At 71.1% G+C, this 50006-nt stretch carries 35 protein-coding genes; 29 read left to right on the top strand and 6 right to left on the bottom strand.

The window, feature by feature from the left end; genetic code table 11:
• Nucleotides 1–145 precede the first annotated feature (145 nt).
• On the bottom strand, nt 146–1933 hold the full coding sequence (locus LE181_RS21290; protein WP_225662920.1) for a hypothetical protein: 1788 nt from the start codon (nt 1931–1933) through the stop codon (nt 146–148).
• A 134-nt stretch (nt 1934–2067) separates the two neighbouring features.
• On the opposite strand from LE181_RS21290, the gene LE181_RS21285 reads away from it, so the two are divergent.
• From LE181_RS21285 to LE181_RS21270, 4 genes are all read left to right on the top strand, one after another.
• Nucleotides 2068–4146, top strand: coding sequence for a nuclease-related domain-containing DEAD/DEAH box helicase (locus LE181_RS21285; RefSeq protein ID WP_225662919.1), 2079 nt, complete (start codon nt 2068–2070; stop codon nt 4144–4146).
• Nucleotides 4147–4732: 586 nt separating this feature from the next.
• On the top strand, nt 4733–5551 hold the full coding sequence (locus tag LE181_RS21280) for a helix-turn-helix domain-containing protein (protein WP_225662918.1): 819 nt from the start codon (nt 4733–4735) through the stop codon (nt 5549–5551).
• 64 nt (nt 5552–5615) lie between these two features.
• Nucleotides 5616–6455: a helix-turn-helix domain-containing protein gene (locus LE181_RS21275; RefSeq protein ID WP_225662917.1), complete on the top strand. Its 840-nt coding sequence runs from the start codon at nt 5616–5618 to the stop codon at nt 6453–6455.
• Nucleotides 6456–6511: 56 nt separating this feature from the next.
• Nucleotides 6512–8335: an AfsR/SARP family transcriptional regulator gene (locus LE181_RS21270; RefSeq protein ID WP_225662916.1), complete on the top strand. Its 1824-nt coding sequence runs from the start codon at nt 6512–6514 to the stop codon at nt 8333–8335.
• Here the strand turns inward: LE181_RS21270 and LE181_RS21265 are convergent.
• A complete protein-coding gene (locus LE181_RS21265) occupies nt 8327–8659 on the bottom strand; it encodes a hypothetical protein (protein ID WP_225662915.1) in 333 nt (110 codons plus the stop codon). The two genes, LE181_RS21270 and LE181_RS21265, sit on opposite strands and share 9 nt — an antisense overlap.
• A gap of 550 nt (nt 8660–9209) precedes the next feature.
• Here LE181_RS21265 and LE181_RS21260 point away from each other — a divergent pair.
• From LE181_RS21260 to LE181_RS21155, 22 genes are all read left to right on the top strand, one after another.
• A complete protein-coding gene (locus tag LE181_RS21260; protein ID WP_225662914.1) occupies nt 9210–10238 on the top strand; it encodes a polyprenyl synthetase family protein in 1029 nt (342 codons plus the stop codon).
• 149 nt (nt 10239–10387) lie between these two features.
• Nucleotides 10388–11326, top strand: a complete 939-nt coding sequence (locus tag LE181_RS21255) for an ACP S-malonyltransferase (RefSeq protein WP_225662913.1) — start codon at nt 10388–10390, stop codon at nt 11324–11326.
• 15 nt (nt 11327–11341) lie between these two features.
• Entirely contained in the window at nt 11342–12091 is a 750-nt protein-coding gene (locus LE181_RS21250) for a thioesterase II family protein (RefSeq protein WP_225662912.1), read from the top strand.
• A gap of 38 nt (nt 12092–12129) precedes the next feature.
• Nucleotides 12130–12840, top strand: a complete 711-nt coding sequence (locus LE181_RS21245) for an IclR family transcriptional regulator (RefSeq protein WP_225662911.1) — start codon at nt 12130–12132, stop codon at nt 12838–12840.
• A 327-nt stretch (nt 12841–13167) separates the two neighbouring features.
• Nucleotides 13168–13419 (top strand): acyl carrier protein, encoded by a 252-nt coding sequence (locus LE181_RS21240; protein ID WP_225662910.1) that lies wholly within the window; start codon nt 13168–13170, stop codon nt 13417–13419.
• 55 nt (nt 13420–13474) lie between these two features.
• Nucleotides 13475–14716, top strand: coding sequence for a beta-ketoacyl-[acyl-carrier-protein] synthase family protein (locus LE181_RS21235; protein ID WP_225662909.1), 1242 nt, complete (start codon nt 13475–13477; stop codon nt 14714–14716).
• Nucleotides 14713–15852: a beta-ketoacyl-[acyl-carrier-protein] synthase family protein gene (locus tag LE181_RS21230; protein WP_225662908.1), complete on the top strand. Its 1140-nt coding sequence runs from the start codon at nt 14713–14715 to the stop codon at nt 15850–15852. The genes LE181_RS21235 and LE181_RS21230 overlap by 4 nt, the downstream gene beginning before the upstream one ends.
• Nucleotides 15849–16796, top strand: a complete 948-nt coding sequence (locus tag LE181_RS21225; protein ID WP_225662907.1) for a beta-ketoacyl synthase N-terminal-like domain-containing protein — start codon at nt 15849–15851, stop codon at nt 16794–16796. The genes LE181_RS21230 and LE181_RS21225 overlap by 4 nt, the downstream gene beginning before the upstream one ends.
• Nucleotides 16796–17707 (top strand): alpha/beta fold hydrolase, encoded by a 912-nt coding sequence (locus tag LE181_RS21220; RefSeq protein WP_225662906.1) that lies wholly within the window; start codon nt 16796–16798, stop codon nt 17705–17707. Before LE181_RS21225 ends, LE181_RS21220 begins: the two co-directional genes overlap by 1 nt.
• The gene (locus LE181_RS21215) at nt 17704–18723 is read left to right on the top strand and encodes a hotdog family protein (protein WP_225662905.1); all 1020 of its coding nucleotides are present in this window, start codon (nt 17704–17706) and stop codon (nt 18721–18723) included. The genes LE181_RS21220 and LE181_RS21215 overlap by 4 nt, the downstream gene beginning before the upstream one ends.
• 5 nt (nt 18724–18728) lie before the next feature.
• Nucleotides 18729–19082, top strand: a complete 354-nt coding sequence (locus LE181_RS21210; protein ID WP_225662904.1) for a DsrE family protein — start codon at nt 18729–18731, stop codon at nt 19080–19082.
• On the top strand, nt 19082–19489 hold the full coding sequence (locus LE181_RS21205) for a hypothetical protein (protein WP_225662903.1): 408 nt from the start codon (nt 19082–19084) through the stop codon (nt 19487–19489). Before LE181_RS21210 ends, LE181_RS21205 begins: the two co-directional genes overlap by 1 nt.
• Before the next feature lies 1 nt (nt 19490).
• Nucleotides 19491–19907 carry a hypothetical protein gene (locus LE181_RS21200; RefSeq protein ID WP_225662902.1) on the top strand — a complete coding sequence of 139 codons (417 nt, stop codon included), beginning with the start codon at nt 19491–19493 and terminating at the stop codon, nt 19905–19907.
• Nucleotides 19908–19924: 17 nt separating this feature from the next.
• Nucleotides 19925–21034 carry a beta-ketoacyl synthase N-terminal-like domain-containing protein gene (locus tag LE181_RS21195; RefSeq protein ID WP_225662901.1) on the top strand — a complete coding sequence of 370 codons (1110 nt, stop codon included), beginning with the start codon at nt 19925–19927 and terminating at the stop codon, nt 21032–21034.
• A gap of 35 nt (nt 21035–21069) precedes the next feature.
• Nucleotides 21070–21348, top strand: a complete 279-nt coding sequence (locus LE181_RS21190; RefSeq protein WP_225662900.1) for an acyl carrier protein — start codon at nt 21070–21072, stop codon at nt 21346–21348.
• Entirely contained in the window at nt 21345–21761 is a 417-nt protein-coding gene (locus LE181_RS21185) for a 3-hydroxyacyl-ACP dehydratase FabZ family protein (RefSeq protein ID WP_225662899.1), read from the top strand. The genes LE181_RS21190 and LE181_RS21185 overlap by 4 nt, the downstream gene beginning before the upstream one ends.
• Nucleotides 21758–22246 carry a 3-hydroxyacyl-ACP dehydratase FabZ family protein gene (locus LE181_RS21180; protein ID WP_225662898.1) on the top strand — a complete coding sequence of 163 codons (489 nt, stop codon included), beginning with the start codon at nt 21758–21760 and terminating at the stop codon, nt 22244–22246. The genes LE181_RS21185 and LE181_RS21180 overlap by 4 nt, the downstream gene beginning before the upstream one ends.
• A gap of 54 nt (nt 22247–22300) precedes the next feature.
• Complete coding sequence (gene fabG, locus LE181_RS21175; protein WP_225662897.1) at nt 22301–23047, top strand: 3-oxoacyl-[acyl-carrier-protein] reductase; 747 nt, start codon at nt 22301–22303, stop codon at nt 23045–23047.
• 26 nt (nt 23048–23073) lie between these two features.
• Complete coding sequence (locus LE181_RS21170) at nt 23074–23787, top strand: 2-hydroxychromene-2-carboxylate isomerase (RefSeq protein ID WP_263869244.1); 714 nt, start codon at nt 23074–23076, stop codon at nt 23785–23787.
• 48 nt (nt 23788–23835) lie between these two features.
• Nucleotides 23836–24042: an MbtH family protein gene (locus LE181_RS21165; RefSeq protein WP_225662895.1), complete on the top strand. Its 207-nt coding sequence runs from the start codon at nt 23836–23838 to the stop codon at nt 24040–24042.
• Between the two features lie 276 nt (nt 24043–24318).
• On the top strand, nt 24319–26376 hold the full coding sequence (locus LE181_RS21160; RefSeq protein ID WP_225662894.1) for an ABC1 kinase family protein: 2058 nt from the start codon (nt 24319–24321) through the stop codon (nt 26374–26376).
• 191 nt (nt 26377–26567) lie between these two features.
• Nucleotides 26568–26822: a LysR family transcriptional regulator gene (locus LE181_RS21155; RefSeq protein ID WP_225662893.1), complete on the top strand. Its 255-nt coding sequence runs from the start codon at nt 26568–26570 to the stop codon at nt 26820–26822.
• Nucleotides 26823–26862: 40 nt separating this feature from the next.
• Here LE181_RS21155 and LE181_RS21150 read toward each other — a convergent pair whose 3' ends face one another.
• Genes LE181_RS21150 through LE181_RS21135 form a run of 4 tightly spaced genes read right to left on the bottom strand, consistent with a single transcriptional unit; the run spans nt 26863 to nt 32322 of the window.
• Nucleotides 26863–27957, bottom strand: a complete 1095-nt coding sequence (locus LE181_RS21150) for a prephenate dehydrogenase (protein WP_225662892.1) — start codon at nt 27955–27957, stop codon at nt 26863–26865.
• Nucleotides 27954–30395 carry an aminotransferase class I/II-fold pyridoxal phosphate-dependent enzyme gene (locus LE181_RS32755; RefSeq protein ID WP_225662891.1) on the bottom strand — a complete coding sequence of 814 codons (2442 nt, stop codon included), beginning with the start codon at nt 30393–30395 and terminating at the stop codon, nt 27954–27956. Before LE181_RS32755 ends, LE181_RS21150 begins: the two co-directional genes overlap by 4 nt.
• A complete protein-coding gene (gene hppD, locus LE181_RS21140; RefSeq protein ID WP_308103178.1) occupies nt 30392–31423 on the bottom strand; it encodes a 4-hydroxyphenylpyruvate dioxygenase in 1032 nt (343 codons plus the stop codon). The genes LE181_RS32755 and hppD overlap by 4 nt, the downstream gene beginning before the upstream one ends.
• Nucleotides 31420–32322 (bottom strand): thioesterase II family protein, encoded by a 903-nt coding sequence (locus LE181_RS21135; RefSeq protein WP_308103177.1) that lies wholly within the window; start codon nt 32320–32322, stop codon nt 31420–31422. Before LE181_RS21135 ends, hppD begins: the two co-directional genes overlap by 4 nt.
• A gap of 553 nt (nt 32323–32875) precedes the next feature.
• Here LE181_RS21135 and LE181_RS21130 point away from each other — a divergent pair.
• The 3 genes from LE181_RS21130 to LE181_RS21120 form a co-directional block, all read left to right on the top strand.
• Complete coding sequence (locus tag LE181_RS21130) at nt 32876–33862, top strand: ATP-binding cassette domain-containing protein (protein WP_225662888.1); 987 nt, start codon at nt 32876–32878, stop codon at nt 33860–33862.
• Nucleotides 33859–34674, top strand: coding sequence for an ABC transporter permease (locus tag LE181_RS21125; protein WP_225662887.1), 816 nt, complete (start codon nt 33859–33861; stop codon nt 34672–34674). Before LE181_RS21130 ends, LE181_RS21125 begins: the two co-directional genes overlap by 4 nt.
• 165 nt (nt 34675–34839) lie before the next feature.
• Nucleotides 34840–50006 (top strand): non-ribosomal peptide synthetase (locus LE181_RS21120; RefSeq protein WP_225662886.1); only part of this gene is annotated, 15167 nt, incomplete at its 3' end.

Raw genomic sequence — 50006 nt, 5'->3', positions numbered from 1 at the left:
CCCGGCGGCCTGCCTCCCGGGCGTGCGGCGGTCGGCACGGGCGGTCACCCGGGCCGGGCCCACCCACCCCGGGGCCCGCCCGCCCCGACCGGCAACCTCTCCGGCCCGTCCGGCGTTTGAGGACAGGAAACGGTGAAAGGGCGGGTCAGGGGCACACTTCCGTCAGCCGGAGCCGCACCGGGTCCGTCCCCTCCACGGCGTCGACCTCGACGGCACCGTCACCGCCCCCGTCCCCGCCCGCCAGGACCGCGAACAGCACCGACGCCGCCACCTCCACCGACAGCCCGGCGTCCTCCCATCGGGCCGTCACCCGCCACCCGTCGCGCACGTACGCCACGCACCCCGCCTCCCCGTCCGGCGCGGCGACCACCCAGCAGCCCGGGTACGCCCGGAAGAGCCGTTCGGGCGGGCCCGGCCGGCGGGCCACGACCACGTCCGCCGCGTGGCACCAGCGTGGGTCGGGCTCGCCCTCCGACACCACGAGGTGCGGGTCCGGCAGGTGACCCGTCACCGAGCCCTGGAGAGCCGCCGGGTAGCGGCGCACCGAGACACGCCGGCTGTGCCCGGCACCGGCCACGGCGGCCGTGACGAACATGGCCGGCGCCGCCGGTTCGTACCGCTCCACGGGCAGGGGCAGCGGCAGTGCCACCGGGCGGGCCACGGCCGGTTCCTCCGGTTCGTCCAGCTCCATGCGCGCGTAGTAGAGGCGGCGCAGCAGCGCGGCCGCCCGCATCGGCCGCGACGTGACGAGCCGGCCGATCTCCGCCAGGCGGGCGTCGCCGGGCTGGGCCGCCGTCGCCCGCAGCACCTGCTCCTCCAGCGGCTCGTGCGCACGCACGCGGGGCAGCGCCGAGCCCAGCCGTTCCATCGGCGAGCCGGCGGCCACCGCCTCCTCGCCGAACGCCCCGAGCAGCCCGGGCACGCCGAGCGCCGCCCCGTACAGCGTCAGCGAGCCGTGGTCGCCGACGAAGGCGTCGGCCGCCACCAGCGCCGCCTGCCAGGCGTCCGTCTCCGGCGCCGGTACGACGAGGCCCGCCCGGATGTGCGGGGCGAGCCAGGACCGGAGCTGCCAACCGCCGTGGCCGAACCAGACGTTGGGGTGCACGGCGGCGACCACGCGGTAGCCGTCGGCGGGCAGCTCGGCGAGGGCGCGGCGCACGACGTCCATGTTCGCGCCGAGGAGGGAGTGCCGACCCCAGGTGGAGGTGATCACGACGAGCCGTCCGCCGGGGCGCACGCCGAAGGCGGCGCGGTACTCCTCGCGGAAGGGCAGGCTGGCGCGGAGCCGGTCCATGCAGGGGTCTCCGGCGACGACGGAGACCGGTACGGCCTCGGGGCAGCCGCGGCGGAGGCGTTCGCGCTGCTCGTCGTGGGAGAGGACGACGGCGGAGGGGATCAGCCGGCCGTCGTGGGTGAGCCACTCGGCATCAAGGCCGAAGGCTTCCGGCTTCCGGCTTCCGGCTTCCGGCTCCCGGCTCCCGGCTCCCGGCTCCCGGCGCAAGTATTTATTGTATCCAGCCCCGTGCGGCGCCCCGACGAGCGGAGCGTTGATCTCCTGCAGTTCGCCGCCCCGGCTGCTGCTCACCGCCAGGTCGAACTTGTGCCGCTTGGCCTCTTCCCAGGATATGCAGGGCAGTTGACGTGCCGCGGCGAACTCCCGTATGCCGCCCTCGAAGGCCGACGACCCGGTGCAGGCGAAGACGACCTGGACGCGGCTGTCGCCCTCCAAGGGGGCGAGCAGGTCCAGCAGCCGGGTCGCGGACGTGACGTTGTGGACGACGCCCAGGACGGTGTGCGTCGGCGCCGCCGTCGTCCAGCGTGCGGCGTCGTCCCTCAGCAGGAGGTGTGACGGGCGGGGCGTTCCTGCGTCCGGCACCGGCACCGCGTCCTCGCTCTCTCCGTCCCCGCCCGGTGGGCGAGTGGGGTGTTCCACCGTCCGGCCGACGATACCGGCCCCCGGATCGGCCCCGAGGCGGCGACTCCGCTGCGCAGCGCGATCATCACTTTGTGTATATATGCAGGTTCGGGGGAATACGGGTATCGGGGGTATGGGGCAGGGGGGCGACAATGCTGGCTGGGGTTTCGGCATCGGCGAGGGCGCAAGAGGCGCGGCGGCACGAGCGGGAGCTGCGCGAGCAGTTGAGGGCCGCACAGCGCGAGGCCCGGCGGTGGGAGGCGGCGAGCGAGGGCGAGCGGCAGGTCGCCGCGCAGCTGCTGATGCTCACCCGCAGGGGCTGGCGCCTGCTGGTCGACCGGCGCTGGCCGGGGACGCGGGCCGCCAACGTCGACATGCTGCTCGTGGGTCCGGGCGGCGTGTTCGTCATCGACGTCAAGAACTGGCAGGCGCCGCCCGGGGCGGGCGACGGCCACCTCACGGCCGGCCGGCAGCGGCGGGACGGCGAGATCGGCAAGCTGCTGGCGGTGACACGGGTGGCGGAGGGCGCGCTGGCCTCGCTCGGTCTGTCGCCCGTGGCCGTCCAGCCGCTGATGGTCTTCGCCGGACGCTCCTTCAGCGGCACGCTCGGCCGGGTGCGCCTGCTGGGCGAACGGGAGGTGGGCCCCGCGCTGCTCGCCGAGCGCTGCCGGCTCGGCCCGGCCCTGGTGCGGGCGATCGCCGACCACCTGGAGCAGGCGTTCCCCGCCTACGAGTCCTCGGCGGTGCCCGCCGTGCCGGCCGGGCGCACCGGCCGCCGGCGGGCGGCCCCGGCGGAGGCGCTGTTCGACGTCGCCGGGCTGTGCGAGGCGGCCATGGACGCCGCCCGCCGCGGCCCGGTCGAGCAGTGGATGACGTTCCTGCACCCCGACCAGGTCGCCCTGGTGCGGCGCAACTGGTCGGGCCCGGCGCGCGTCAGCGGCCCGGCGGGCACCGGCAAGACGGTGGTGGCCCTGCACCGGGCCGCGCACCTCGCGCAGCGGACGACGGGCCGGATCCTGTACGTCACGTTCGCCAGCAACCTGCCGCGCGTCCAGGGCACGTTCCTGCGCACAATGGCGCCGGCCGTCGCCGAGCGGGTGGAGTTCCGCAGCCTCCACTCGTGGTCCCTGACGTTCCTCGAAGAGCGCGGCATCCCGCACCGGCTGAACGGCAAGGGCGCCAGGACGGCCTTCAACCGGGCCTGGCTGCACCGGGGCCGCGACAGCATCCTGTCCAGGATCGACCCCTCGTCGTACTACTGGCACGAGGAGATCGACTGCGTCATAAAGGGCCGGGGCATCACCCGCTTCGAGGAGTACGCCACGCTGCGCCGCCACCGCCGGCGCGCCAACCTCCGCCGCCCGCACCGCGAGGCGGTGTGGGCGCTGTACGAGGAGTACGAGCGGGTCCGGTCCGAGCGCGGGGTGCACGACTTCAACGACGTCCTGGCCCTGGCCCTGGCCGAGGCCCGCGCCCGGCCGGGCCGCTCGCCCTACTCGGCGGTCATCGCCGACGAGGTGCAGGACCTCACCCTGGTCGGCGTGTGCCTGCTGCACGCCCTGGTGGGGGACGCCCCCAACGGCCTGCTGCTGGTCGGCGACGGCCAACAGGCCGTCTACCCCGGCGGCTTCCGCCTCTCGGACGCGGGCATCGACGTCCGCGGCGACCGCGGGCAGGTCCTGCGCACCAACTACCGCAACGCCCGGCAGGTGCTCGACGCGGCCCTGGCCGTCGTCGCCGACGACGCCTTCGACGACATCGACGGCACCCGGCTGGCGGGCCTGCGCGACATCGACCTCACCTACCACGACGGCCAGGTCGTGCGGAGCGTCTCGCACACGCCCGCCGAGCAGGACGCGGCCCTCCTCGCCGCCCTGCGCGCACGCGGCGAGGCCAGCTGGCCCGACTCCGCCCTGCTGTGCCGGTCCCCGCGGGAGACCGACCGCTACCAGCGGCTGCTCGACCGGGCGGGCATCGCCCACTGCTCCCTGGAACGCTACGACGGCCACCCGGTGCCCGGCGTCAAGCTGGGCAGCTACCGGCGCGCCAAGGGCCTGGAGTTCAAGCACGTCTACCTCCCCGACCACGACCCCGTCCGGCCGCGCGGCACCGTCGACGAGGACATCGCCCAGGAGCGCGAGGAGCTCTCGCGCACCCGGCTGTTCGTCGCCATGACCCGGGCCCGGGACACGCTCTGGCTGGGCTCGGTGCACCGGCCGGCGGGGGGCTGAGCGGGGATACGGGCACGGGTGGGTGACCGGACCGGCGGCGCATAGGCGGTTTCAAGCCATTGCTGGACGCATGCACATATCCTCGGCGACCGCAAAGCGGCGCGCCAAGTGGTGCGTCTGGTAAGCCTGTTGCGAAATTGAACGGATGTCCGTGTTTGGTGCTGGCAGCTGGCTGTCATGCCACAGGTGCGGCAGGCGATGCGGCGTCCGAGTTGGCCGTCATGTCGCAGCAGGAGGCTGCAGCTTCCTGACATGCGGAGGTGGACGGTCAATGCGCCGCGGGCGGCGGCACTCGTTCCACCAGCAAAGACTTGGCTCTTAGTTGATCCTTTGCGATTTGACCCACGTTGACGATCATGTGGCGCACATCTAACCTCAGTCGAGCGGTTGTTCGTCGGCTTGTTTGGGGCCTAGCCGACTTTAGGGGTGCCGGGGTGGCAGGGGGGTTGATGAGGGCATGGTGAATTCCGCATAGCGCACCCCTTTCATCCGAATCAGGTTCACCAATCAATCATCTTGTGGTAGCTGCGGGGCTGAACGGGCCTGTTGCGCCACATCGGGGGAGTGAGTGGTTGAGATGCCCAGGATGTCCAGTTATTCGCAGCATCGTGTTGAGGAACGCCCTCATGTTCCGGGTTCCCTTACGGGTCGCCTCGATGACGGTGCGGAAGAAGACCTCGAAAGCGTTCTCCTGCGTGCACGGGAGTTGATCGAGTCGACGGTGTCGCTGCACCGCCGCACCTCGGGCCGTGACTCGCTGGTCATGATGGCCGAGGACGAGGAGGCCATCGGCAACGCCGTCGGCATGCTCCTCGACCGGGCCCGTCACAGCGTCAGCCTTGCCCTTCCGGGCCGCATCGAGGACGCGAAGGCCGGCGCGCTCGCTCTGGACCGGCTCGGGTCGACTGCCGAAGGGCGGCTCACCGTCCGTCTGTTGTCCACCGTCCAGGCCCTCACCGCCTCGGCGGTGCGCGAGGCGGTGGAGCGCATTCCATGCCTGGAGGTGCGCCTCACCGAGGGTGAACTACAGGAAGTGCTGATCGCGGACGGCCGGCTCGTTCTCGTCCGCTCGAACCACGGGCCGGCCGACGACTGCGTAATGATCATTGAGGACCCGGCCGCCGCCCGCGCCCTGGACCTGCTGTTCGCAGGAGTCTGGAGCGGTGCGGTCCCCCCGGCGGAACGCATGCGGCTGCACGGGCGGCTGCGCTCCGACCTCGCTCGAAGCATTCTCGAGTGCCTGCGCGACGGTTGCACGGATGACGTGGCTGCGCGTGAGGTCCGGGTCTCCCTGCGGACCTATCGACGCCATGTGGCGGAAATAATGCGCGAATTGGGTGCGAAGTCCCGGTTTCAGGCCGGAGTGCGAGCCGTGGAGCTCGGTCTGCTCTCGGCCGGCGACTGACCGGCGGGTCCGATTCGCCGAGAGCACGCGCGGTTCCTTACTGTTCCTGCTAAGAATCAACGGGGTGAGTTTTGTGCTGCAGTCGGCATATATCGGTGCCGGTTCCGATGGTATCGATGCTGATGGCAGAAGCCATGGGCCGCTCGGCTACCCGGGCGACGAATTCGAGCAGGAACTCCTTGAGGTCAGCGCCCTCATCGAGTCCACGGTCGTCAAGCACCGTGGCCGTTTGCACGGCAGCTCGCTCGTCTCCCTGGTGAAGGCGGGCGGCGAGGCGACCGACCTCTCCTGCCGCCTGATCGCCAAGGCCACCGACCGCGTCGACGTCGTCCTGGCATCGGAGGCCGCCTACGCCCGCCCCGTGATCGCCGCGACGGCGCGACTGCTGGACGCCCGCCAGGGCGACCTCAGCGTGCGCTTCCTGTGCACCGCACCCATGGTCGACTGGCAGTTCGTGCGGAGGTACGCGAGGGAGCGCCAGTGGATCGACGTGCGCATCGCCAGGATTCCGCTGCTGGCGGGGGTCATCGTCGACGGTCGTGAGGCGTTGGTCTGCGCCGACTCGGCGGTCGGCCGACGGGCCTCGGCCATCCGGACGGCCGGGGTCGTCAAGCCCCTCCTCACACTCTTCGACGGCGTGTGGCGGAACTCCGTGGCGGTGACGGACCGCATCGACTTCGGCGACCACGCCCGCACGGAGACCGCCCGGCGCATTCTCGAGCAGCTCCGGGCCGGCGCCACCGACGAGGTGTCCGCCCGCGAGCTCGCCATGTCGGTGCGGACCTACCGTCGCTACGTTGCGGAGATCATGTCCCTCGTGGGGGCCACCTCGCGTTTCCAGGCGGGAGTGCGAGCAGCCGAACTGGGACTCTTCCCGGCCGCCACCCAGCAGGGCAGGAGCTAGCGGCCTGTCTGCGGGACAACAGCGAAAACGATATGGAGTTCCGGATTCTGGGACCGATGGAGGCTCTGGTCTCCGGGGTCCCGGTACCGCTCACCGGCGCCAAGACGAGGACGGTGCTCGCGGCGTTCCTGCTGTCCCGCGGTCGCGTGCTCTCCGATGAACGGCTCAGTGAATTCCTCTGGGGCTGGCAGCCGCCCGCGACCATGGCGGCACAGCTCTACACGCACATCTCGCGGCTGCGCAAGAGCCTGGGGCCGGGCCTGTGCATCACCCGCCGGAGCCGCGGCTACCACATGGACCTGCGTTCCGTCGTCCTCGACGTGGACACGTTCCGGAGGCTTGCGGACGAAGGACGTCAGCAGCTTCTCGGTGATCGCTACCGTGCGGCCGCCGAGACCCTGAACACGGCCCTCACGCTGTGGCGCGGCAACCCTCTGTCCGAAGTGACCACCTTCCTGGCCGACGCGGAGCTGCCGCATCTTGAGGAGTGCCGTCTGGCCGCCCTGGAGGACCGCACAGCCGCCGAACTCGCCCTCGGCCGCCACGCCCAGGTGGTCCCCGAACTCACCCGGCTCGTCGCCGAGCACCCGGGACGCGAGGCGCTGCGCGGTCAGCTGATGACGGCCCTTTACCGCTGCGACCGGCAGGCCGACGCGCTGCGCGTCTACGAGCAGGGCCGGCACGTGCTGAAACAGGAACTCGGCATCGACCCCGGAGTCTCCCTGCGCCGCATCCACCGGGACGTGCTCACGGGCGGACTGCCCGACCCTCCTGCCACCGAGGCGGTCACGCTGGCCGTCCCCCCGGCCGCCCCGGCACCAGGCCGGATCGGGAGCGTGAAGGAGTCCGGCAGCCCCTGGTCACGGCTTGTGCCGGCGATGCTGCCGCTCGATGCCCCCGACTTCACCGGCCGGGACGGCCAGCTGGCAGAGGTGCTGGAGGAGCTGCGCGGCCTGGGCCCGGCTCGCCGGGGAGTGGTCCTGCTCGGAAGAGCCGGCATGGGCAAGTCGGCCCTCGCCGTGCATGCCTCCTACGCCTGCCGGCAGGACCTTCCGGACGGCCAGTTGTACATCGACCTCGGGAGCGAGGACGGCCGCCCCAAGGACCCGTCCTACGCCTTGGCCTGCTTCCTGCGGGCCCTGCTGCCCGACCGCCACGAGCTGCCCGCCACGCTCGACGAACGGGCCCAGCTCTACCGCAGCCGTCTGGCCGGCAGCCGGATGCTCATCGTCCTCGACAACGCCGTCGACGACCGCCAGGTGCGGCCGCTGCTGCCCGGAGGTCACGGCTGCCGCACGATCGTCACCAGTCGGCGGCCGCTCACCACGCTGGAGGGCATGCGCGTCGTCCGGCTGGGAGCGCTCGACCGTGCCGAATCGCTGCGCCTGTTCAGGGCACTGAGCGGGCGGGCGCAGGTCGAGGCCGAGCCCGTCGCCGCGGCGCGCATCGTGGAACTGTGCGACGGCCTGCCGCTGGCGCTCCGGGTGTGCGCGGCCCGGCTGAAGGCGCAGCCGCAGCGCGGTCTGGGGCAGCTGGCCGACCGGCTCGCGCCGGAGCAGCGGCGGCTGGACGAGCTGCGCCTGGGAAGCCTGGACGCACGAGCGGGAATGAGAGCCACCTGGGACGGGCTCGACCGCGCAGCCGCCGCCGCACTCGGCGTTCTCTCCCGGGGCGGAGCCGCCACCTGGTCCCCGCCGGCAGCAGCCCGGCTGCTGCGGTGTCCGGAGGAGCGGGCCGAGGGCCTGCTGGAGGAGCTGGCCGAGGCCATGCTCGTCGAGGTCGTCCGGGCCGCCTCCGGAAGCGGGGCGGCATACCGGATTCCCTCCCTGGTGCGGCTGTTCGCCCGTGAACAGCCGCACGCGGTTCCCGGCTCAGACTGATCCGTCGAGCCGGTGTGCGCTCGTCGTGCTTCCCGCGTCGCGGGCGTCGAGCGGGAGGCTGTGCACCGCTTCGATGAATGCGGCCAGCAGATTGGCCCAGCGTAGGTCCGAGTCGCTCGTCAGGGTGGCGCCCGGTGGACCCGAGGCGCCCTGCGCCCGTCCCGGTTCCAGAGCGAGCTCACGGACCGTCTCGTCGAGCACCTCCGGGTCGGTGAGGTCGCGCCCGTCCAGCCGGGCCATGCGGCTCAGACCGCCCTGCTCCAGCCACGTGATGTAGTCGTGCTCCATCTCGGCGAGAACGTCGGCCCCGGTGTCATCGTCCATTTCCCCCTCCTTCGGAATAGGAGGACCCTCTGCAGGGTCCGGGGACCCAGGATGACGCAAAGGACTATGCATTCCCTATCTGTTCACTACGAGGACGGATGAATCCGGTCGGTCATTCGCCGGCCTTGTTTATGTCCCCGCGCACAGAAATCGGCCTTCACGATCCCGCGGGTCGCGAAGGCCGATCGTCGGTCAGGGGTGGGGCTATCGGGAGGCGGACCCTGCGGTCACCTCGGACTCGTGCGCCGGGCCCGGGGCGCCTGTGTCTCAGCACGGGTGCCGGGGGTGCACGGCCGGTCGACGGTGACCCGCCCGGTTGTCCATCTTTGCACTGCCGGCCCATGGAGACCGGTCCGGACAGGGGAAGCTGGCAGCTTCCTGACATACGACGGCACACCGGACGGGAACTCCCCATGAGTCGCGGGGGTCCGGTGGCCTCTTGTGGACAGGCGGAGGCACCTCGATCCCTCCCGGATCTCGGCGCGGATAACGTCGCCGACATGTGTTAGACGGCCGGGATTGCGGCCCTCGGCAACCTCAGGAGGGACGTATGCCGGTCATTGCCGCGGAGGTGCGCGGGCACTCCATGGTTTCCCGGCTCGCCATTGACGAGGCGGAATTGGCGGAAGTGCTGAGCCGCCGGCTGGACGCGGTGGAGGATCGGCTGCGTGAGTGCATCGGTGAAGCGCAGGACGCCTTCGTCTCGGAGGCGGTGGGGCACCTCATCGCCGCCGGTGGCAAACGCATGCGCCCGCTGCTCGCACTGGTCGCGGCCGAATTCGGCGACGGATCGGGCCGGGACGGAGTCGAAGCCGCGGCCGTCAGTGAACTCATCCATGTGGCGTCCCTGTACCACGACGACGTGATGGACAACGCCCGGGTACGGCACGGTGTGCCCAGTGCCAATGCCAAGTGGGGCAACGCAGTTGCCGTGCGGTGCGGTAACTGGCTGCTGAGCAAGGCGGCGCGCCTCGTGGCGGACATGGGCCCGGAGGCCGTCCGGCTGCAGGCGCACGCCTCGGACCGGCTCGTCGAGGGCCAGATGCTCGAACTGCTGGGTCCTGCCCCCGGGGAGGACCGGCTGGCCCATTACTTCAAGGTGATATCCGACAAGTCGGCCTCCCTGCTCTCGCTCGCCCTGCGGATCGGAGCGATGGAAGGCGGTGCGAGTGCCGAAACGATGGAGATCCTTGCGGCGTACGGAGAGCACCTGGGTGTTGCCTTCCAGATATCCGACGACATTCTGGACATCACGTCGTCGTCGGAAACCCTGGGAAAAGAGCAGGGCAAGGACCTCGCAGAGGGGGTGGCCAGCCTTCCCGTTCTCATGGCCCTGGCCGACGAGCGACCCCACGGGCGCGAGCTGCGCGAGCTATTGGAATCAGGACCGCTTTCCGATGCCATGGCACGTCGTCGGGCCCTGGAGCTCATCAGGCGTTCCACTGCAATGGACGATGCCCGGTCGATGATGCAGGGACGGCTCACGCAGGCGTTGTCCCTCGTCGGCGACCTGCCGGACCGCCCGGCCATCCAAGTTCTTGAGGGGTTCTGCAGCTTCGTGGCCTCACGTACCGAATAGCCGGCATGGCAGCTTCCTGAAAGATCGATTGCCGCCGTTGCTGAGAGGCAGTTGTATGAGTGCCACTCGGAGAATTACCGTCCGGGTAATTCATCCGCCCGGCGGCCGACCGCGCGCCGTCCGGTGGACGCTGTGCGGAAGGTTGGGCAATGGATTCACGGCCGATCGGCCTGGTGTTTCCCGGACAGGGAACCCAGCGTCAGGGAATGGGCGAACCCTGGCGGGACACCCATTCCTGGGACATCACGGGGGAGGTCTCCCGCGCGACCGGCGAGGATCTCGTCGAACTGCTGCTCAGGACGTCCACCGAGGCGCTGCGTCGCACGGATCTGGCCCAGCTCGCCGTCTTCACGGTCGCGGTCATGGCGCACGCAGAGGCGGTGCGACGCAACGTCCTGAGTGGTCCGGTGGTGGCGTGTGCCGGCCACAGTCTGGGCGAGTACGCCGCGCTCACTGCGGCCGGGGCCCTCTCCCTGCCGGACGCCGCCGCGCTGGTCGCCGCGCGCGGCCGGGCCATGCGGGAGGCGGCGCAGCAGCGGGAAGGCACCATGGGGGTTCTCGTCGCGGCCCCGCTCCCCGAGGTCGAGAGCCTGGTCCGCGCGGTACGGGAGGCCGGTCACCCGGTGTGGGTCGCCAACATCAACGGGCCCGGTCAGACCGTGGTCTCCGGTTCCCCCGAAGGCATCGAGCAGATTGCCGGCCAGGCGTCGTCCGTCGGCGCCCGCATGATCCGCCTGCAGGTCGGTGGAGCGTTCCACAGTCCTTATATGGAGCCCGCGGCCGAGGCGCTGCGCATCACGCTCAAGAACACCGCCTTCGCCCCGGTCCACCTTCCGGTGGTGTCCAACGTGGACGCCGAGCCCTACTCCGGTGACGGCGACTGGGTCGAGCTCGGCATCCGTCAGCTGACCTCTCCCGTGTTGTGGGAGCAGAGCGTGCACACCCTCACCGGCCGGCTCGGCTGCCACCGTCTCGTCGAGCTCGGCCACGGCCGCACCATGGCCGGTCTGATCCGCCGGATCGTCCCGGACACGGAAGTGCTGTCGATGGACCGACCCGACGCCCTGGACCGAGCCCCCACCGAGTGAGGAGACCGACGCACGATGGCAGTGGACATGGAAAGCACCTGGCTGCGCCGCTACGTTACGCAGGCCCCGCCCCGGCTGCGACTGCTCTGCCTTCCGCACGCCGGAGGTTCCGCAGCCTTCTTCCACCCCTGGGGACATGCCTTCGGCGACGACGTGGAGGTGCTGGCCGCCCGCTATCCAGGCCGGCAGGAGCGGATCGCGGATCCCTTCGTCACCGCGATGGAACCGCTCGCGGACGTCATCACCGATGAGCTGCGGCCGTTCCTGGACGCCCCGCTGGCGATCTTCGGCCACAGCATGGGCGCCTCGCTCGCCTACGAGATCACCCTGCGCCTGCAGGCCCGGTACGGAGTCGAACCGGTCGCCCTCCTGGTGTCGGGGCGCAGACCGCCGCACCTGCTCTCACCCCGCCCGGAGCTCACGACCGACGACGAGGTCGTGGCGGAGGTCCGTCGGCTCGGGGGGACTGACAGCGCCGTTCTCGACCACCCGGATCTGCGGGAACTGGTCCTGCCCGCGATCCGGGCCGACTTCGGGATCGTCGCGGGCTACCCGGCCCGTCCCGGCCTGCCCATGCCCTGTCCCGTGACCGCCTACGTCGGTGACCGCGACGTGGACGCTGATGTGGAGGCTGTGCGGGGCTGGGAGGAGCTGGCGCCCAACGGCTTCGATCTGTGTGTGCTGCCCGGTGACCACTTCTACCTCATCGAGCAGCGGGCGCCCCTGATCGCCGACATCCGCACACGGCTGGCCCCGGGACGGTGAACGTGATCAGTGCTGCGCCACCGTCCAGCGGGGTCCGTGTGCTCGACAAGGCATCCATGCTGCTGAGCGTCGTGGGGGACGGGCCCGCCTCCGCGGCGGGCCTGGCGGCCCGCACGGGGATCAGCCGGCCCACCGTGTACCGCCTCGTCGGGGCCATGGAGCGACTCGGATTGCTGAGCCGGGACGTCGAGGGACGCTTCGTCCTCGGCCCCCGACTGGGCACCCTGGTGGTCGAGGCACACCGCGACCGGCTGGAAGCAGTCGCGGGGCCTCCGCTTGCGGAACTCGCTGCGCTCACCGGACTGGACGTCCGGCTGTTCCGGCGGCAGGGGCCGGTGCAGATCTGTGTGGCCGTGGCGGACGGATCCACGGTGGGCGCCACCGGGGCGGCCCTCGGATCCGCCCAGCCGGCCAACACCGGGCCCGTGGCCCAGGTGCTGCTCGCCTGGGAGACACCTGAGGAGATCTACCGGGGTCTGCGCCACGCACGCTTCAATGCCGGTCAGCTCGTGGAGGTGCGTCGCCGCGGCTGGGCCTACGGGCCGGACGACATGTCGCCCGGTACCCGCACGGTGGCGGCGCCGGTGCGGGTGCGGGAGGGCCGGGTCGTGGCCGCTCTCGCGGTGTCGGGGGCGCACGCGCGGATGTCCGACAGCGTCGGACGGATGCTGAGCGAGGCGGTCATCGACTCGGCCGTGCGGATCGGGGACGCGGTGCTGCATTCCTGCACGAAGGAATCCGCCTACTGACCTGGATATTCAGAACGGGTGGCAGCTTGTTGTAAGGGCCCTTGCCGCTGTGTCTTCCGGTGCCGTACAAAGTCTTCGGTGACATTTCGGCCCAAGGCCCCGGGCCGGCGTGGTCCGCCCGACTGCGGGGCCTGGCGTCTTACCCCCGAGACACAGGCCCCGCTTCTGTTTTGTGCGGCGATCTCCGTGGTCGCCATGCGCCGTCAGTGGTGGCAGCTTTATGCAGTCGCCATTGCGCACCACCTCTGGGTGTCGTAGAAAGATTCGCGATCAGGATTCGAAACAAGTGGCCCGAAAGTGCCGTTTCCGGAAGTGGGTGTATTCGTAATGAGCGCGGTTTACGAGGAGCGGGTTCAGAAGATCAAGGAGATTGTCTGCGACATCCTTGAGATCGAGGAGGACGAGGTCACCGAGACCAGCCTCTTCAAGGAGGACCACGCGGCTGACTCCCTCCGCTCCATCGAGATCCTCGCCGGTCTGGAGAAGGAATTCAGCATCACCATCGACCAGTCGGAGCTCGCCCGGATGGTTCACCTCAAGGGCGTCTACGAGGTCGTTGCGGAGTCCGCCGGCTGGTAGAGCGGCGCCTTTGTACGAGCGTGGCACGGCCGAAACAGCGGACGGAGAGATCGGGATGGCAGAGTCGGGGCACGCGAGCCCGCGCAGAGTGGTGATCACCGGACTCGGAGTGGTCTCCAGCATCGGTATGGGAGCCACCGAGTTCCTGCAGGGACTCCGCAGCGGAAGCAGCGGAGCCAAGCCGATCACGGTGTTCGACGTCGAAGGTTTCGACCATGCGAACGGCTGCGAGGTCGCCGAGTTCGAGCCCGGGCAATGGATCCGGCACCTGCCCGTCGAGCAACTCGGCCGGGCGACGCAGTACTCGGTTGCCGCGGCCCGGATGGCGATCGACGACGCGGAACTGGACCTCCAGAAGTGGCGGTCGCTTCCCGGAGTCGTCTCCATCGGCACCACCGACGGCGAATCGCGGGACCTCGACCACCTGGTCGAGACCGAGATCCTGCACGGTCCCGAACACATGGCGCCCGAACTCGCCCGCCGCGTTCCGGCCGGCCGCCTGTCGGCCGCCATCGCCCAGGAGCTGGAACTGTCGGACGTGGAGGCGGTGACGATCCCCACCGCCTGCGCGGCCGGCAACTACGCCATCGGCTACGGCTACGACGCGGTCCGCTCCGGCGAGGCGGAGTACGCCCTGTGCGGCGGCGCCGACGCCATGTGCCGCAAGACCTTCTCCGGGTTCTACCGGCTCGGCACGATAGCCCCCGACCGCTGCATGCCCTTCGACGTGGACCGCAAGGGCATCCTCACGGGCGAGGGCGCCGGGGTGCTGGTCCTGGAGAGCCTGGACTCAGCGCTCGCCCGCGGCGCCCGCATCTACGCCGAGGTGCTCGGCTACGGCCTCAACTGTGATGCCTACCATCAGGTCGCGCCGAACCAGGAGAGCGTGGGCCGGTGCATGGAACTGGCCCTCGAGAACGCCGGCATCAAGCCCGACGAGGTGGACCTCATCTCCGCGCACGGCACCGGCACCAAGGCCAACGACGTCACCGAGGCGCGTGCCATCCGCGAGGTCTTCGGAGCCCGGCCGCCGAAGACGATCTCCATGAAGTCGATGATCGGCCACACCATGGGTGCCGCCAGCGCGCTGTCGGCCATCGGCTGCGCGCTGGCCATCACCAACCGGTTCATCCCGCCGACCATCAACCACACCACCACCGACCCGGAGTGCGACGTCGACTGCGTGCCCAACGTCGCCATCGAGGCCGACCTGAAGGTCGTCCAGAACAACGGCCTGGCCTTCGGCGGCAACAATGCCGTGGTGCTGCTCGGCCGGTACGACGGGGGACCGTCATGAGCTGGGACGTGACCGGCATGGGCGCCGTGGCCAGCGTGGGCCGCGACACTGACGAACTGTTCGCCGCACTCTGCGCGGGCCGCTCCGGCGTGAACGAGCTGCGCGGCTTCGACCACAGCCGCTACAGCGCCCGCCACGCCTACGAGGTCGACGACCGCCCCGGGACCGGCACGGACGTCCCCCGGCGGGCGACCGCGCTGCTCATCGACGCGATCGGCCAGGCGGCCCGCGACGCGGGCCTCGACGAGAAGGACCTGGGCGGCATCCCGGTCCTGATCGGCACCGGGCTGCGGGAACTGCGCTCGGTGGAGCTGTGGCAGCGCGACGGCGTCGCGTTCGGGGCCGGTGAGCTGCACTTCGGCACCGCGCTGCGCGCGGCCTTCGGTGCGGACGACACCCACACCTTCTCCAATGCCTGCTCGGCCGGGCTGTACGCTCTCGCCCTCGGCACCGACCTGCTGACCCGGGGGGCCGCGGACACCGTGATCGTCGCCGGTGTCGACGTACTCACCGAGACCATGTACGGGCTTCTGGAGCGCGTACAGCCGGTGCCGCCGGAGAGGGTGCGGCCGTTCGACCGCAACCGTGCGGGCGTACTGATGGGGGAGGGGGCCGCCGCCGTTGTGCTCAAGCGCGTCGCGGACGCGGGCACCCCGGTCCACGGGCGGGTACGGAGTGTGGCGATCAATTGCGACGCCTTCCACGTCACCGCGCCGGATCCCGTCGGAATCGCCACGGCCATCCGGGAGGCACACACCCGGGCGGGCGTGAAGCCCAAGGACATCGACCTGGTCATGGTGCACGGCACCGGGACCCTGCTCAACGACGAGACCGAGGCCATTGCGCTCGCCGACGTCTTCGGCCCGGACGCGGACAAGCCGCTGATGACGGCCACCAAGTCCATGACCGGTCACACCTCGGGCGCCTCCGGTCTGCTCAATCTCGTCGTGGCCCTGCGGGCGCTCGCCGAGGGCCGGATACCGCCCACCGTGGGCCTGGACGATCCCGTCGACGAGGCGGCCGGCTTCCGGTTCGTCACCGGCGAGGCCGTCCACGCTTCCATGACGGCCGCCCAGTTGAACGCATTCGGCTTCGGCGGCGTCAACGCCGTGGCGATCGTGGAGGCGGTCCGATGACCACAGTGGTGAGCGGAGTCGGCGTGGTACTGCCCCGTGCCGGGTCGGCGCTCGGGCTGATCGAGCCGGGGCCCGCGGACGCCCCCGCCGTCGAGCCGAAGGATCTCCTCGGCAAGAAGGGACTGCGGTACAAGGACCGTGCGACCCAGCTGGCCTACTGCGCCGCGGGCGCGGCACTGCGGGACGCCGGGCTGCTGGACGACGACGGACTGCGGGTACCCGCAGCGGGCGTCGCGGTGGTCGTCAGCTCCAACTACGGCAATCTCGACACCATCTGCCGGGCGATGGACACCATCACGCGGGAGACCGCGGCGTCCGGCAGCCCGATGGACCTGCCGAACGCCTCCAGCAACGTCGTCGCCTCGTCCGTCGCCATCCGCTACGGACTGCGCGGCCCCAACCTGATGCTGTGCAACGGCGCGACGTCCGGCCTCGACGCCGTCCACTGGGCGCAGACCCTGATCGAGGCCGGCCGCGCCTCCCACGCACTGGTCCTGGGCGTCGAACCCGACAACGAGGCGGTGCGAGACTTCCTCGGTGGTGCCCGCACCATCGACGGTGCGGTGGCACTGGTCCTGGAGAGCGGGCCGACGGCCGCCGGCCGCGGCGCGACCGCGTCGGCGGTGCTGGGCGGCTACGTCCGCGGCGGCGGCCTGAGCACCTGTCTGGAGCGGCTGGAGACCGCGGCCGGTGACCGGCCCGCCCTGTGGCAGGTGCCCGAGCCCGCGTCGGCGACACTCCCGGACACCCTGCTGAAGGGCGTGCCCCGGCACGATCTCGGCCGCCTCTTCGGGGTCGCCTCCGGGGCTTTGGGCATCCTCCAGTGCGCCGCGGCCTCCGGCTGGTTCACACGTGGTGGTAACGGCCCGGTGCTCGCCACGGCGGGCACCGACGCCGACGACGCCAGCGCGGGGCTGACCCTGTACCCGCCGGTGGCCGCCTGATGCCCGTCACCAGCATCGTGCTCGTCCCGGAGGAGGAGCCCGTCACCGCCGCGGTGACGGCCGGCGCCCCCGCTCCGGTGATCGTGCAGCGGCGTACCGCCGGCGAGGCGTGCGAGGGCAGGATGCTGCTGCTGCACGGCCTGGCCAACAGCGGCAGCGTGTGGGACGCGTACATCGAGCACGGTCGGCGGGCCGGCGGTCCCGAGGTGTGGACCGCCGACCTGCCCTGGCGCGGTGACGGGGTGGCCACCTGGAGCCGGCGGGGCGATGTCGTGCCCCACATGGCCGACGCCCTGGGTGCGGTGCCCGGCGGAGCCGGGGTGGTCGTCGCCCACTCCATGGGCGCCAATGTGCTGCTGGAGTTCCTTGACCGGCGGCTCCGTCAGGGTGTCGACCCGTTCGCCGAGTTCGGCATTCGCGCCCTGGTGCTGGTGTCCCCCTTCTACCGGCGCACGCCCGAGGAGTTCGACTGGGAGACCCTGACCTCGTCCATCGGCGGGTTCGACAGTCTCATGGCCGAGGGCATCCGGGTGCACTCCGGGGAACGCCTCCCGGAGGAGGACCGGCATGCCCTGGGCGAGCGGGTCCGGGACCGGGTCGGCCCGTACGGGTGGCTGAGGTTCTTCGAGACGTACCTGGCCACGCCCCGGCTGGCCACCGGACTGTTCACCGTGCCCTGCCTGGTGGTAGCGGGCGAGCACGACTTCGCAGCACCGCCGGAGGAGGGCCGACGCCTTGCGGCCGACCTGCCGGACGCCGAGTTCCGCCTCCTGCCGGACTGCGGTCACTTTCTGATGATCGAACAGGCGCAGCGTTTCGCTGCGGTCGTCGGTCAGTTCGTCAGCACGTCGTCGGCCGCGTGCCCGCCCAGCGGCACCGGCCTCAGAGCATCAGGGGAGCACGATCGATGACCACCGTGACCGAAAGCGCCGTCAAGACGCTCCTGACCAGTGAGACGACCGCGTCGCTGCGTACCCGCTACGAGGGTTCCAACATCTGCACCTGGATCGGCTTCAAGCACATCAACTACCTGGTCGAGGAAGCCATCCTGTACCACTTCGCCGCCGCGGGCCTGCCGGCCCGTGCGCTCTACGCGGAGCACGGCCTCGGCGTTGACCTCGTCGACCTCGACACCCGCATCCTGACCGCGCTGTACATGGACGAGACCGTCGTCGCCAAGGTCGTTCCGTCGGCCGGGGACGACGACTTCATCTCCTTCACGGTGGCGCTGCACGCCGAACGGGACGGCGACCCGGACACCAAGGCGATCACCGCCAAGGCGAAGGTCGTCCTGCGCTCCGACAGCTACGTCGAGGAGGCCGGCGAGCCGCCGGCCGCGCTCGCCCGGTTCGTCAGCCACCGCCTGAGCACCCCCGTCACCCACCTGCCCGAGCTCCCCGACCTGTCCGGTGTCGACCTGTCGGCGGACAACACCGCGCTGTCGTCCGGTCGTGGGACCACCGGGCCCGACCCGGTCCTCGACCTGCTGACGGCCGGCACCAACTCCTTCGGCTGGAAGTGGCGGATCCCCTACCCCTACTGCCACTTCTCCGAGCGCCTGCAGATGTCCAGCTACCTGCGGCAGATGGAGGAGGTCGTCGACCTCTTCCTCGCCGACCGCGGCATCTCCGTGAAGTCCCTGCTGGACGAGCGCCGGTGGATCCCCGCCTGCCCCCACTCACGGATCCAGATCATCGACGAGGCGCTGATGGAGGAGGAGCTCTACACCATCTACACCGTCGAGAACATCTTCAAGGACTTCACCTACACCTCCCGCATGGACTGCTACGTGGTGCGCGACGGCAAGCTCGTCCAGACTGCTACCGGAAAGGTCACCCACGGCTACGCCAAGATCGACAACCGGCGCGACTGGAACCTGGTCACCTTCGACGAGCGGGTCTCGAAGGCGCTCCGCGGCGAAGCCTGAACGACGTGATGAACGCACCTGAGAAGAACGCCGGCCCCGTGGCGTACTTGCTGATCGAGAGCCAGGCCGCCGCCCCGCCGGACGGTACCGGGTTCCGGCGCGACGCGGTGACCCAGGCACGCCTGGGCCACTCCGTGGTGCTGTTCCTCATCCAGGACGCCGTGGCCCTGGCCCTCCCGGGCCGCTCGGAGGAGCTCGAAGCCCTGCTGGAGGCCGGTGGCCGCGTGTGGGCGGACGATTTCTCGCTCGCCCAGCGGGGGCTCGACGGCGGCACCCTGATGCCCTCGGTGCGCCGTACGGACATGGACGCGGTGGCCGAAGCGGTCCTCGACCCCGCCGTGAAGGTCGTGTGGCACTGATGGCCCGCCGGATTCCGAGGACCGACGTGCTGCTCATCCTCATGGGCGCACCGCACGAGTCGGACCAGGTGACGAGCGTGCTGCGGCTGGTCCAGGCGATGCTGGAGCGCGGCGGACGGGTACAGGTGTGGGCATGCGGCCACGCCACCCTGCTCACGCAGCAGGCACTGGGCGAGAACAAGCCGCGCAACTTCGCGGACTGGACCGCCTCCTACCCGACCACGGCCACGCTGGTGCGGGAGATGCTGGCGGCCTTCCCCGACCAGCTCTACTGGTACGGCTGCCGGTTCTGCAGCGACGACCGGGGAGCCCACGCCCATCTCCCGGAGGTCGTCATGCGCGGGCCCTCCGCCTTCGCCGCCAACAGTGCCGCAGCCGACAAGACGCTGATGGTCGGAGTGATCTGAGATGCCGGACCAGGAGAACCAGGCACCCGAACGGGCCCGCGTACTGGCCATCGTGGAGCGCGCCTACCGGGGTTCCGTGGAGAAGCAGTTCGTGGACGCCCTGTACCTGGCGTCCGAGCTGCATCGCCAGCTGGGCGGGATGGACATCCTGCTCCGCGGTCAGGCCGTGACCTACGCGGCCCGCGATGCCCGGGTGCCGGCGCTGCGGCTCGGCGCCCGGGTGGTCGACACGCTCACGGATCCGCGCGCTGACGTGCGGACACTGCTCGATGCCGGGCTGCGTGTGTACGCCGAGGAACCCGGTCTGGCCGCGTACGGCCTTGAGGACCAAGACCGTCTCCTGGACGGCGTGCAGAGGATTTCCGCGGACGAGGCAGCCGCCCGGTGGGCCGCCTACCGGATGGTGTGTTTCTTGTGAAAGGTGACGGAGCAGACATGAGTGGGGCTACAGCTCTCAGGAATCGACCGGTCATCACCGCCTGGTCGGCGGTGTCGCCCTTCGGCATCGGCCGCGCCGCCTTTGCCGATGGTCTCAAGGAGCGCCGCCGGGCGGCCGCGCCGCTGGACCGGGAGCAGTGGCAGGCGGCGGGCGACACCGCCTGCCTGGTACCCGGCTTCGACATCCGTGCAGTGCTCGGCAAGAAGGGCACTCGGTCCATGGACCGGGTCACCGGTCTCGCGGTCACCGCGGTGAGCCGGCTGCTCGACGACGCGCCGCGCAACCGGGAGGTGGCCACCGGTAAGGACGCGGCGCTGGTCCTGGGCACCACCACCGGCAGTGTGCAGAGCCAGATGGACTTCACCCGGGACTCGTTCACCGGGGAGAAGCCGTACTTCGTCGACCCGGCGCGCTTCCCGAACGCCGTCATGAACTGCGCGGCCGGACAGAGCGCGATCTGGCATCAGCTCAAGGGTCCCAACACCACCATCGCCGGCGGTCACGCGGCCGGCCTGTACGCCCTCAACTACGCCCGCCGACTCCTGCACTTCGGCCGTGCCCGGACCGTGCTGTGCGGCGCGGTGGAGGAGTTCTCCCATGCCCGGTCGTGGCTGGACGAGCACACCCGCGACCCACTGGGTGACGGCCCCGCGACGCCGGCGGGGGAGGGCTGCGGCCTGCTGCTGATCGAGCAGGGCGGCACCGGCGACCCGGACCAGCCGGTGCTCGCCGAGGTCCTGGCCGTGAGCATGGGGACCGCTCTGGGCGGTGGAATCCACACCGCGCTGGCCGCCGGCCTCACCCGGGCACTGCACCGCGCCCAGGTGCGTCCCGAGGAGATCTGGGCGGTCTCGACCAGTGAGGCACCGGGCCGGGCCGGCGAGCAGGAACGCGCGGCGGTCGAGGAGGCCACCGTCGGGGCGACGCCCCTGCACCTGACGCAGACGTCGCTGATCGGCGACACCGGGGCCGCTGCGGCCGCCTTCCAGGTGGCCGGTGTGCTGGCGCACGCCGAGGGGAACCCCGAGGCGGCCGGCAAGGTCGCCCTGGTCACCTCCGTCGACCGGGACGGAGCCGTCGGCTGCGCCCTCCTCCGCCTCGGCTGACCACTGACCCACCATCGCTACGGACGGACATAGCCATGACCATCACGCAGACGGATTCCGCCGGCCCCCTCGCGTCGCTGGACAAGGAGGACCTGCGCGCCACCGTCGCGCACGTCCTCGACATCGACACCGAAGAGCTGGCGGACGACGCCGGGTTCATCGAGGATCTCGGGGTCGACTCGCTCGTCGCCCTGGAGGTGGTGGTCGTGCTGGAGAAGAAGTACGCCGTGCGCCTCGGCGAGGACGAGCTGCGCCGGATCACCACGCTGGACAACGCCCACCAGGTGCTGCTCGGAAAGCTCTCCCCCGCATGAGCGGGGTACGGCAGGCGAGCCCCGTCGTCGCGGAGGTGGAGGTCGTCCGACCCCCGTCGTCCGACGACCGGGGTCGGGTGAGCGCGGCAACGACGGTCACCGTCGGCGAGGACGAGACGGTTCTGCCCGGTCACTACCCGGGCTTCCCCATCTTCCCCGGAGTCTGCGTGATCGAGTGCGTGCATCTGAGCGGGTTGCGGACCCCGCCGCCGGGCGCCGGCCGCCTGGAGCTGTCCGGGGTGGACTCCGCCCGGTTCCTCAGCCCGGTCTTCCCCGGCGACCGGGTGGAGGTGGACCTGACGTGGACCGGTGGGTCCGGCACGTGGAAGTGCGCCGCCAGGGTCACCACCGTCCGCGGTGCCGCGGCCCAGGTGCGGCTGTTCTTCACCGACCGAGGAGGCAGGGCGGCATGACCGGACAGCTGGAGATCCGCAAGGTGCTGCCGCACCGGTTCCCGATGCTGCTGGTGGACCGGGTGACGGACATCGTGCCGGGCGAACGGATCACTGCCGTGAAGGCGGTCACCTGCAACGAGCCCTGGTACCAGCGGCTCGGCCCGGAGGCGGCCGCGGAGGACTACGCGTACCCGTCGGTGCTGCTCATGGAGTCCTGGTGCCAGTCGGCCGGCCTGCTGGCCACCTGGGAGTCGCCGAACCCCGATGTGCTCGACGGGAACGTCATGCTCTTCGGGAGCGTATCCGGACTGCGATACCACCGCCCGGTACTGCCGGGCGAGGTCCTGGAGCACCGGGCGGCCATCTCCCGTGTGCTCGGCGACAACGTGATCATCGAAGGGGAGAGCCGGGTCGGCGGTGAGCCCGTGATGACGGTGGCGAGCGCGGTGATGGCCTTCCGCCCGGCCGACGAGCTGCGTCCCCCCGGCCCCGCACCCGCCTGACGACTGCACCGCCTGCCGGCCGGTGCGGTCGGCCGAAACGTTTTTGGAGAGCCCATGGCACAGAACGAATCCCGGGTCGCGCTGGTCACCGGCGGTTCGCGGGGAATCGGCCGCGCGAGCGTGCTGCGACTGGCGCGGGACGGATACGACGTCGCCTTCTGCTACCAGTCGAACGAGGCTGCCGCCCGTGAACTGGAGAAGGAGGTGCAGGAGACCGGCGTGCGGGTCCTGAGCCGCCGGGTGGACGTCCGCGACATCGCGCTGGTCCGCGAGCTGGTCGCGGAGACGGAGGACGCGCTCGGCTCCATCGACGTGGCCGTCACCGCTGCCGGTATCACGCGGGACAACCCCCTGCTGCTGATGAAGGACGAGGAGTGGCACGACGTCCTGGACGTCAATCTGGACGGCGTCTACAACGTCTGCCGGTCCGTCGTCTTCGGCATGATGAAGCGCAAGAGCGGCGCCATCGTCAACATCTCGTCGGTGGCGGGCGTCTACGGAAACGCCACGCAGAGCAACTACTCGGCCTCCAAGGCGGGGATCATCGGCTTCTCCCGCGCCCTGGCCAAGGAGGTCGGCCGCTACGGCATCCGTGCCAACGTGGTCGCACCCGGCTTCATCGACACGGACATGACGTCCGTGCTCACCGGCCAGGTGAAGGACAAGGCGCTCGAGTCGGTACCACTGGGCCGGCTGGGCCGGGCCGACGAGGTCGCCGACCTCGTGTCCTACCTCGTCTCGGACCGTGCCGGCTACGTCACGGGCGCCGTCTTCCAGATCGACGGCGGCATCACCATCTAGCACCGGATCCGACCGAGGAGGTCGTGTTGGCCGTCAAACCACCCCGCTGGTACTTCTCCCTGCGCAGCCCCTATTCCTGGCTCGCCTACCGGGAGCTGACCGAGAACGCCCCGGACGTGGCGGACGCGGTCGAGTGGCGCCCGTACTGGGAGCCGGACGAGGAGAGCGCCCGGCTCCTGGCCCAGGAAGGCATCCGGCTGCCCTACGTGCCCATGTCCAAGGAGAAGCACCTCTACATCCTGCAGGACGCCAAGCGGCTGGCCACGGAGCGGGGCCTGTCCATCGCCTGGCCGCTCGACACCGCGGCGACCAACTGGGACGTCTCCCACCTGGCCTACCTGGTCGCCGAGGACGCCGGCCGCGGGCGCGACTTCATCGCCGCCGTGTACCGGGCCCGTTGGGAGCGAGGCATGGACGTCTCCGACCGGGCGACCATCGCCGCGATCGGGGAGGAGCTGGGACTGGATTCCCAGGTCCTGGCGAACGCGGCCGACGACCCGGGCGTCCGGCGGCGGGGCCTGGAGGCCCTGCGGCTGGTCGCTCGCGACGGCGTGTTCGGCGTGCCGTTCTTCATCCACCGGCACGACAAGTTCTGGGGCTCGGACCGGCTGTCCGGCTTCATCGCGAGCGTCCGGGCGCAGGCCGAGCCGGCCGGGACCCGTCCGGTGCCCGACCCCGAGGTGCAGCCGGACCTGCTGGTGCCCGCCGGTGACGCCGGTCACGCCGGCGGTTGCGGCTAGGACCTTCAGCCCCCCAACAGTCAGTTCTTCCACGAAAGGAATCACGACGTGAGCAACCCCTTTGAGGACGAGACCGCCAGCTACTACGTGCTCGTCAACGACGAGCTGCAGCACTCGCTGTGGCCCGCGTTCGCAGAGATCCCCGCCGGCTGGACCGTCGTCCACGGTCAGGACAAGCGCCAGGCGTGCCTCGACTACATCAACGAGAACTGGACCGACATGCGGCCCAAGAGTCTCGTCGAGGCGATGGGCTGACGCCCCGGGTTCACCGGCATCAAGGGGCTCGACGCCACTGCGTCGGGCCCCTTGACCGCAACCGGACGACTTGTACGAGAAGTGTTGCGGGCGCTCGCCGGACGGGATAAAAGGCTGCGGCAGATGCGCGCGCCGCACGAACTTCTCCGGCCCTCCAGCTTGCATGAAGCTGACAGTCCGGGTCCACCCCGGAGGGTTCGGTCTACTGTTGTGGCTTTCGGCTACGCATCTCCTTTTGCACACCGAGGGAACGCCTCCATGTCCGCGTTGGCAGTCATGAGTATCGACGACATATCCCTCGGGCTGATCGTCGTGCTGATAGCCGTGGCTTCGTTCGTCGTTGTCGTCCTTGGCTTCTCGGCAGTCTCCCGGCGGTTGCTCGGCGTCCGGGTCGGCCCGTTGCGCGCGCTTGGCGCCGGCCTGGTGGGCCTGGGTGCCATGGTCGCCTCCAAGCCGATGATGCGGAGCGGCCAGGGCATGGGCGCGCTCTTCAGCCTCCAGTTCGCGCTTGCCGTGCTCGCTGCGATGGGCACCCTCGTACTGGTCGAGGTGTTTCTCCCCTACGGCAGCTGGGCCTGGCCCGTCCAGGCATGGCGCGCCATGAGCGGCCGGATCGACCGTACGCGCCGCTACGCACAGATCAGCCGCATCTTCATGCGGCACGGCCTCAGCCGTCTGCTGCGTGGCCGCACGGGTCTGGAGCGGGCCCTGCAGCCCGGTGAGTTCGGCGAGAGGACCGCCAGGTCCCTGCGGCTCGCCCTGGAGGAGTGCGGCGGAGCACTCATCAAGCTGGGCCAGGTCCTGTCCACCCGGCGCGACCTGCTGCCCCCGCACTTCATCGAAGAGCTCAGCCGCCTCCAGAGCGCCGTGCCCGCGGCGCCCTGGCCGGAGGTGGAGGCGGTCCTCCGTGAGGAGCTGGGCAGGCCGGTCGAGGACGTCTTCGAGTGGATCGAGCACGTGCCGCTCGCGGCCGCGTCCATCGCTCAGGTGCACCGCGCCAAACTGCGCGACGGCTCCACCGTCGCCGTCAAGGTTCAGCGCCCCGGCATCCGTGACGCGGTCAGGCGCGACCTCGATGTCGTCATCGCGGTCACCCGCAGCCTCCAGAGCCGCGTCCGGTCCGCGCCTGCCCTGGGACTCAAGGAGTTGGGCGACGGCTTCTCCCGATCGGTGGAGGAGGAGCTGGACTTCCGCATCGAGGCCCGCAACTCCGTTGCGGTCGCGAGCTCCTGCGGAGGGCTCGAACCTGAGGCACCGGTACGGATCCCGCGGGTGTACGCCGAGTTCAGTTCGGCCAGAGTCCTGGTGCAGGAGTGGCTCAAGGGCGTCACCCTCGACCGCGCGGGAGCCTCCGCCGACACCAAGGGACTGGACCGCCGGGAGCTCGCCCGCACCGCCTTCGCCGCGGTGCTGCGTCAGATCCTCAGCGCCGGCGTCTTCCACGCCGATCCTCACCCGGGCAACATGCTGCTGCTCGACGACGGGCGGATCGGGCTGCTCGACTTCGGCTCGGTGGGTCGTATCGACCCTTCGGTCCGGCTGGCCATTCAGGAGATGCTGGTGGCCGTGGACCGTGGCGACCCGGCCGGCCTGCACGATGCGCTGATCGCTCTGCTGGGCACCCGGGCGACGAGCAACGAAGAACTGATGCCCGACACGCGCCTGCTGGAGCGCGAGCTGGGCCAGTTCATGGCCCAGCACCTGGGGTTCGGAGCCCGTCCCGACACCGAGATGTTCACCGCGCTGTTCCAGATCTTCGCCCGCTTCGCGCTCGCGGTGCCACCGGAGGTCGCCGCGGTGTTCCGGGCGCTGGCCACCATCGAAGGCACGCTGAGTCAGCTCGCCCCCGACTTCAACATGCTCGACGAGGCGCGGGCAGTGGCCGCCGGCCTGCTCACCGACCAGCTGAAGTTCAGGACCAGGGGTTCATGGGGGCAGGAGGAAGGGGGGCTCGCGTCCGACGTCTCCTCCTTGGCGCGGGGGGCGGTCCAGGAGATCCTCTCCGTCGTGCCGATGCTGCGCCGGTTGCCGCGCAGGGTGGACCGCGTCAGCGCCTCGCTGGAAGAGGGACGACTCGCGGTCCGTGTGCGGGTGCTCGCCGACGAGCGGGAGCGGCGCTTCGTCTCCGGACTCATCCACCAGATCACCGTCACGTTGCTGGCCGCCTGCACCGGGCTGATGGGGGTGCTGCTGGTGGTGTTCGGCACCGGACGCGGCCCCCATGTCAACAAGGACATGGAGCTGTTCCCACTGCTCGGCTACCAGGTGCTCGTGGTGAGCGCGATTCTCATGCTCCGGGCGTTGTACACGGCAATGCGGCGGCCGACCTCCTAGGCCACATGCCCCCATTCGCCCCTCCCGGGACGCGGGAACGACGAGGGAGCCGAGCTGCAGCTTCCTGCAAAGGCCATTGCCTCTGTACTTCGAATGAGCTGTTATGGAGTGGACATTACCGAGGCTCGGTGCTGCGGTGCGGGACTTCGGTGAGGCGGGGTTTGTGGCACGCTGGAAAGACAGGGGGAGCTATGCACGAGCGTGAGTTCCGCGCTTTCGTGTCCGTGGCAGAGATCGGGCGCATGGACCAGGCAGCGAAAGAGCTGGGGTATTCGCAGCCTGCTATTAGCTATCAGATCAAATGCCTGGAGCAGATGCTAGGCGCCAAACTCTTCATCCGTAATTCGACGGGAGCCAGCCTCACGCGGGAAGGCCGGATGATACTGCCGTCCGCCAGGGCTGTTCTTACTCTCATCGACAGCATGAAGGGCGTCTGCGTGGTGTGAGTAAGAGGGGCTTCGGAGAGCGGGGCCGAAGCCCCTTCACTCATATCGGTGTCTCCTGCCGCACCCAGCCGTTGGCGTCCAGCAGGCGGCGCACACCTGCCACGGAGGCCGGTTCCACGAGCAGCTCGACCAGACCGCTGGGTTGGTCGAGCGAGTGCTCGATCCGTACGTCCTCAATGTTGACTCCCGCCTCGCTCACCGCGGAGAACAATCGCGCGAGCGCCCCGGGCTGGTCCGGAACGGCCACCGGGACCGCGACGTACTCGGCGGGTTGCGAGCGCTGTTTGTGCGGTACGCGGGCCCGTCCCCGGTTGCCGCGGCGCAGCATCTCCTCCAGTTCGCCGGCGGCCTGTCGGCGCACCTCGTCGTCCGCACTGCGCTGGGCGCGCAGAATGGCGATCAGGCGGTCCAGGTCCAGCGCGTATGCCTCCAGGACCTCGGCCACCGCGTCGGCGTTCGCCTCCAGGATGTCCCCCCAGAGCCGGGGTTCACCCGCGGCGATGCGGGTGACATCACGCAGCCCTTGGCCCGAGACCCGGATGTGCTCGCTCTCGGCGTCCTCCAGGCGGGCCGCCATCATCGAGGAGATCAGGTGGGGGGCGTGCGAGGTCAGGGCGACAGCGCGGTCGTGCGCAGCGGTGTCCATGATGACCGGGACGCCACCGCACAACGACACCAGTTCCAGACCGCGGTTGAGTGCCGACCGGTCGGTGCGCGACGAGGGCGTCAGGACCCACGGACGACCCTCGAACAGGTCGGAGCGGGCGGCCAGCGGCCCCGAGCGCTCACCGCCGGCCAGCGGGTGGCCGCCGATGTAGCTGGACGGATCGCCGCCCGCCGCGGCAACTTCCTCGTGCGGCCGTGATTTGACGCTGGCGACGTCGGTGTAGACGTGCGCCAGACTCTCGGACTGGCAGCGGGCGAGCACGGCGCCGATGTGCGCGGGCGGTACCGCGAGGACGGCGAGGTCCACGGGGGCGGAGGGCGGCCGGAGGGTGCCTGCGCCCAGCGCCTCGGCGGTCCGGGCCGCGGTCGTGTCCGTGTCGTCCAGGTGGACCATGACGCCGCGCCGGCTCAGCGCCAGGGCGATGGATGTCCCTATGAGACCGGTCCCGACGACTGCCGCGGTCCTCACGCGGTACCTCCCGGTACGGACGGGGGGCCGGCCGGTCGTGCGGTCTCCTCCCGGACGAAGTCCGCGAGCCGTGCGATGCCCTCCTCGATCTCCTTGTGGCTGAGGTAGCTGAAGGACAGCCGCATCGCCCGTTCCCCGCCGCCGTCCGGATGGAAGTAGGACATCGGCGTCCAGATGACGCCGTGGCCCTGGGCGGAGCGCAGCAGCGCGGCGTTGTCCGCGACGAAGGGGACCTCGACCGAGAGGAAGAAGCCGCCGCGGGGTTCGTTCCAGCTGATGCCCGCCGTGCGGCGCAGGTCCTCCGGGAAGTGCCGCTCCAGCTGTTCCAGCGTCACCCGCAGGGCCTCGCCGTAGTGCTCGGCGGCCGCCGAGTTGACGTCGCTGAGGCGGCCGTCGGCGGCCAGCAGCGCGCCCGCGACGGCCGCCTGGCTCAGCGCCGGGGTGTTCACCGTGACCATGCTCTTGATCTTCGCGAGCTCGTCGGCGAGGAGACTGTGCGCCCCCGAGGCGTCGAGCACCTGCTGGTCGGCCACGACGAATCCGATGCGGGCGCTGGGGAAGACCGACTTGGAGTACGAACCGATGTGCACCACACGGCGGCCGCGGTCCAGCGACTTCAGGGTGGGCTGCTGTGTGCCGGGGCTGACCACCCGGTAGGGGCTGTCCTCGATGATGAGCAGGTCGTGCCGCGCCGCCACCTCCAGCAGGTCCGCACGGGCCTGTCGGGAGATGGTGCTGCCCGAGGGGTTCGCGTGGTCCGGCACCAGGTAGAAGGCCCGGGGCCGTCGTCCAGCGGCCTTCTCTGCCCGGACAGCGGCCTCGAGGTCCGTCGGGTCGATGCCGGCGTCCCGTTCCTCGACGGTGCGTATGCGCAGGTCGAGCAGCCGGGCGGCACCGGTGATGCCTACGTAGCAGGGGCTGGCGACCAGCAGGACGTCCCGCGGGCCGGCGAATAGGGCGCGCAGCGTGAGCAGCATGCCCTCCTGGGCGCCCACCGTCACCACGATCGACTCGGGCGGGACGTCGACGCCCTCGTCGACGCGCAGCGATTCGGCGATGAGTTCGCGGATGATGCCGGCCGTCGGACCGTACTGGTACATGGCGGTCCGGACGGTGTCGGCCGAGGCCCCGTCGGCCGTCAGCTGGTCGAGGTAGCGGCGGACGTGACCGAAGATCTCCTCGGTGTCGAAGAGGCCCTCATACGGTCGGCCGGGGGCGAACGAGACGGCGTCGGGGAACCGGCTCGTGATCTCGTTCAGGAAGTTCATGGTGTCCAGCACGGGGTCGGACACACTGCCATGCAGTTCCTCTTTGCGCAGGGCGCCCCCCGGCACGGGCGGCAGGACGCCCGTGGCGACCGCCGGGGTCAGGAGAGGGGCGCCGGCGTCGGCGACGGTGGTGGTCCCCGTCAGCGTCATGGCCTCCGCAAGCTCGTCGACGACCGTCTGCAGCACGTGCGCCGCGCCCTCCTGCCCGGCCACGGCCAGGCCGTGCAGCACTGGGCGGCCCAGGAGCACGGCGTCGGCTCCCAGTGCGAGCGCCGCGAGGACGTCGGTGCCCCGGCGGACCCCGCCGTCCAGGAGCAATGCGCAGCGGCCGTTCACCGCGGCGTGGACCTCTGCGAGGACGTCGAGCGTGGCGAGGCAGCCGTCCAGTTGGCGGCCGCCGTGGTTGGAAACCACGATGCCGTCGACGCCCGCGGCGATCGCACGGGTGGCGTCCTCGGCCGTCATGATTCCCTTGACCAGGACGGGAAGCCGGCTGACCGACCGCAGCCAGTCCACCACCGACCAGTCGAGGCGGGGATCCAGTTCCGTCCGGCTGTGCTGTGACGGTGAGGAGTAGTCGGAGTCCGCCGGGAGATTGGCGGGAGCGATGTGGGGCGGCAGCCGGAAGTCGTTGCGCAGGTCGCGCAGCCGACGGCCCAGGCGCGGGGTGTCGACCGTCAGAACCAGCGCCTCGAAGCCCGCGTGCTCCGCGTCCTCGATGAGCTGCCGTGTCGTGTCGCGGTCACGGAAACAGTAGACCTGCAGCCAGAGGGGGGCGGAGCCGGCCTGCGCGATCTCCTTGAAGGTCTGCCCTGCGAACGTGCTCACGACGAAGGGGAGCCCGGCGGCACCCGCGGCGCGGGCGGTGGCGGTCTCGCCGTCGGGGTGGACCAGTGTGTGGTAGGCAATGGGCGCCACGGCCAGCGGCGCCGCCCACCTTCGCCCCAGGACGGTGGTGGACAGATCGGACTCACCCGCACCGGTCAGGACGCGGGTGCGCAGGCGCACTCCGTCGAATGCCCGCAGGTTGGCGGCGAGCGTGCGCTCCTGCCCGGCGCCGCCCTCGATGAAGTCCCACACCGCGGGGTCGACGCGGTCGCGTGCCCGCACGGCGTACTCGTCGAGCGACAGCGGCCGCGGCGAGCCGTCGGGGAAGCCGGGGCCGGTCACGAGGTGGCCGTCCGGGCGCGCTCCACGGCTTCGTAGAGGGCGCGGATGTTGGAGCTTCCGAAGCCCTGGGCGCCGTGTCGCTGGATGAGCTCGAAGAAGAGCGTGCGCCGCTCGAAGGGAGAGCGGGTGAAGAGCTGCAGAAGGTAGCCCCACTCGTCGCGGTCGGCCAGCACATGGGTCTTGCGCAGGTCGGCGATCGTCTCGTCGAGACCCGAGATCCGTTCCGCGAGTGCGTCGTAGTACGTCTCGGGGGTCTGCAGGAACTCGACGCCGCGGGCGCCGAAGTCCAGGACGGCCGGCACGATCTCGTCGACGAGGAAGGCGAGGTGCTGTACGCCCGCGCCGCCGTTGCGGTGGAGGAACTCGTCGATCTGACCCGGCTTCTTCGTGGGGTCGGGCTCGATGATGGTGAAGGTGATCCCTGCGGAGGGGCTGCGCACCACGATGGAGTCCATGGCCTGCTCGCCGACGGCGACGTATTCGGTGTAGTACTGCTCGAAGCCGAAGCCGTCGATGTAGTAGCGGACCACATCGTGCAGCGTTCCCGCTTCGAGACAGACCGCGATGTGGTCGAGGCGCTGGAGTTCGGGTGCCTCATCGCCCTGGTTGACGGGCTCGGGGTCCACCAGCCAGTCACGTCCGGCGGGGAGTCCGCCGGCCTCACCTGCGGAGCGCTGGACGAGGGTGTGGCGGACACCCCCGAATCCCGAGACCACCGGGATACCGGAGCCACCGGCCGTCAGATCGCGGGCGCCGGCGGCGAGTGCGCCGTCCCTGGCTGCGCCGGGGTCCTCGCAGGCGAAGGCGATATCGGCTATGCCGTCACCGTGCGCGGAAAGGAATTCTTCCGTCCCGGGCCCTGACGTGATCACGAGCTGGACGTTGTTCTGGCGGAGCAGCGTCGAGTCCAGGTCACCGGCGCGGGATCGCGCCTTCCGGTGAAAACCGAATCTGGACACGAAATAGTCCGTGGTCTTCTGCCGGTCGCTGGTGTAGATCTCGATGTACTCGACGTCATGCGCGGTCACGTTGTTCCCCATCCGACGGTTGTCTGGCCGGCTGTCGCTTCACCCTCCGGACGCGAAAGGGTGGGCCGGGTCGGCTCGTATGTACGACTCGTGAAATTCGATGTGGCTTGGCCGGTGCCGGGCGTCTGCGCGACGACCTGCTCCGGGGTGGTGCCGGACCGCGCCGGGTGGAGCGCCGTCATGTGGTCGGGCAGCCGGGACCACACGTCGGGCGTGTAGAAGTGGCCGCCGGGCAGCCATGCCGCTTCGACGCCGGTCGTGCCGAGTCGGCGCCACCTGTCCGGGACGCCCGCGTCCGCGTCGTCGTCCTTGCCGAGCAGGACCTGGATCGGCACGCCGATCCGTTCGCCGGAGCGGTACCTGTAGGTGTCCATGACGCGCATGTCGGCCCGGAGGATCTCCACGGCGATCTGCAGGATCTCGGGGTCCTCCTGCACTCCCGCCGGCAATTGGCCGTTCGTACGCATCCAGGCGACGAGCTGCTCGTCGCTGTCGTGGACGGTGGGCGGCGACTTCGCCGACTCCTGCCGGCGCGTCGGGGCGTCCGCCGCGGAGACGACCAGCGCCCGCGGCGGCGCGATGCCTTCGCACTCCGCCCGGCGCGCAAGGTCGAAGGCGACCCAGGCCCCCATGCTGTGCCCGAACAGCACGTAAGGACGCCAGGCGATGTCCCGGACCGCGGCCAGGGCGTCGGAGAGAAGCTCGTCCCAGTCGCGGGCGAAGGGGGTGGTGAAGCGTCCCTCCCGCCCCGGATAGCAGTAGAGAACCAACTCGACGTCCTCCGGCAGGCAGTGTGTCCAGGACCGGAAGGACGTCGTGCCGCCACCGCAGAAACTCATGCACAGCAGCGTCCGTGTGGCGCGTGGACGCGGCAGCGGTCGGATCAGAGACCTTGGCACCGGAGCTCCCTGCGGAGGTGGGGGATGGCGCAAGCGAATGTACCTTCCGCGGATAAGCGTCGCCGTGCTGCGGCAAGAATTCTTCGATATCACGGACGGTCTTGGTGCCAGGGTGACGGCGGACGGTGCGACAGTTCATCCGGAGAGGCGGAAAAAGCTGCGCCGAATTAACCCCTCCGGTGAGGAGGTGGAGATTATGGGGACGTCTGGCCCGTCGTGGCAATGGTTTATTCAATTCTCTTCATTCAAATCTCCCAAGTGTTTCCGCCGGTCACCGTCGGCGGCCGGAGGCGTCTTCGTCAGGAAGGTGTGGGTGTGGGCGTCGTCGGTCGACCGGCCCCGCCACCCCGTGTCGTGACGCTACGGTCACGCAAAGTAGCGGGATCCGGTTCCACAACTGAATTTTCGATACGGGCTGTTGGGCGGCGCTCCCCTTGCAAAAGATGGTGGTCCGATAGCCGAACAAGCGGGTGACCGCTGGAGCGGAGCGGCCCGAATCCACCGCGGTCTGTCGGTTTGTGACCAGCGGACACTGATATCGAGAGGCCCTGCTGTGGAGACCATCCGCGTCGAAGAGCTGAGCAAGTCGTATGCGAAGACCCAAGCGCTGTCCGAGGTGAGCTTCACCGCCCGGGCCGGCACCGTGCTCGGGCTGCTGGGCCCGAACGGATCGGGCAAGACGACGACGGTGCGCATCCTTTCAACCCTGATGCGCCCGGATTCCGGGCGCGCCTGGATCGACGGTCACGATGTCGTGGCGCAGCCGCACCACGTGCGCTCGGTGATCGGCCTCACCGGACAGTACGCCGCGGTGGACGACGAACTGTCCGGGCAGCAGAATCTGGAGCTGATCGCCCGGCTGCTGGGATCGTCCCGCACGGCGGCGCGCGCCCGGGCGACGGAACTGATCGAGAGGTTTCGTCTGGAAGGGGCGGCCCGCCGCCTTGCCAAGACCTACTCCGGCGGCATGCGCCGCCGGCTCGACGTGGCCGCCAGTCTGGTGGGCGGCCCCCGGGTGCTGTTCCTGGACGAGCCGACGACCGGCCTCGACCCGCGCAGCCGCAACGAGGTCTGGACGCTGGTGCGCGAACTGGTCGGGGACGGGGTGACGGTCCTGCTCACCACGCAGTACCTGGAAGAGGCCGACCACCTGGCGAACGACCTGGTGGTGCTGGACCAGGGCCGCGTGGTGGCCACGGGCACCCCCATCGGACTGAAGGCCCGTGTCGGCGGGCTCGCCCTGCAGGTCCGGGTCGAGGACCCGGATCGCTGCGCGCAGGCCGCCGAGTACGTCACCGCCGCAACGGGTGTGGAGGCGACCGTCGACCAGGACACGGGCCTGATCGGCGCTCCGGTCGGAGACGTCAAGGCGTTGCGCCGGCTGGCCGAGCAACTGGAGACCGCCGACATCCCGTTCGTCGAACTGGGGCTGCGGCAGGCCACCCTCGACGAGGTCTTCTTCGCCCTGACCGGCCGCAACGCGCAGTCCGCCGGCCCGGACCCGGTATCGGCTGGGACCACCGAAAGGAACCCCCGATGAGCAGCACCGAGCACAGCGCCCCGGCTGTGCCGCACCCGAACGCGGCCCGCGGCACACTCCTGAGCCAGACGTTGATCCTGGCCGGCCGTAACCTCACCAAGTTGCGCACCTCACCACAGATCGTGGTGTTCAGCGTCCTGCAACCCATCATCATGATGATGCTCTTCATGGTCCTCTTCGCCGGCGCCGTCTCCGGAAGCCAGGCGAAGTACCTGCAATTCCTGCTGCCCGGAATGCTCGCGCAGAACGCCGCTTTCATGGTCACCACAGTGGGTCAGGCCATCAACAGCGACATGGAGAAGGGCATCTTCGACCGGTTCCGGAGCCTGCCCATCGCCAGGCCGGCGCCGCTGGTGGCGCACATCCTCGGTGACATGCCGCGTCAGGCGGCCGCCACGGTCGTCATCCTCCTCTTCGGTGTCTGCGTGGGATTCCGGGTCCACACCGACCCGCTCTCCGTCGGTCTGGCCGTGCTCCTGGTTCTCCTGGTGTCGTTCGCCTTCTCGTGGATCGCCCTGACGATCGGCCTGGTCGCGGACAAGCCCGAGTCGGTCAACATGCTCGTGATGATCCTGCTGTTCCCCATGGCGTTCGGCAGCAACACCATGGTCGCCACCGACACCCTTCCGGGGTGGCTCCAGGCATGGGCCAAGATCAACCCGGTCACGCACCTGACCGATGCCGTCAGGGCGCTGCTCACGGGCCCGGCGTCCGATGCCGGCTCGGCGGTGGGCGCCACGTTGCTCGCGTGCGGCGTGGTGTTCGCGGTGTTCGTCCCCCTGGCCATCCGCGCGTACTCGCGCCGACTGTAAGTGCCGCCGTCGGCCCCGGACCTGGTGAATGCCCAGGCTCCGCGGGCGCCGTCCGGTTTCCGATCTGGATCACCCACCATCTTGTCCACTGCAGAAGGGGACGTTGACGTGCTTAGCGAGACCTCGGTGCGCACCGCGAGCGAAGGCGAAGGAGCGGTCGGCCGTATGGGACGGGAACTGCCGCTGACCGCTGCGCAACTGGGCATCTGGCACGCACAGCAGCTCGACCCCTCGAGCACCGCCTACCAGGGCGGTGAGTACCTGGAGATCGCCGGTCCGGTCGACGCCCCGCGCCTGGAACGAGCGGTCCGGCAGACGCTGCAGGAGGCCGAGACCCTGCGGGTGCGCGTCGTGGACGGCCCGGACGGACCGCGGCAGGTCATCGAGCCCGTGGGCGACTGGACCCTGCCCGTCGTCGACCTGCGCCAGGAGCGCGACCCGCGCGCCGCGGCCGAACGGGCCATGTGGCGTCGGCTGCGGACCCCCGTCGACCCGACGGCGGACCCGCTCTTCGGCTGCGTGCTCTTCGCCGTGGCCGACGACCGTTTCCTGTGGTTCCAGCACGTGCACCACCTGGTGGCGGACGGGTTCACGGTCGCCGCCGTCGCCCGCCGGGTCGCGGAACTCTACACAACGGACGGCGCGGACGACCGCGCGAGCGAGGTGTTCCCGTCCTTCGCCGAACTGATCGAGCTGGACGGGGCGTACCAGGAGTCGGACCAGCGCGAGGCGGACCGGCAGTTCTGGGCGCGCGAGCTCGCGGACGCTCCCACGCCGGCGTCGCTGAGCGGTCTGCCGGCCGTCCCGCCCCGGGAGAAGGTCCGCCGGAGCGCGACGCTCGGCGCCGGCGAGCTGGAACGGCTCCGGGAGACCGGCCGGGAGGCCACGGTTCCGTGGGCCGTCGTCGTCTTCACCGCTGTGGCCCTCTACCAGCAGCGCATCACCGGGAGCGACGAGGTCACCCTCGGCATCCCGGTGACCGGCCGCGTGGGCCGGATCGCCAACCGGACGCCCGGCATGATGTCCAACGTGCTGCCCCTGAGGCTCGCGCTGCCCCCCGCCATGACCACCGGCGAGGCCCTGCGCCACGTGGGTGGCCGGCTGCGCGAGGTGATGCGTCACCAGCGGTACCGCTACGAGGACCTGCGCCGCGACCACGGCGACCACGGCACGTACAACCCGCTGGTCGGCCCGCAGGTCAACATCATGGCGTACGGCAGCGACATCCGGTTCGGCGACCACGCCGTCACCGTCCACAACCTGTCCATCGGTCCGACCGAGGACCTTTCGGTGATCGTGCAGACCCGCGCCGATGGCACGGAGCTGCGCATGGACGTCGACGGCCACGCCGACCGGTACCGGCCCGCGGAGATCGCCGCTCATCAGCAGCGGCTGTGCCATCTGCTGGAGCGTTTTGCCTCCGTGGGCCCCGACGTTCCCCTCGGCAGGCTCGACGTCACCACCCCCGGCGAGCGCGCCCTGCCGCCGCTCCCTGCCGCGTCCGCAGCCGTGCCGGCGCCGTCGGCCGCGCCCCTGGGAGAGCTGTTCGCCCGGCAGGCCGGGCGGACGCCGCACGCCCCGGCACTGACGTACGCCGGAACGACGCTGACGTACGACGAGGTGAACGCCCGCGCCAACCGGCTCGCCCATCTGCTGATGTGTCAGGGCGTGGGCCCCCGGACCTATGTGGCACTGTCGATGCCGCGCTCCTCGGACCTCGTCGTCGCACTGCTGGCCGTGCTGAAGACGGGTGCCGCCTATGTGCCCATGGACCCCGCGGCTCCGGCCGACCGGCGGGCGTTCATGCTCGCAGACTCCCGGCCGGCGCTCCTGCTGACCGTCTCCGGCGCCGAGGAGGCGGAGGGCGAGGAGCTCGGGGCCTCCGTGCCCCGCCTGGTCCTCGACGCCCCCGAGGTCCGCGCCGCCCTCGACGGCGCTCCGTCGGCCGATCCGGTGGTCCCGGAGCTGACGACCGACAGCCCCGCGTATGTGATCTACACCTCCGGCTCGACCGGGGTCCCGAAGGGCGTCGTCGTCAGCCACCGCAATGTCGTGCGGCTGTTCACGGCGGCTGCCGAGCACTTCGCCTTCGGGCCGGAGGACGTGTGGACCATGTTCCACTCGTACGCCTTCGACTTCTCTGTGTGGGAGATCTGGGGCCCCCTGCTGCACGGCGGTCGCCTCGTGGTCGTGCCCTTCGACGTGTCGCGCTCGCCCGAGGACTTCCTCGCGCTGCTGGCCGCCGAACAGGTGACGGTGCTGAACCAGACGCCCTCGGCCTTCTACCAGCTCGTGCAGGCCGACAGGGAGCAGCCCGAACGGCCGCTGGCCCTGCGCTATGTGGTCTTCGGCGGTGAGGCCCTGGACCCGGGCCGGCTGGCCGCCTGGTACGACCACCGCGACGATGACGCGCCGGCGCTGGTCAACATGTACGGAATCACCGAGACCACGGTCCACGTCACCCACCTGCGGCTCGACCGCGACACTGCGGCCCGCTCCCGCGGCAGCGTCATCGGCGACCCGCTCGGCGACCTGCGGCTGGCGGTGCTGGACCAGGCTCTGCGCCCGGTCCCCGACGAGGTCGTGGGTGAGCTCTATGTGTCCGGCGCCGGCCTGGCCCAGGGGTACCTGGGCCGTCCGGCGCTGACCGCGAGCCGTTTCGTCGCCGCGCCCTTCGGCGCGCCGGGCGAGCGCATGTACCGCACCGGTGACCTGGCCCGGCGGCACGCCGACGGTTCGCTCGAATACGTAGGCCGGGCCGACGACCAGGTGAAGATCCGAGGGTTCCGCATCGAACCGGGGGAGATCGCCGCCGTGCTCGGCGATGCCCCGGGCATCGCCCAGGCCACCGTGGTGACCCGCTCGGACGCGCCCGGTCAGACCGTCCTCGTGGCCTACGTGGTGCCGGAGGCCGGGGAGCCGTTCGACGCCGGGGCGCTGCGTGGTCACGCCGCCGCCGCGCTGCCCGACTACATGGTCCCGGCCGCCTTCGTGGCCCTGCCCGCGCTTCCGCTCACCGTGAACGGCAAGATCGACCGCAAGGCGCTGCCCGCCCCCGATCTGTCGGCCGGAGCCTCCGGACGGTCTCCGCGCACACCTGAGGAGACGTTGCTCTGCGGCATCGTCGCCGAGCTCCTGAACCTTCCGCGGGTCGGCGTCGACGACGACTTCTTCTCCCTCGGTGGCGACAGCATCGTCTCCATCCAGCTGGTCGGCGCGGCCAGGCGGGCCGGGCTGCGCTTCACCACCCGGGATGTCTTCGAACGCCGCACTGTGGAGGCGCTGGTCGCGACAGCCGTCCGGGAGACGGGCCTGACCGGTCCGGACGAGGCCGACACGGGAGAGCTGCCGGCCACTCCGGTGATGCACTGGCTCCAGGAGCGGGGCGGCCGGATCGACGAGTACCACCAGGCCATGACCGTCACCACCCCGGCCGGCGCCACCGCCGCCGAGCTGACGGCCGTCCTGCAGGCGCTGCTCGACGGGCACGACGCCCTGCGCGCCCGTCTGCTGGAGTCCCAAGGCCGGCCATGGCGCCTGGAGATCGCCCCCCGGGGCGCGGTGCGGGCGGCCGACTGCCTGAGTCACGTCATCCTCCCGGAGCTCGCGGACGACGCCGCACCGGTCGACGGTTCCGCGGCGCGCGAGCGCATCGAGCACGAGTCGCTGGCCGCGGTGCGGCGTCTGGCCCCGCGCGAGGGAGTCATGCTGCAGGCCGTGTGGTTCGACGCCGGTTCGCACCGGCCGGGCCGCATGCTGCTGGCCGTGCATCACCTGGTGGTCGACGGAGTCTCGTGGCGCATCCTGCTGCCCGACCTGGCGGCGGCCTGGCAGGCCCTGCGCGAGGGCCGCGCACCCCGCACGGCTCCTGTCGGAACTTCTCTGCGCCAGTGGTCCGGCCTCCTTGCCGCACAGGCCGCCGACGGCGCCCGGGCGGACGAGTCAGCGCACTGGCGCGACGTGCTGCGCACCGACGACCCGCTGCTGGGCTCGCGCCCCCTGGACACCGGACGCGACCTGGCCGGCAGTCGTGAGGAGCTGACCCTCACCCTGCCCGGCGACATCGCCGCCGCCACACTGACTTCGGTACCTGCGGCCTTCCACACCGGTGTCCGGGACGTCCTGCTGGCGGCCTTCGCGGCCGCCGTCGTCGAGTGGCGGCGCGAGCAGGGCCTGGATGCGCCGTCCGCCGTCCTGCTCGACCTGGAAGGTCACGGCCGCGAGCCGCTCGGCGACGGGGTGGACCTGACCCGCACCGTCGGCTGGCTGACGACGCTCTTCCCGGCCCGGCTCGACCTCGGCGCCCTGGACTTCGCCGAGCTCACCGCGGGCGGCCCGGCCGCCGGACAGGCGCTGCTGAGCGTCAAGGAGCAGCTGCGGGCCATCCCCGGTGCCGGAATCGGATACGGCATCCTGCGCCACCTGGACCGGACGCACGGTCTCCTGGAGGACGACGCCGCACGCGCCCCGCAGATCCTGTTCAACTACCTCGGCCGGTTCGGGTCCTCCGATGTCGTCCGGGAATGGGCCCCGGTGCCCGGCCCGGACGGGTTCACCGGAGCCCTGGACCCGGCGATGCCGGTCAGCCATGCGCTCGAGGTCAACGTGCTGGCCCACGATCTGGCCGCGGGACCCGAGCTGACCGCGGTGCTGTCCTGGCCGAAGGAGGTGCTGACCGAAGCCGAGGCGGCCGCGCTCGTACGGCACTGGCGCGCGGCGCTGGAAGGTTTCGCCGCCCACGCGAACCGGTCCGACAGCGGAAGCATCACGCCCGCCGACGTTCCCCTGGTGACGGTGGACCAGGCGCAGCTGGACGCGCTGGCCGCCGACACCGGCCCGCTGGCCGACGTGCTGCCGCTGGCCCCGCTGCAGCAGGGCCTGCTCTTCCACGCCGAGTACGACAGGCAGCAGCCGGACACCTACACCGTGGAGTTCCGGTTCGAGCTGGAGGGCACGGTCGAGCCGGCGCGGCTACGCCGTGCCGTGGAGAACGTGCTGCGCCGCCACCCCCAGCTGCGGGCCGGTTTCCGGCACGACGGGCCGGGGGCGCCGGTCCAGTTCGTGCCGCGCGCGTTCACGATGCCCTGGCAGGAGCTCGACCTGTCGGGCCTGGACGAGCAGGCGCGCACGGCGGAGCTGGAGCGGGTCCTCGCCGGGCTGCCGCGCTTCACCCCCGAACGCCCACCGCTGTTCCGGTTCGTTCTGGCGCGGACCGGGCAGGACCGCCACAGCCTCGTCTTCATCCACCACCACCTCCTTCTGGACGGCTGGTCCGTGCCGCTGCTGCTGCGCGAGATCCTCAGCGGCTACGCGGCGGACGCGGCCGCGCTGCCGCCCGCCGCCGACTACCACGGCTACCTCGCATGGCTTCGCGACCAGGACCAGGGGGCGGCCGAGGCGGCCTGGCGGACGGCGCTCGCGGGGCTGACCGGCCCGACCCGGCTCGCCGCACCGGACGCCCAGCCGGACGGTGGCGCCGTTGCCGAGGTCACCGTGGACCTCGGCGCACCGCTCACCGCCGCGCTCGAACGCGCCGGCCGTCGGTACGGACTCACCCTCGGCACCCTGATGCAGGGTGCCTGGAGCATCCTGCTGGGCAGTCTGACCGGTGCTCAGGACGTGGTCTTCGGCGGCACGGTCGCGGGCCGTCCCGCGGAGGTCGACGGCATCGAGTCGATGGTGGGTCTGTTCATCAACACCCTCCCCGTCCGGGCCAGGTTCAGCAGCGGGGAAGCAGTCCGCGACATGCTCGGCCGCCTGCAGCACGAGCAGGCCGGACTGACCGGACACCAGCACCTTCCGCTGTCCCGGATACAGCGTCTGGGCGGCGTCGGTGAACTGTTCGACACCCTGCTGGTGATCGAGAACTACCCCTTCCCGCCCGAGTCCCTGACGGCCGCCGGCGACGGACCGCGCGTCGCCGGCATCACCGGCCGCGACGACACGCATTACCCCCTGAGCATCGCCGTCATGACGGGCGAGTCGCTGCGCCTGCGGCTGGGGCACCGCACGGACGTGCTTCCGGCCGGCCGGGCGGAGTCGATCGGGGCCGCTCTGCGCCACATTCTTGAGCAGTTCGCCGACGACCTGGAACAGCCGGTCGGCCGTGTGGCGCTGCTGGACACCGACACGAACGGCACGGTGCTGGGCTGGGGCCTGGGCGCGCCGGCGCCCTCCGCCGGGGACACCGTCGTCCAGCTGCTGGAGGAACACGCTGCGCGCACCCCGGACCGTACGGCACTGGTCGGCGCCGGGGACACGCTCTCCTACGCGGAGCTCAATGCACGGGCCAACCGCCTCGCCCGACTGCTGATCAGCCGTGGCGTCGGTCCCGAGCGCATGACCGGGCTGCTCCTGCCCCGTGGGGTCGACACCGTCGTCGCGATGTTCGCGGTGCTGAAGGCGGGCGGGGCCTACGTGCCCATCGACCCCGGCCTGCCCGCCGAGCGGATCCGCTTCGCCATCGACGACACCCGACCCGTCACCGTCCTGACCACCGGTGACCTGGCCGCCTCGCTCGTCCCTTCGCAGGACGACGCGCCCCGGCTGCTCCTCGACGAGGCGGCCACCGTCGCGGCACTCGCCGAGCTGCCCGCCCACGACCTGGTCAGCGGCGAGCTGGCCGGCCCGGTTCATCCGGAGAACCTCGCCTACCTCATCCACACCTCCGGCTCCACCGGTGTGCCGAAGGGCGTCGGTGTCGAGCACCGCAACCTGATGAACCTCTTCGCCGCTCACCGGCTCGACCTCTTCGAGCCCGCTGCGGCGGCTGCGGGAGGACGCCGCCTGCGGGCCGCCATGACCGCCTCCCTGTCGTTCGACACCTCTTTCGACGGGGTGCTGTGGCTGCTCGCCGGTCATGAACTGCACATCATCGACGACGAGGTGCGACGCGACCCCGACGCTCTCGTGTCCTACGTCGCCGAGCGCGGCGTCGACTTCCTCGACATCACCCCGTCCTACTGCGCACAGCTGCTCGGGGCCGGGCTGCTCGACGACCCGGACAAGGCTCCGGCGGTGCTCATGCTCGGCGGCGAGGCTCTGGGCCCGGACCTGTGGGACCGCCTCCGTGAGGCCCCCACGACCACCAGCTACAACTTCTACGGCCCGACCGAGGGCACCATCGACGCCCTGTTCGCCCCGCTGCGCGGCGCGCAGCAGCCCGTGATCGGGCGGCCGCTGCGCAACGTACGCGCCTATGCGCTCGACGGCGCGCTGCGGCCGGTGCCGCCGGGCGCACCCGGAGAGCTGTATCTGGCCGGGGCACAGATCGCCCGGGGCTATGCGGGCCGGCCCGCGCCGACCGCCGAGCGGTTCGTCGCCGACCCGTTCCGTGCGGGCCGGCGGATGTACCGCACCGGCGACATCGTGCGCTGGACCGAGCAGGGCCAGCTCGAGTTCCTGGGCCGCGCCGACGAGCAGGTGAAGATCCGCGGCCACCGCATCGAGCTCGGCGAGATCGAGAAGACGCTCTCCGCGCACCCCTCGGTGGCCCGCTCCGCCGTCGTGGCCCGCACGGACACGCCCGGAGTGACGCGCCTGGTGGCCTATGCCATCGCCGCGTCCGAGCCGTGCGACCCTGCGGAGCTGCGCGCTCACCTCGCCCGCTCGCTGCCCGAGTACATGGTCCCCGCCGCGGTGGTCCTGATCGGGGAGCTGCCGCTCACCGTGAACGGCAAGCTCGACGTGGCGGCCCTGCCGGCGCCCGACTTCGCCGCCACGGTGACCTCGCGCGCACCGGAGACCCCGGCCGAGCACGCCCTGGCCGCGCTGTTCCGGGAAGTGCTGTCATTGCCCTCGGTGGGCGCCGACGACGACTTCTTCGCGCTCGGCGGCGACAGCATCATCTCCATCCAGCTCGTGAGCCGTGCCCGGCGGGCAGGGCTGGCGATCAGCCCGAGGGACGTGTTCACACGGCGCACCGTGGCAGCGCTCGCCGCCGGTGCGATGTCCGTCGCCGCGGAGCCCGCGGACGCCGGCCAGGTGCTCTCCCCCCTCGGTGAAGTGCCGCTGACTCCGATCGTGCACGCCCAACGCGAGATCGGGGGCCCCGTCGACGGGTTCCACCAGGCATTCGTGGTCACGGTGCCCGCCGCCGCCACGCAGGACCGACTGGCACAAGCTCTGCAGACGGTCGTCGACCACCACGACGCCCTGAGGCTGCGGCTGGAAGCGGACCCGGAGGCCTGGCGGCTGCACGTGTCCGAGCCCGGTCGCGTACGCGCCGGTGATCTGCTGTCCCGGACGCCGGTAGACCTCACCGGAGGCGAGGCGGACGAGGACGCCTTCGAGGCCGCGCTGCGCGAGGCCCTTCCCCAGGCGCAGGCTCGCCTGAAGCCGTCGGCGGGTACGGTGCTCGACGCCGTGTGGTTCGATGCGGGCGACGACCGTCCCGGACGGCTGCTGCTGACGGGCCATCACCTGGCGGTCGACGGTGTCTCCTGGCGGATCCTGCTGGAAGACCTGCAACTCGCCTGGGAGGCTCACGCCGACGGGCGGACGCCGCAGCTTCCGCCGGTGGCCACCTCATTGCGCTCCTGGGCCACCCAGCTGACCGAGCTGGCCGGCACCCCCCGGATGGAGCAGGAGCTCCCGGTGTGGACGGCGCTGCTGGGCTCGGGCGAGCCGCCCGTGGCGGGCCGCGCCCTCGATCCGGCACGGGATGTGGCATCCACCGTCCGTACCCTCAGCGTGACGGTGCCGCCCGAGCGGACCGCCCCGCTGCTCACCACGCTGCCTGCCGCCTTCTCCACCGGCGTGGGCGAGATACTGCTGGCCGGCTTCGCCGTCGCCGTCGCCGACTGGCGCCGCCGCAGGGGAGAGCCGGCGGACGGTCCGCTGGTGGACGTGGAGAGCCACGGCAGGCACGGCCTGATCGACAGCGCGGACCTGTCCCGCACGGTCGGTTGGTTCACCGAGCAGCACCCCGTCCGGCTGGATCCCGGCCCGTTGGACTGGGCGGACGTCCACGCCGGCGGCCCGTCCGTCGGCGAGGCGGTCAAGCGGATCAAGGAGCAGATCAAGGCGGTGCCCGGGGACGGTGCCGGCTACGGTCTGCTGCGCCACCTCAACCCGCGGACCGCACCGGCCATGGCTGCCCTGCCGTCCGCCGAGTGGGGCTTCAACTACCTGGGACGTTTCGCCGCCGGTCAGCCGGCGCAGGACTGGGCCCCGGCCGGCACGGCCGGCCTGCTGAGCGGGGCCGACCCGGCCATGCCGCTTGAGCACGCCGTCGAGCTGGCACTGGTCACCGAGGACCGCCCGGAGGGTCCGACCCTGGTGGCGACCTTGGTGTGGGCGGGCGAACTGCTCCCCGAGGACGAGGCGGAGAGGTTCGCCGAGGCGTGGCTGCGGTCCGTCGACGCGCTCGCCGCCTACGCCGCCGGGCCCCGGATCGGTGGCCGGACCCCCTCCGACTTCCCGCTCGTGTCGCTGTCCCTGCACGAGCTGGAGCTGCTGGAGTCCGCCCAGCCCGCTCTCACCGATGTCCTGCCGCTCGCCCCGTTGCAGCAGGGCCTGATGTTCCAGAGCATGCTGAGCGAGGGACAGGTCGACCTCTACACCTCGCTGCTCACCCTGGACGTGCGTGGACCCCTGGACGTGCCGCGCCTGCGCGCCGCGTGGGACGAGCTCATACGCCGCCATCCCCTTCTGCGCACGGAGTTCCGTCAGGAAGGGCTGCGGGACACCGTCGCCGTCGTGGTGGACACCGTGCGGCTGCCGTGGGCGGAGGCCGACCTGTCCGGGCTGGCACCGGACGAGCAGGAGGCCGAGCTGCGGCGGCTGACGGACCAGGAGCGCAGCCACCGCTTCGATCTCAGCAGCGCGCCGCTGCTCAGGTTCACGGTCGTGTCCCTGGGTGCCGACCACCGACGGCTCCTGTTCACCAACCACCACATGCTGGTGGACGGGTGGTCGATGCCGATGCTCTTCGCCGAGCTCTTCCGGCTGTACGACGGCGACACCGTGACCCCCGGGTCCCCCTCCACCTACCGGGACTACCTGGAGTGGCTCGGCCGGCAGGACCGGGAAGGCGCGGAGCTGGCCTGGAGGCGTGAGCTGTCCGGTCTGGAGGACGCCACCCTGCTGGCACCGGCGGGACGTTCGCGGACCGTCGCGGTCCCGACGCACCTGACGACGTGGCTGTCCGAGGAGACGACGGCCGCGCTGTCGGCCACCGCGCGCCAGTACGGCCTCACCCTCAACACGGTGGTGCAATCGGCGCTCGCGGTGCTGATCGCCCGGCTCACCGGGCGGACGGACGTCGTGTTCGGCACGACCGTCTCCGGGCGGCCGGCCGAGCTGCCCGGTGTGGAGGACATGCTCGGCATGTTCATCAACACCATCCCGGTGCGCGCGGCAGTCCTGCCGGAGCAGACCCTCGCCGAGATGGCGAAGCTCCTGCAGGAGCGGCAGGCGGGGTTGCTCGACCACCACCACCTGGGCCTGGCCGACATCCAGCGTGTCGCAGGCCGGCGCGAGCTGTTCGACACCGTCATCTCGTTCCAGAACTTCCCCCTGCAGCAGGCGCTGCCCGACCTGAGCACGGTCGGCCTCGAGGTGACCTCCGCCGAGAGCACCGACGCCAGCCACTACCCGTTCGTCTTCCATGCGTTCCCCGGGGACCGCATGGAACTGCGCATCACCTACCAGCCCGGTCTGCTCGACCGGGCGGCCGCCCGGTCCATGCTCGACCGGCTGGCCCTGGCAGTCTCCGCCTTCGCCGACCGGCCCGGGGACCGGGTCGGCAGGCTCGCCCTGCTCACCCGGAGCGAACACGACGACCTGCTCCGCACGGGTTCCGGTGCGACGGAGCCGGTGGCGGACGGCCACCTCGCCGAGCTCTTCGAGAGGGTGGTCGCCGGAGCACCGCAGGACTGTGCGGTGCGATGGGAGGGCCAGGAGCTCAGCTACGACGAGCTGAACCGGCGAGCGAACCGGCTCGCCCGTCGTCTGGTCGCCCTGGGAGTGGGACCGGAGCGTTTCGTGGCGGTGGCACTTCCCCGGTCCGTCGAGTGGATCGTGGCGGTGCTGGCGGTGGCAAAGGCCGGCGGTGCGTACCTGCCCGTCGACACCGAATACCCGCAGGACCGCATCGCGTTCATGCTCACCGATGCCCGGCCCGTGCTCGTCATCACCTCGCACGAGGTCGAGGGCGCCCTGCCTGCCGTCGACGCCCTCCCGAGCCTGTGCGTGGACGACCCCACGGTTCTCGACGCGCTCGCCGCGGCGTCCGATGAGGACCTCCGCGGCACCGACCGCGACGGGACACCGGTCACTGCCAACGCCGCGTACACGATCTACACCTCCGGTTCGACCGGCCGGCCCAAGGGCGTCGTCGTCACGCACGCCGCACTGGCCGGTCTGGCCGCTCTGCACAGAAGCAAGCTCGGTGCAGGGCCGGGCAGCCGTGTCCTGCAGTTCGCCTCGCCGAGCTTCGACGCCTCCGTCTGGGAGATCTGCATGGGTCTTCTGACCGGAGCCACGCTCGTCCTGGCCCCCAAGCACCGGCTGCTGCCCGGTCCTGCGCTCGCGGAGCTGATCGCCGAGCACGAGGTCACCCATGCCACCATCCCGCCGACTCCGCTCGGGGCGATCGGTGACGAGGAGCTGCCGACCCTGCGGACGCTCGTGGTGGCTGGCGAGGCCACCGGTGCGGAGCTGGTGGGCCGATGGGCTCCCGGCCGCACCATGATCAACGCCTATGGGCCGACCGAGACCACGGTCTGCGCCACCATCAGCGGCCCGCTCGTGGCCGGTCGGCCCTCCATCGGCAGCCCGATCCCGCACACCCGCGTGCTGGTCCTCGACGCCACGCTGTCCCCGGCCCCGGTGGGTGTCACCGGTGAGGTGTACATCAGCGGCACACCGCTGGCCCGCGGCTACCGCAATCGCCCGGACCTCACCGCTGACCGGTTCGTCGCCGATCCCTTCGGGCCGCCCGGGGCGCGCATGTACCGCACCGGCGACCTGGCGCGCTGGCGCGCCGACGGTGAACTGGACTTCCTCGGCCGTGCCGACGACCAGGTCAAGCTGCGCGGCTTCCGGATTGAACCCGCGGAGATCGAGGCCGTGCTGGCCCGGGCGGCGGGCATCGCCGAAGCGGTGGTGACCGTCCGCGAGGACCAGCCGGGTGAACCCCGGCTGGTCGCCCACCTCCTGGCCGAGGAGGGAGCGACTCCCGACGTGGCCACGATCGGCGCCGTGGCCGCCGCGGCCCTGCCCGACTACATGGTGCCGCAGGCGTTCGTCGTCCTCGATGCGTGGCCGATGACGCCCAACGGCAAGCTGGACCGGGCGGCCCTGCCGGCGCCCCAGGCCCCGACAGGGGGCGGGCGCGTCGCCAGGACGGTGCACGAGCAGGTGCTGAGCACGCTCTTCTGCGACGTGCTCGGTCTGCCGGCCGTGGGCGTCGACGACGACTTCTTCCAGCTGGGCGGGCACTCGCTGCTGGCCAGCCGGCTCGCCAGCCGCATCCGGACGACGTTCGGCGCGGAACTGCCGGTGCGTGTGCTGTTCGACAACCCGACGGTCGCCGGTGTGGCCGAGTGGTTCGATCAGGCGGCACCCGGGCGGCCCGCGCTGCGTCCGATGGACCGCCCGGATCGCCTGCCCCTGTCCCACGCGCAGCGGCGGCTGTGGTTCATCGACCGGTACGAGGGCAGCAGCGCGACCTACAACATGCCCATCGCCATGCGGCTGTCCGGGCCGCTGGACGCCGGCGCGCTGCGCTCGGCAGTGGCCGACGTCGTGGCGCGGCACGAAGCGCTGCGCACGGTCTTCCCCGACGAAGCGGGCGTTCCCTGGCAGCGGATCCTCGACCCCGCCCAGGTCCGCATCGACCTGCCGGTCACCACGGTGCCCCCGGAGCAGGTCGCGGCGGCGATGACCGAGGTCGCCCGCCGCCTGTTCGACCTGGAAGTCGAACCGCCCTTGCGCGTCGAGCTGCTGCGCCTGGACGCCGAGACGCATGTGCTGCTCATCGTGCTCCACCACATCGCCGGCGACGGCTGGTCGATGGGGCCCCTGTGCAAGGACATCAGCACCGCCTACGCGGCACGGCTGCACGGTGAGGAGCCGCAGTGGGAGCCGCTGCCGGTCCAGTACGGCGACTACAGCCAGTGGCAGCACGAGCTGCTGGACGAGCAGGCCGGCCCGGACAGTGTCTTCGGCCGTCAGCTCGCGTTCTGGACGCAGGCACTGGAGGGCGTCCCGGACCACCTGGTGCTGCCCACCGACCGTTCCCGGCCCGCAATGCCCAGCTACCACGGTGACGACGTCGTCTTCCACGTGGACGAGCAGACGCACGCCGGGCTGACGGAACTCGCCCGCGGATGCGGCGTGACCGTGTTCATGGTCCTTCAGGCCGGACTCGCGGCGCTGCTGACCCGGATGGGCGCCGGCGACGACATCCCCCTGGGCAGCCCCATCGCCGGCCGCACCGACGAATCCGTCGAGGAGATGGTCGGGTTCTTCGTCAACACGCTGGTGCTGCGCAACGACACCTCGGGCAACCCCAGCTTCCGGGAGCTGCTGGACCGGGTGCGCCAGACCGACCTGGCCGCCTACTCGCACCAGGACATGCCCTTCGAGCGGCTGGTGGATGCCATCAAGCCGGAGCGCGACCCCTCCCGCCACCCCCTCTTCCAGGTCGCGTTCGGTCTGCAGAACGACGCCACTCCCGTCGTGGACCTGCCCGAGGTGCGGGGCGAGGAGGAGTTCGTGGGCATGAAGGTGGCCCGCTTCGACCTCATGTTCGGCTTCACCGAGACGCACGACGCGTCGGGTCTCCCGGCAGGCATGAACGGCTCCGTGGAGTACGCCACCGACCTGTACGACCGGCCGACGGTCGAAGGGTTCGTCCAGCGCCTCAAGAAGCTCCTGGCCAGTGCGGTGCAGAACCCGGACCAGCGTCTCGACACGCTTGAGATCATGGACGAGGCCGAACGCCGGCGCATGGTGGTCGACTGGAACGACACCGGGCGCCCGGCTCCCGAAGGCACCTTGGTCAGCCGTATCGAGGCGCAGGTGGCCCGGACACCGGAAGCCGACGCGCTGCTCGGCAACGGCCGGACGCTGGACTATGCGACGCTCAACCAGGAGGCGAACCGGCTCGCCCGACTGCTCGTCGACCGGGGAGTCGGACCGGAGAAGCTGGTGGCGATCGCGCTGCCGCCGTCGATCGAACAGGTCGTCGCGGTCCTCGCGGTGCTCAAGGCGGGCGCCGGCTACCTGCCGCTGGACCCGCGTCACCCCGCCGACCGCGTCGGCTTCATGCTCGACGACGCGGACCCCGCGCTGGTGCTCTGCACCGCGCCGGGCGCCGGACAGCTGCCGGCGGACGACCTCCGCCCGCGGCTGTGGCTCGACGCGCCCGACACGCTCGCGGCACTGGCCGAGCGGCCAGGCCACGACCTCGGCGACGCGGAACGGACCCGGCCGCTGCGCCAGGCCAACGTCGCCTACGTCATCTACACCTCGGGATCCACCGGACGGCCCAAGGGCGTGGTGATCAACCATGCCTCCGTCCTCCAGTACCTGGACTGGGCCCTGGACACCTACCCGGCGCTCAGCGGTGTCGCACTGCTGCACTCGCCGATCTCCTTCGACCTGACCGTCACGGCGCTGTTCGGTCCGCTGCTGTCCGGCGGCTGCCTGCACGTGGCCGGGATGGAGGAGGACCGGCAGACTGCCGAGGCGCTGGCGGCCACTCCGCTGTCGTTCCTCAAGGCGACGCCGACCCACCTGAGGCTGCTCGACGCCCTGCCGCCGGAGTTCTCCCCCTCCACCGACCTGGTGATCGGGGGCGAGGCACTGACCGACTCCGCACTCGCGGACTGGCGTGCCCGGCACCCGCAGGCCACCGTGCACAACGAGTACGGCCCGACGGAGACGACGGTCGGCTGCAGCGTCTACCGGATCGGTCCGGGTGACGACCTTCGGCCGGGGGTGGTGACGCTGGGCGGTCCCGCATGGAACACGCGGATGTACGTGCTCGACGCCCACCTCCAGCCGGTCCCCGTCGGAGTCCCCGGCGAGCTGTACATCGCCGGCGGTCTGCTGGCTCGTGGCTACCTCAACCGTGCGCCCCTGACGGCGGAGCGCTTCGTCGCCGATCCCTTCGGCGCCCCGGGCGAGCGGATGTACCGCACCGGTGACGTGGTCCGCTGGCTCGCCGACGGAAACCAGGAGTTCGTCGGCCGCGTCGACGATCAGGTCAAGGTACGCGGCTACCGGATCGAGACGGGTGAGATCGAGGGACAACTGCGACAGCACCCCGAGGTCGACGAAGTCGTCGTGATGGTGCGTGAGGACCGTCCCGGTGACCCGCA

The sequence above is a fragment of the Streptomyces sichuanensis genome, assembly GCF_020328095.1.
Classification (GTDB): Bacteria; Actinomycetota; Actinomycetes; order Streptomycetales; family Streptomycetaceae; genus Streptomyces; species Streptomyces cinnamoneus.
Note: the sequence above shows the minus strand (reverse complement) of the source record. Positions and strands in the feature narration are given on the sequence as shown.

Bases quoted from the DNA above. Each gene is read 5' to 3' on its own strand.
- LE181_RS21205 (WP_225662903.1), top strand. From the start codon at position 19,082: ATGGCCCGCCGGATTCCGAGGACCGACGTGCTGCTCATCCTCATGGGC.
- LE181_RS21285 (WP_225662919.1), top strand. From the start codon at position 2,068: ATGCTGGCTGGGGTTTCGGCATCGGCGAGGGCGCAAGAGGCGCGGCGG.
- LE181_RS21235 (WP_225662909.1), top strand. From the start codon at position 13,475: ATGGCAGAGTCGGGGCACGCGAGCCCGCGCAGAGTGGTGATCACCGGA.
- LE181_RS21190 (WP_225662900.1), top strand. From the start codon at position 21,070: ATGACCATCACGCAGACGGATTCCGCCGGCCCCCTCGCGTCGCTGGAC.
- LE181_RS21195 (WP_225662901.1), top strand. From the start codon at position 19,925: ATGAGTGGGGCTACAGCTCTCAGGAATCGACCGGTCATCACCGCCTGG.
- LE181_RS21185 (WP_225662899.1), top strand. From the start codon at position 21,345: ATGAGCGGGGTACGGCAGGCGAGCCCCGTCGTCGCGGAGGTGGAGGTC.
- LE181_RS21155 (WP_225662893.1), top strand. From the start codon at position 26,568: ATGCACGAGCGTGAGTTCCGCGCTTTCGTGTCCGTGGCAGAGATCGGG.
- LE181_RS21200 (WP_225662902.1), top strand. From the start codon at position 19,491: ATGCCGGACCAGGAGAACCAGGCACCCGAACGGGCCCGCGTACTGGCC.
- LE181_RS21270 (WP_225662916.1), top strand. From the start codon at position 6,512: ATGGAGGCTCTGGTCTCCGGGGTCCCGGTACCGCTCACCGGCGCCAAG.
- LE181_RS21220 (WP_225662906.1), top strand. From the start codon at position 16,796: ATGCCCGTCACCAGCATCGTGCTCGTCCCGGAGGAGGAGCCCGTCACC.
- LE181_RS21180 (WP_225662898.1), top strand. From the start codon at position 21,758: ATGACCGGACAGCTGGAGATCCGCAAGGTGCTGCCGCACCGGTTCCCG.
- LE181_RS21160 (WP_225662894.1), top strand. From the start codon at position 24,319: ATGAGTATCGACGACATATCCCTCGGGCTGATCGTCGTGCTGATAGCC.
- LE181_RS21280 (WP_225662918.1), top strand. From the start codon at position 4,733: ATGTCCAGTTATTCGCAGCATCGTGTTGAGGAACGCCCTCATGTTCCG.
- LE181_RS21240 (WP_225662910.1), top strand. From the start codon at position 13,168: ATGAGCGCGGTTTACGAGGAGCGGGTTCAGAAGATCAAGGAGATTGTC.
- LE181_RS21265 (WP_225662915.1), bottom strand. From the start codon at position 8,659: ATGGACGATGACACCGGGGCCGACGTTCTCGCCGAGATGGAGCACGAC.
- LE181_RS21255 (WP_225662913.1), top strand. From the start codon at position 10,388: ATGGATTCACGGCCGATCGGCCTGGTGTTTCCCGGACAGGGAACCCAG.
- LE181_RS21250 (WP_225662912.1), top strand. From the start codon at position 11,342: ATGGCAGTGGACATGGAAAGCACCTGGCTGCGCCGCTACGTTACGCAG.
- fabG (WP_225662897.1), top strand. From the start codon at position 22,301: ATGGCACAGAACGAATCCCGGGTCGCGCTGGTCACCGGCGGTTCGCGG.
- LE181_RS21125 (WP_225662887.1), top strand. From the start codon at position 33,859: ATGAGCAGCACCGAGCACAGCGCCCCGGCTGTGCCGCACCCGAACGCG.
- LE181_RS21260 (WP_225662914.1), top strand. From the start codon at position 9,210: ATGCCGGTCATTGCCGCGGAGGTGCGCGGGCACTCCATGGTTTCCCGG.
- LE181_RS21230 (WP_225662908.1), top strand. From the start codon at position 14,713: ATGAGCTGGGACGTGACCGGCATGGGCGCCGTGGCCAGCGTGGGCCGC.
- LE181_RS21215 (WP_225662905.1), top strand. From the start codon at position 17,704: ATGACCACCGTGACCGAAAGCGCCGTCAAGACGCTCCTGACCAGTGAG.
- LE181_RS21225 (WP_225662907.1), top strand. From the start codon at position 15,849: ATGACCACAGTGGTGAGCGGAGTCGGCGTGGTACTGCCCCGTGCCGGG.